Below are 57671 nucleotides of genomic sequence, written 5' to 3'. Positions count from 1 at the left end.
CCCGCTGAAGAACTGGCGTTCCAGAATGCCCAGGATGCGGCGGTCGGAGTGCGCGCCCGGCGGCTCGCCGGGAAGCGCCCGCTGGGTCCGCACCACGCGCAGCACGTTGCGCAGCCCATCCTCCACGCTGTAGACCTGAAGGCCGCCATAGGCGTAGGCGCCGTCGTTGGGGTGGATGACCTGCGGGGCGGCGGCCCCCAGATAGCCGGGCCCAGGATAAAGCTGGAGGCCGAAATAGGCCACGGCGCGTGGATCGAACCCATTGCGCAGGCAATAGGCGCGCACCTCCAGCGGCGCCACCGGCGCGCCGGAGCAGCAGCTGCCCGGCCCGCCATACCGGCTCCACCCCTGGTCCAGCATGGTGCTGTCGGCGTACGCTTGGCCCGGCCGGTCGCCACGGCGGCGCATCAGCCAGTCCATATCGGTGCCGCCGTCATAGAACTGGATATGGAAATCGGTGAGGCCGCGCCGCTTCGCCTCGTCGCGCATGGCGGCGATCCAGTCCAGGACCTGGGCCTCCGCTTCCTCCGTCCCGTTCTCGAAATTCACGAAATAGCCGTCGAAGCCGAAATACGCCGCCAGGTCCACCAGCTTGCGGGCGACCTGGGGCATGGGCACGGCGCTGCCGTCGTAATGGCGGCGGTCGGGCTGGAAGATGGTGCCCAGGGCCAGGGCGCCGTTGCGGTGGGCCACGTCGACCAGCGCCGGGTTGGGGATCATGCCGGTGCCGCGCCAGCCCACGACGATGTCATGGTAGGTGAAGATGCGCGGCACCTGCACGCCGCCCGGAAGCGGGGTGCCGTAACGCCGGCGCATCAGCGTTTCCTCGGAAACGCCCTCCGCCAGGGGGCCATAGCAGTCGGACAGGCTGGCGACACCGGGCACCGGGTCCAATGCAGGATGGGCCTGCGTGGCGGCGAACGGCGCGATGCGGTGGGCGCGTCGCACCTGGGACTGGAAATAAGGCGCGTCGGCATCCGCCTGCGGATCGTACTGCATCAGCGCCTGGAAAGCGTCCCAGCCGGCCCCATCCGGTGTCGAGGGGACGGGGGTCAGGGGATAGCGGGGGGCCCAGGCGCCCCCACCCGGTGGGGCATCGGCCGCGCGGGCGGACAAGGCGGACGACGGCGCCATGCTTCCCGCCGCCAGCGCCGCCAAGGCCAGGGAGGCGAAATCCCGGCGCGACAGCCGGGATGGACCATATGAATGTGCCGACACGGGTGTCCCCCACGCTGCGGATAGAAAAAGCCCCGCGCGGCATATACCGCGCGGGGCCATGACCGGCATCAGAACGAGACGGTGAAGCCCATCTGCACCATGCGGCCCAAGGCGTCATAAACCTGAGGGATGGTGTTCGAACGAGCCAGCGAGATGTTGTACGAGTTGGCCACGATCGGCGGCATCTTGTCCGTCAGGTTGTTGACGGTCAGCCGCAGGCTGATCTGCTCGTTGACCATGTAGCCCACCGCCACGTCGAAGTAGTCATACGACGGGATGGAGGTGAAGGTGGTGACACGGGTGGACGCGTTGGCGCCCAGCGACGGGTCGTTGCTGTTGGCGGCGTTGGTGACGCTGGAAATGTGGCGCCAGTTGAGGGAGATGCTGTAGGCGCCGCCATCGCGCATGTAGGTGCCGCGCAGGTTGTGCGTCCAGGCCGGGAACGGCTGGTTGCAACGGGGGCCGAAGTAGCCGACGCAGCTGGCGGGCAACGAGTTGGGTGTGTCCTGCCCGCCGTTGCGGGTGCTGAGCGAGCCGTTGAAGTCGAAATCGAGATGACCGCCCAGCTCGGCCACCGGCAGCAGGTACTGGGCCTGGAAGTCGTAGCCCTCGGCGAAGGTCTTGTAGTTGTTGGTATTGCCGTAGGTGACGAAACCGGTGCTGGGCGTGCCGCCCCGCACGGTGTCGTAGCTGGTGAGCGAGCCGTCGGCGTTGCGGTTGAAGTGGCTGCAGTAATAGGCGGTGGCGAACAGCGCGCAGCTGCTGCTGTAGAAGTCGTCGTAGTTAAAGCCGATCGAGTTGTCGATCATGATCAGGTAGCGGTCGGCCGACAGGGTCAAACCCGGCAGGAAGCTCGGCTTCAGCACCGCGCCGTAGGTCAATGTGTGGGCCGTTTCCGGGTCCAGCACGAAACCACCCTGGCGCGCCAGGCAGGCGTTGTCGTCGCACTGCTTGATATGACCGTACTGGGCGGCGGTGACACCGGTCAGCTGGCAGGCGGCGAGGCTGGCCGTCGGGTTGCTGCCGGCGCAGATGTCGGGGCCGCCCGAGGTGAAGTCGATGGCCTGGTTGTTCTCATAGATGTTGGGGGCGCGGGCCGCCTTGTTGTAGCTGGTGCGCAGGGTCACGTCCGGCACCGGGGCGTAGGTGCCCTCGATCTTCCACGTGGTGAAGGTGTCCGGGTTGGTGTCGTACTTGGACCAGCGATAACCGCCCTGGGCGGACAGCAGATGCACGAAGGGCTTGTCCTGGACCAGCGGCGCCTGGACCTCGATATAGCCTTCCTTCACGCTCTGGCTGGCCTTGAAGTTGCTGCCGTACCCCGCGTTGCTGACGAAGGCGGCGTCGACGGTGTTATTCTCCATATCCTTGCGGTATTCGCCACCGAAGGCCACGGCCACACCATCATGGGCGTAGGGGCTGGTAACCCCGTAGTGTCCCAGGTCGCCGTTGACGTTGACGGTGGCGTCCCACAGGGTGCCGATCTGTTCCTGCGTGCCGCCGTAGCCGCCCTCATAGAAATTGACCAGGGCCGAGCTGCCGCCATTGGCCACGAAGATGTTGGCCGGAACGCAGTTGGGGCTGGTGCCCGCCACCTTGGCGGCGCAGGTGGGCGTGCCGTTGACGTTGACGACGTTCAGGGAATCGGCCTGGGTCTGATAGACTGGGTTCTCAAAAGCCGGCTTGTAAGTCTTGTCGAACCGGGCGTACACGCCGCCCACGTCATAGTGCCAGGCGTCCAGGACCTTGCCGCGGAAACCGGCCGTGACGCGCTGATTTTCATTCAAATAATAGTCCTTCAGCTGCGCCGTGCTGTCGAACTGGTAGCGCACCTCGGTCGGCATCAGGGTGTTGGTACCCGCCAGGGAACCGCACAACGCCTGCTGTTGCTGCGCCGACATCAGGGGGTTGTTGCAATTGATGTTGTAGGACGACTCACCGAAAACCGAGGGCGAGTAAAGCCGCGATGTGCGGAACTGATTATAGGAAGTGTCGCTGGAGATCAGGTAGGAACTGTAGAACTCGACCGAATCGGTCAGATCATAATTCAGGAACAATCCGCCATTGATGCGCTCATCCTGACGCTGCAGATAATAGTCCTGATAGGAATTGTATCCATAAGTCTGGTCACGAGTGACAAAGGTCGGCGACCCGTCCTTGGCGTTGGAGAACACCTTGCCGGCGTTGTCGCCGGACTGCGGGCTGAAATAGCCGTATTTGGAATAGGTGGAGGTCTGGCAGGATAGCGGGCCGTCGGTGCTGGCCTGGATCAGGCCGCAGGCGGAAAAATCCCGGTCCTTGTACAACACGGGCTCCGTCCGGCGGTAATCGGCGAAGGCGCGGACATTGAGCCGGCCATCGGCGAACGAATGGCCCCAGGCGGCGCTGAAATCGCCACGCCCGCCGTCCCAGGCCTGGCCGTTGGGCGAACCGATACCGTAACGGTCGGCGACCGGCTGCACGATGGTGCGCTGGTTGTAATGGTCGTAAAGGCTGTAGTTGCCGCTGACCTGGAAGCCGTTGAACTCCTTCTTCAGCATGAAGTTCACCACGCCGGCCACCGCGTCGGAGCCATAGGCGGCGGACGCGCCGCCGCTCAGCACGTCGATGCGCTCCAGGAAGGCGACGGGGATGATGTTGACGTCCAGGCCGATGTTGGTCGCCACCCGCTGGCCGTCGATCAGCGTCAGGGTGCGGCCGAAGCCGATGCGGCGCAGGTTGATCTTCTGCGCGCCATCGCTGTCCTGATAGGTCTGCTGGTTGTCGGGCGACACCTGCGGCAGGCGGTTCAGGATATCCTCGACGTTCAAGGCGCCCGACTGCTGGATTTCCAGCGCCGTCACCGACGTGATGGGCGCCGCCGAGGTCATATTGGGCCGCGCCGCGATGTGCGAGCCCACCACCACCACTTCCGCCAATTCATCGGCGCCGCTATCCGCGCCCTGCGCCGTTTGATCCGCCGCCCATGCGGACTGGGCCCCCGTCAAGCCCATGGCGCCGAGGGCAATGCCCAGCGCCACGGTGGATGGGACATATCGTGAAACCATAGTGCGCCCCCTGTTTTGTTTTGTTGCCGTTCTACCGGCATAAACACCCGTCACCGTAACCATAACACTTCTGAAACCAGTTTCAATGCATATATGAAACTGGTTTCACTGATGCGCAAAGGTACGGGTTCGCCGGTCAGACCGTTCCCGGCGCGGGAGGCGGAGTTCCCGGCATCCGCCGCATACGAATTCTTGTTGTGGTCGGCCCCCCTTCCTGTGCCATGAAGGACGCACCGGCTGGATTTGCGGCCGAGGCACAAAGCCTGCGCGACGAAGCAGCGCGGGGGAAATCAAGGGATCGGGAGGGGATTGCATGGTGCCGGTTGCAGGCATGGCCTGGGTCGACTACGCCATCGTGGCGCTGTATCTCATCGGCATCGTGTCATTGGGGCTGTACCTGGCCCGCCGCCATTCCTCGACCGAGGATTTCTTCCTGGCGTCGCGCGGCACCACCTGGCCCGTCATCGGCCTGGCGCTGCTGGCCTCCAACATCTCCTCCACCACGCTGATCGGCTTGGCGGGTGCCGCCTACGGCACCGGCATCTCGGTCTACAACTACGAATGGATGGCGGCGGCTGTCCTGGTGTTCTTCTGCGTCTTCTTCCTACCCTTCCTGCTGCGGTCCAAGGTCTACACCCTGCCGGAGTTCCTGGAGCGGCGGTACAGCGGCCTGGCGCGCAGCTATTTCTCAGGGCTGACCCTGTTCCTGAACCTGGTGGTGGACACAGCCAGCGCCCTCTACGGCGGCGCCCTGCTGTTCAAGCTGCTGCTGCCCGGCGTGCCCCTGTGGCAGATCGTGATCGTGCTGGCGGTGTCGGCCGGCATCTACACCATCGCCGGCGGCCTGCGCGCCGTGATCTATACCGAGACCATCCAGGCCGTGCTGCTGCTGACGGCGTCCGCGATCATCGCCGTGCGCACCTTCCTGAAGGCCGGCGGCTGGGACGCGGTCATGGGCGCCGTCGATCCCGCCAAGCTGTCGCTGATCCGGCCCTTGAGCGACGCGGCCGTGCCCTGGCCCGGCCTGCTGACCGGCGTGCCCCTGCTGGGTTTCTACTTCTGGTGCACCAACCAGTTCATGGTGCAGCGCGTGCTGTCGGCCAAGGATGAGAACCATGGCCGCTGGGGCAGCCTGTTCGCCGGGGCGCTGAAGCTGCCCGTGCTGTTCCTGATGGTGCTGCCCGGCACCGCCGCCATCCTGCTGTACCCCAACCTGAAGTCGCCGGACCTGGTGTTCCCCACCCTGCTGTTCGGCCTGCTGCCCGCCGGCCTGGTGGGCCTGGCGGTGGCGGGCTTCATGTCGGCGCTGATGTCGTCCATCGCCTCCACCTTCAATTCCGCGTCCACCCTGTTCACCATGGATTTCGTGCGCCGCTGGAAGCCGGAGATGCAGGGCGCGGCCCTGGTGCGCGTGGGCCGGATGGCCACCCTGGTCATGGCCGTGGCCGCCATGGCCTGGGCACCGCAGATTGAGCATTTCGGATCGCTGTGGCAGTACCTGCAGGTCATCATCGCCTATGCCGTGCCGCCGGTGATGGCGCTGTACCTGGTGGGCATCTTCTGGCGCCGGGCCAACGCCGCCGGGGCCGCCGCCTGCATCGCCGCCGGCGTGCTGGGCGGAGCGGCCCTGTTCGTGGCCAACACCGTGCTGGACGTGGTCAGCATCCACTTCCTGTACGTCGCCCCACTGCTGTTCGTCCTATGCGCCACGGTACTGGTGATCGTCAGCCTGGCCACCGCGCCCGACGCGGCGGAGAAGTCGGCCGGCCTGGTCTGGACCCCGGCCTTCTTCCGCGAGGAAACCGCCCGCCTGGCGCATGAACCGTTCTGGCGCAACTATCGCGTGCTGGCCGGCCTGTTGCTGGCCGCCACCGCCGCCATCGTCTACACCTTCCGCTGAGAGGCCGGCCCATGGGCGATCCGCTGCGCGTGTTGCCGGCCGGCACCAGCCTCCCGGATCTTAAGGACCCGGAGCCGCGACGCGCATTGCGGGGACGCGCGGCCGATTGCTATCATCCGCGCCCAGGGGAGCACCAAGAGGCCGGAATCAAGGGGATGCGGGTCAAGCGTCCGACATCGTTCGACATCGCCGAACTGGCCGGCGTGTCGCAGTCCACCGTGTCCCGCGCCCTGCGCAACGACGCGATGGTCAGCGAGGACACCCGCCAGCGCGTGGCCCAGGCGGCCCGCCTGCTGAACTATAAGGTCGACGTCAACGCCCGCAACCTGCGGTCTCAGAAAACCAACACCCTGGCCCTGCTGCTGTACGAAGACCCGGTGACCAGCCAATCGCTGATCAACCCCTTCTTCCTGTCCATGCTGAGCAGCATCACCAAGGCGTCCGCCCGGCGCGGCTATGACCTGCTGATCAGTTTCCAACAGTCCAGCGACGATTGGAGCGCCGACTACGCCGCGTCCAAGCGGGCCGACGGCCTGATCTTCCTGGGCTATGGCGATTACCTGCGCTACGTCGACAAGATCAGCCGCCTGGATGAGGTCAGCACCGCCTTCGTCACCTGGGGCCCGGTGGTGCCGGGACAGCCGGGACACTTCATCGGGTCGGACAATGTCAACGGCGCGAGGGAGGGTGTGCGCCACCTGGTGGCGCGGGGCCGCCGGCGCATCGCCTTCCTGGGGGACATCTCGGAACACTGCCCGGAGTTCCGCGACCGCTATCGCGGTTATGTCGAGGCGCTGGGTGAGGCCGGCCTGCCGGTCATCGAGGCGCTGTACGCCGATGCCGCCGCCTCGGAAGAGGTCGGGCACCAGGCCATCCTGGACCTGATCGACCGCGAGGGGCCCATCGACGCCGTGTTCGGCGCCTGCGACCTGCTGGCCATCGGCGCCATGAACGGGCTGCGCGAGCGGTCCTTGCGGGTGCCGGAGGATGTGGCGGTGGTGGGCTTTGACGACATCGTCGCCGCCCCCTTCACCTCCCCGCCCCTGACCACCATCCGCCAGGACACGGCGGCGGCGGGCGAGTTGCTGGTGGAAAACCTGCTGCGCCTGATCGAGGGGCGCCCCATCGAGACGACACAGATCGCCACCAGCCTGGTGGTGCGGGGCAGTTGCGGCGGGCTTTGACGCCGCGCCCGCCATCCCCGGGGCCACAACGGGCCCCGGGGTTGATCAACGCTTACGGCCGGGTCGCGTAGCGCACCGCCACAGGGGCGTAGAGGTCCCAGACCCCGCCATCGTGCAGGGACCGCAGCAGCTTCACATACTCCGCGTGCGCCCAGGCCAGGGGCGTCGCGCTGTCGGTGCCGGCGCCGGCCTTGTAGCCGCGGCCGCCGTCGCTGCCCACGCCGTCCCACACCTGTTCCGGGATCATCAGACCCTGGTTGGCGAAGCGCTCCAGGGCGCGGACATAAGTGGTACGGATGGCCTCTATCTCCGCCGGCTTGGCGCCGCCGGCCTTGGCCGCCGCCAGCGCCAGCTCGTAATGCCCACGCTCTCCGGTCAGCAGGGGCCAGACGCGGCCGCGCTGGGTGGGGGTCATGGTGCCGCTGACGGCGTAGTTGGCGCCGGTCGCCCGGTCCTCACCATAGCCGTCGTTGCCGTAGCGGCGCCAGCCGGGATAGGCGGTGGGATCGCCGGCGAAGTGGAACGTGTACTTGACGCGCAAATTCTCCGGCAGCGCCTCGTCATCCAGGACGGCCAGGCTGGCCTTGATGACGGGATCGCTGGGGGCCCGCACGCCGTAGCGCACCAGCTCCAGGAAGCCGCCGTCGACATAGGCGTCCTCGGTCAGCGCCTGCTGCCCGTTGCGCACCGCCAGAGGCGTGTGGGCGTTGGGTTGGCCCGTGGGGGCGATGCGCAGGTAGTAGCCGGCCCCCTTGCCCGGTACTGGGGAGCCCTTCGACGCCAGCTGGCCATTGGTGGTGACGGTCGCGGCCTCCAGCCCAGCGGAGTATTTGTCGGCGGCGGCGTAGTAGCGCTTCACCGCCGCCTCATCCCCCGCCACGTCTGCCAGCTCCGCCGCCACCGTCAGGCCGGCGATGACCGCCGCGGTGGTGGAGGGCGAATTGCCGGCCTGTTCCTCCCAGCGTTCCTGCTGGGTCACCGGCGGGCGGATGGTTTCCTTGTTCCAGCCGATGCCCACGGTGCCGCCCTTGACCAGGAAGTCGGCGGCGGGCTTCACCATGCCGTGGTAGAGCGCCGTCACGTCGGCGTCGCTGATGACGCCGTTGCGCCACAGACGCCAGGCCAGCATCAAGGGCATGGCCGTCTGGTCCAATTGCACGCCCACCCATTCGGGCGTGCCGTCCACGTGGGTCTTCTGCAGGAACCAGCCGCCATCACCATGGTTCCCCGGCGTCTTCGGGCCCACCTGGATGGTCTTCAGGTAGTTCAGCGCCGCCTTGGGCGTGTCGGTGTCGCCCAGCGCCAGCAGGGCCATGGCGCACTGGTAGAAATCGCGCGGCCACACCGCCTTGTAGCCCGTCTCGGGCTTGTCGGCCTTCTGCGTGTCGCCCCAGGGCGCGGAGAGGGAGGCGATGAGCGCGCCGGGATGGGTCTTGTCCTCCTGCGCCTTCAGCACCAGGGCGCTGGCGTAGAGCAGCTTGCCGCCATCCATGGCCACCTTGGCCAAGTCCGGCAGGGGCGCCAGCTTGGCCTGGTACCCTTCCCAGCCGGCGTCATAGGCCGCCAGCACGGCATCGTGCCCGCGCTTCAGCGTCGCCGTGGCGGCGGCATCCGCCGCCTTGGCGCTGTCGCCGAAGCCGACGACGATGTCGAAGGTGGCCTCCCCCGTCACGGGCGCCAGAGCGCCGGCCAGGGCCACATTGCCGGCCTTATCGCCGGTGGTGGTGTAGTCCGCATCCAGCTTGCCGGCCTTTTGCAGCTGGGTCAGCCCGTCGGAGGCGCCGACGAAGCCCACGCTGGCGGCCTTGAAGCCCTGGGCGGCCTTCACCACCAGATGGCGGTTGCCCTCATAGGCGTGCAATGCGCCCTCTGCCACGTCGGCCTTATCGCCACCGCCGGTGCCGGCCATCTGCGGGTCCACCAGCAGATAGGGGGTGACGGTGGCGCCTTTCAGCGCCCGCACGGTCACACGCACCATCAGGGTGTCGGCGGCGGGGTCGGTGAAGACCTGCTTCTCGATCTCGTACTTGCCGTTCTTGGCCTTATTCACGACCTTGTAGGCTAGCGAGCGGGGGCGGCCGGCGGAATCCACGTCCAGATAGCTGGTGGTGCTGTCGGTGTCCTTGTCCTCCACATCCAGGAAGCCCTCGCCCTGGATGGCGACCTTCAGTTCACGCAGCTGCACCTCATGGATCAGGCCGTACATGGTCTCGGTGACCACGCCCTTGGCCAGGGAGAACCAGACGCGCGACGGCACGGCCTTGCCCGCCTGCGCATCATAGGCATGGTAGGCCGTGCCGATGCCGGTCTTGCCCGCATAGGCGCCCGTGGCCGACTGCCCCGGCGCGCCCGGCGCCACACCGGCCAGCGCCGCGGTTCCCATGGTGGAGGCCAGCAGCACCGCCACCAGCGCCATGGCCCGTTTCCGTCCCATCGTCTTCTTGTTCGTCATTCCATCACCAGGCTTGAAAGACAGCAGGGCCCACTGTCCCCCGCAGTGCGCTGCACAAGGCCTTGAATACGTATGGGAGGCGAAAGGGGGAAGCGGGAAATACGTATGCGGACACCCTCCCGCGGATGGCGCCATTTCCCCGCCCCATTCTCCAAGCGCAGAAAATCAATCCCCCTGGCGCACCAAGCGACGTACCGCTTGTTTTTCAAGCATGGGAACAATCACTGTCAATTCCGGCATGTGATTGCGGGAAGAAGAGCTCAATTATTTAAAATAAATAATCTGGTGGCGCCGCAAGAACTGGAACAAGAGCAATTCTTAATCTGTGGAATTGGAAAAATGCCAAATATAAAGCAGCAAAGCGCGGCGAGTGCCGATAAAGAATCAGGATTATTGTCAAAATTCAGAATACGCGCTCGCATTATAATAATTGCTGCGGCACCAACGGTGCTCTTGCTTGGGTTCCTTATACCATCAGTTCTTAAGGAATACAGGGAGCGGATCAAACTGGCCTCAGTTCAGGAAGCCGTGACCATCACTGGAACAATTGGCGACCTAGTTTCAGCCCTGCAACTTGAGGCAGGCTTGTCGGCGACCTACGCTTCCAGCGCCGGCAGAGACATGCGGACTGAACTGGCAACGGCGCGGAAAGCCACGAACACCGCCATTAAAAAGCTGCAGGACGCGGTCTCGCAAGGTGGCTTTCGTAAAAGCGAAGGCCGAGCAGCGGACGCCTATGCCATCGCGGAACGGAACATCGACCAGATCGATGCCAAACGGGCGGCCATCGACTCCCTATCCATGTCCCTGGATGATCTGAATGATTTTTACACCTTCGGTCTGATTGGCAAATCGCTGGATGTGATCGAACAGACAATGCCCTTGATCGATCAAGGACGGTTGCAGATCATCGCCCAAGCGTATGAGAGCATTGTTTGGCTCAAGGAGATGTCTGGCGCCACCCGGGCCAATGCGGTACCTGGTTTCACGACGGGCAAGTTCACAGCCGACCAGCTGAAGCGGGTCAGTGGGTTCTATGGCAAACAGCGCCTCTACAAGGCGCGGTTCGAGGTGTTCGCATCACCGGACCAGCAGTCGCGCTACCGTCAGACGGTGACCGGGCCTGATGTCGACAGGGCGGAGTCTTTGACCAAGGCGGTCGCCGAAGCCACCCCGGATACCGACTTTTCCGGAAAGATAAAGGTGGAGGAGTGGATCGGCATCACCTCGGCCCGCATTTCCCTATTGGGCAAGGTCGAGTCCAGCCTTCGTGATGACCTTGTCGCATCGGCCCAGTCCCTGGTCGACGATTCAAGCCGATCGATCTACCTGTCGTCCGGGATCAGCATAGTGGCGCTTTTGGGTAGCGTCATCCTCGTCTCATTGGTTGGCAACAGCATAAACCTTCCCCTGTCCTCGTTGACGCAATCGATGACCCAACTGGCCGCCGGACGGCTAGACGCCCCGGTCTGGTACTTCAGGAACAAGGACGAGATCGGCGAAATGGCCCGCGCGCTGGAGGTGTTCAAGCAAAACGCCCTGGAGCGGTACGAACTGGAGGCCAGGGAGAAAAGAGAGCAGGAGAAGCGGGAACAGCGGACCCGGACCGTCGAGACATTGACGACCAACTTCGACAAAAGCGTTTCGACCATGTTGGAGACCGTGGCTAGCGCCAGCACCGAACTGGAAGCGACCGCCGCCTTCTTGTCGACCTCGGCAGAACAATCAAGCACCCAGGCGACGACGGTGGCGGCGGCGGCGGAGCAAACGTCGGCCAATGTCCAGACGGTAGCCACGGCGACCGATGAACTGTCGTCCTCCATTGCCGAGATCGCTCGCCGGATGACCGAATCCGCGCGCATCGCCAACGCCGCTTCCGACAAAGCGGCGCACGCCAATCACTTGGTCGCCAACCTGGCCACGGCTGCGGAGCGCATTGGTGAAGTGGTGAAGCTGATCAACGACATTGCCGCCCAGACCAATCTGTTGGCCCTGAACGCCACCATAGAGGCGGCTCGGGCCGGAGACGCCGGCAAAGGCTTCTCCGTCGTGGCGGGGGAGGTCAAAAGTCTCGCCAACCAAACCGCGCGGGCGACAGACGAGATCAGCCAGCAAATAACATCGGTTCAGGAAGAGACGAGAAACACCGTCGCCGCCATTCAAGGCATCGCAGGTATCATTGATCAGATACAACGGATCGCGACCGATATCTCCTCCGCCGTGGAGGAGCAGGGCACGGCCACCCGGAAAATTGCTCGCAACGTGCAGCAGGCGGCCCAGGGAACTCAGGCCGTCAGCGGGAATATCGGCGGCGTCTCACAGAGCGCCGCCGCCACCGGCAGCGCCGCGCAACAGGTGCTGTCGTCTGCCGGCCAATTGTCCATGAATGCCGAACTGCTGAAACGCGAGGTGCAGGACTTCCTCGCGTCGATGCGCATGGCGTGACCGGGGCGCGGTGACCAAGCACCGCGTGGCAGCGCCGGCTGATGAAGACGGTGATCCCGGCCATGGGTCATGGCCCTTCCTTACGGCCGCGACAGCACCAGCCCGCCGAAGGGCGGCAAGGTCCAGCCCTGGGTGCCCGATTGCGGCGCGCCCACACTGTCCACCACCGGCCAGTTCGCCCCCTCTGGTGTTGTCCAGGCCTCGGGTCCGAAGTTGAACAGGCACAGCAGCGTCTCATCCCCATGGCTGCGCTCGAAAGCCAGCACACGCTCGCCCGCCTCGATGAAGCGCATGTCGCCCACGGCCAGCGCCGGGTGCGCCTTACGCAGGCCCAGCACTCGGCGGGTCAGCGCCAGGTGGGACTGGGGGTCGGCCTGTTGCCGGTCCACCGCCATGGCGTCATGGTCGGCGCCCACGGGCAGCCAGGGCTGGGCCGAGCTGAAACCGGCGTTGGGGGCGCCGGACGTCCACGGCATGGGCGTGCGGGCGCCGTCGCGGCCCAGGGTCAGGGGCCAGTTGGCGATGGCCTCGGGGTCCTGCAACTGCTCGAACGGGATGGCCACCTGGGTCAGCGCCAGCTCCTCCCCCTGGTAGAGGAAGATGTTGCCACGCAGGGTGACCAGCAGCAGCGCCGCCATGCGGGCGAAGGCCGCGCGGTCCTGGGGCTGGGCCCAACGGGAAACGCAGCGCGGCGCGTCGTGGTTGGAGAAGGCCCAGCTGGGCCAACCCAGGCCGGGCTCATCCGGCCACAGCGCCAGCGCCTTGCGCACCAGGGCCGGGGTCAGGGTGTCGGCATAGAGGAAGCTGAAGTCATAGGCGCTGTTCAGCCGCGTGTTGCCCGCGGTGAAGGCCTTCATCTCGCGGTCGGCACCGGGGCCGCCCACCTCCGCCACCGTGAAACGGTCGCCGCCGTAGCTGTCCAGCACGCCGCGGATACGCTCCAAAAACTTCGGGATGTCCGGGTGGGACATGTTCCTAGTGTGCAGCTGGAAATCGAAGGGACGGGTGCGCAGCGCGTGCGGGTCGGGGTTCACTGGATTGTCGGTGAAGGCCGGGTCGTGCATGGAGAAGTTGATGGCGTCCAGGCGGAAACCGTCCACCCCCCGGTCCAGCCAGAAGCGCGCCACGTCCAGCAGGGCGTCCTGCACCACCGGATTGTGCACGTTCAGGTCCGGCTGCTCGGTCAGGAAGTTGTGCAGGTAGTATTGGCCCCGTCGCGCGTCCCAGGTCCAGGCCGGGCCGCCGAAGACGGATTGCCAGTTGCAGGGCGGGCTGCCGTCGGGCTTGGCATCGGCCCAGACGTACCAGTCGGCCTTGGGATTGGTGCGGTCCTGGCGGCTTTCCTGGAACCAGGCGTGCTGGTCCGAGGTGTGGGAATAGACCTGGTCGATGATGACCTTGAGGTTCAGCTCATGGGCCCGAGCCACCAGGGCGTCGAAATCGGCCAGGGTGCCGAACAGCGGGTCGACATCGCGGAAATCCGACACGTCATAGCCGAAGTCCCGCATGGGGGAGGTGAAGAAGGGCGACAGCCAGATGGCGTCCACCCCCAGGCTGGCGACATGGTCCAGATGCCGTGTGATGCCGGGCAGGTCGCCCACCCCGTCATTGTTGGCGTCGGCGAAACTGCGCGGATAGATCTGGTAGATCGTGGCCCCGCGCCACCAGGGTCGGGGGCCGCCCGGTCCGGTATGGGTGGGGTGTTCCATGGTCATGAAGCCTCTCCAGATGCGCAGACAACGTAATCAAGCGGGGCCAGCTGGACAGCATAGCTGCCAGGGGCGGTAGGGGCAGGGCCGCATCGGCCATGCAGGGCGGTGAAACTGGTCCATTGGGCGCCAACCTCGACCTGGGCGGCCACCGGCTGGGTCCCGGTGTTGACGGCCACCAGCACCTCCCGCCCCGTCGTGGGATCGATACGGGACACGGCGAACAGCCCTGGCTTTTCGCTGGCAAAGCGCAGGACGCTACGGCCATGGCGCAGGGCGGGTTCCGCCGCGCGCAGGCGTGCCATCTCGGCCAGGGCCTTATAGAGGGGATGGTCGGGGTTGAAGCTGGGGGTGGCCGTGGTGGCGGTGGTGCCCACCAGGCGCTCGGCGTTGTAGGACGCGACCCGGCTGCCGAACATATCCTCGCGCCCCGCGCGGTCCTCCCCGCCGCTGAAGCCCTGCTCATCGCCGGCATAGACGACGGGCACGCCGCGCTGGGTGAACATCAGGGCGTTGGCCAGGATGACGCGCTTCAGGATCTCATCCTCCCCCGCCTGGGGGAAGGCCTTGCGGACGAAGAAGGCGAAGCGGCCATGGTCATGGTTGCTGACGAAGGTGGGCAGTTGGCGCGCCGCGTCCGCACCCCCCTCATACAGGGCGTCGCCGTCCAGCATCAGGGCCAGCCGGTCGGTGCCCTTGGTCCCCGCCACGGTGTCGATCACGGCACGGCGGAAGCCGAAATCCAGTACGGCCGGCAGCTTGTCCACCCGCGTATGCCGCGCCAGGACGGCGACGCGGCCATCGGTGTCCGCCACCTCGCCAAAGATATGGAAATGGGGAATGCCCTTGGCCCTAGCACGCTCCAGCATGGCGGGCACGAAGGCTTGCCAGAATTCCGGATTCACATGGCGGGTGGTGTCGATGCGGTAGCCATCGATGCCGTAGCGGTCGATCCAGGCGCCATAGATGTCGATGAAGCCCTGCACCACGGCCGGGTGCTCCGTCATCACATCGTCCAGGCCGCCGAAGTCGCCGTAGAGGGAGCTTTCGCCCTTGAAGGTCGATTCACCGCGATTGTGGTAGTAGCGGGGGTCGTTCAGCCACTCCGGCGCCTTAACATGCCGTTCGGCCTCGGGCACGACGGGGGTATAGGCATAGGCCGGGTCCGTCAGCCGGGCGAAGTTCTCCGCCGTCTGGACCTCATCGCCCATGAAACCAGCGTTGATGGACGGGCCGATGGGGCCGCCCTTGCGGGTGTAGGGATAGTCGGCCTTGGAGCGGTAGGGGCAGGGCTTGGCCCGCCCATTTCCCGAGGCGCATTCCTTGTACTGGATGACGTCGGCCGTGTGATTGATGACGATGTCCAGGTAGACCTTCATGCCGCGCGCGTGGGCCGCCTCCACCAGGGCCTTGAAGTCGTCATCCGTGCCGAAGTGCGGATCGACGTGGGTGAAGTCGGTGATCCAATAGCCGTGATAGCCGGCGGACTGGTGGCCGGGCGCCCCCTGCACCGCCTTGTTCTTGAAGATCGGCCCCACCCACAGGGCGGTGGCCCCCAGGCCCTGGATATAGTCCAGGCGCCGGATCAGCCCCTTGAGATCGCCGCCGTGATAATAGCCGCTGTCGCTCGGGTCATAGCCGGTCACCGACCGGTCACCGGTCAGCCCGCCGCCCAGGCCACCCGTGTCATTGGCGGGGTCGGCGTTGTCGAAGCGGTCGGGCAGCAGGAAATAGACCACTTCATCTTCCGCCAGACGGTCGCGGTAGTCCGCGGCGCGCGCCGGGTTGGGCCCGGCCGACAGCAAGGCGCCAGCGGCGATGATCAGGGTGGTGGAAAGCAGCGCCAGGCGGCGGCTGAGGGGTATCATGCGGTCCTCGTCAGGCTGTCGGACTGGCAGTGGCGGGCGATGAAGTCGGCATGGGTGGGCATGGCGTCCACTTCGCGCGCCACCGCCGCCTTGATGTCGGCCAGGAAACGGCGCAGGTCCTCCTCCGACAACTGGTCGGCCAGGGGGTGATGGTCGTGCGGCCAGACGCCCTGCCCCAGGAAGACGTGCAGCCAGCTGACCTCGCTGAACAGTTCGTCATGGTCGCGGGCGACACGGCCCAGCGCCTGGAAGACGCGCATGCGCCGCGTCAGTTCCTCGGGCACCGGCCGGCCCCGGCACTCTCGCCAGAAGGGGCTGTCGGCGCGCTCCGTGGCCACATAGTGCAGGATGATGAAGTCGCGGATGCGCTCATACTCGATGGCCGAGGCCCGGTTGAACTCCTCCGCCACGGCGGGATCCAACGTGTGGTTGGGCAGCAGGGTGATGAGCCGGGACAGGGCCGACTGCACCAGGTGGATGCTGGTGGATTCCAGCGGCTCCATGAACCCGCCGGCCAGGCCCACGGCCACGACGTTGCGGTTCCAGAAGCGGCGGCGCCGGCCGGCGGTGAAGCGCAGCGGACGCGGATCGGCCAGCGCCTCGCCCTCCAGGTTGGCCAGCAGGGTGGCGGCCGCCTCGTCATCGCTGACATGGCGGCTGGAATAGACATAGCCGTTGCCGGTGCGGTGCTGTAGCGGAATGCGCCACTGCCAGCCGGCGGGCCGCGCGGTCGAGCGGGTGTAGGGCGTCAAGGCAGCGGCGGACCCATCGTGCGCGCAGGGCACGGCCCAGGCCCGGTCACACGGCAGCCAGTGCGACCAATCCTCGAACCCGGTGTTCAGCGCCTGCTCGATCAGCAGGCCGCGAAAACCGGAGCAGTCGATGAACAGGTCGCCCTTGATGCGCGTGCCGTCCGCCATCTCCACCGCGTCGACGAAGCCGTCGTGCGCGCGCAGGACGGTGCGGACGATCCTGCCCTCCGTCCGGCGCACGCCGCGCTGTTCCACGAACCGGCGCAGGTATTGGGCGTACAGCCCCGCGTCGATGTGGAAGGCGTAGGCCAGCGGCTCCAGCGGGCTTTGCCGGCGCGGATCGGGCCGTGTGAAACGTCCGCGCCGGGCCGCCACGCTGTTCAGGATGTAGGGCTCCCAATCGTCCGTCACGCCCAGGCGGTGGGCGCGCAGCCAGAAGTCCTGGAAGTGCCCCAGCCCCAGCGCGTGGCCGAAGGCGCCGAAACTGTGCAGGTAGCGGTGGCCGGGCCGCAGCCAGTCCACGAACTCGATCCCCAGCTTGATGGTGCCCTGGGTTTCGCGCAGGAAGTCGTTTTCATCCAGGCCCAGGGCGCGATTGAACACGCCGATGGGGGGGATGGTCGCCTCGCCCACGCCCACGGTGCCGATCTCTTGCGATTCCACCAGGTGGATGCGATGGCCCCCGGAGCCGCCGCCGGGGCCGAGGATATGGCTGAAAAGGGCGGCCGCCATCCAGCCGGCGGTGCCGCCGCCAACGATGACGATGTCACGGAGGGGGGCGAACGTCATGGCCTGTCTTCCAGGTCGCTGTTGCCGGTACGTCCCCACCGGGGCGGGGAAAGGGTGAGGCGGGCCCCGGTTCACCTGTATCTGGGAGCCACCAGGGCCTGGGCCCGCCTCACGAGGGCTCGGGGAGAAAGGCGAGAAGCGCCCGCCGGCTGGGAGGCCGGCGGGAAACCTCACCCTATCGGCTCAGTACTTGTAGGAAGCACCGAGCAGATAACGAACGCCGTACTTTTCGTACCGCCAATTCTGTGTGGTATCGCCGTTGTAGTAGGTGATGACCGGCTCATCCGTCAGGTTCTGGGCCTGCAGGACGATGGACAGGCCCTTCAGGGCGCCTTCGCCGAAGTCATAGCTGACCTGGGCATCGACCAGGGTTTCCGGCACCGCCATGTCGAACTCGCGGCCCTGGCCGAAGCCCGTCTGTTCCGACAGATAGCCGGAGCGGTGGGTTACCGAGACGCGGGCGCCGAAGCCGCCGTTCTCGTAGTAGAGCGTGCCCTGTTCCGTCCACTTGGAGTAACCGGCCACCGGCAGCGTGCTGTTACCGCTGCCCACACCCTGGGAGCCCGCCTGCAGGTCGGTCTGCGTCCAGCCGGCGGCACCGTTGATGCCGAAGCCGCTCAGCTTGGACCACACCATGTCCAGCGGCACGGCGAACGCGGCTTCCACACCCTCGATCATGCCGCCGGTGCCGTTCACGGGCACGGTGACATAGCCGAAGTTGGTGGCCGGCGTGGCGGCGGAGTTGGGGTTGATACCGGTGAAGTCGGTCAGCGTGCTCTTGTTGTAGATGTTGTTTTCCAGGTGCTTGTAGAACGCCGCCAGCGACAGGTAGCCAGCCTTGTTGAAGTAGTATTCGTAGGACAGGTCGACGGCGTCGGCGTACCAGGGCTTCAGGTAGGGGTTGCCGCCGTTGCCACTCCATGGGCCGTTGTTGGGGTTGGAAATCCCGGCCTTGGAGGCGTCGAAGCCATAGGACAGGTTGGCCTGCATCTGGTCCATGCGGGCCCGCATCATCTCACGGGCGGCACCCAGGCGAATCTGGTGGTCCGGGTTGGGCAGGACGAAGGCCAGGTTAAGGCTGGGCAGCAGGTCGGTATAGCCGACGCCCAGGGTACGGTCCTGGTACTTGTTGGCGGCGACGATGGCGACACCGGTGGACGACTGGTCGGTATGGACCAGTTGCAGGCCAACATTGCCCATGACCTTCACCGCCCCGACATTCCCATCCAAGTCCGCCTTGACGAAGCCGGTGGTGACCTTCTCGGTCACGGTGTAGTGGCTGTCGCTGGTGCAGTTGGCGCGGTACTGGGCGCAGGGCACCAGGCTGTAGACGCCACGGGATAGCAGTTCCACCGGGTTGTAGGCGACGGTGTTGCCCAGGCCGATCCAGCTGAGGTCGGCGGTGCCCACCATGGCCCAGGACGGGATGGCGGCGCTGGCGCCCTTCACCCCGGTCAGCGGATCGACCGCCGCGGTCAGGTTGGACGTCAGGGTGACGTACCATTCCGGCTGATAGTATTCCTTGTTGCGCTCGGTGTAGTTCACGCCGATGTCGATGTCCTTGAGGAAGGCGACCTCGTGGAAGTCCTTCTTCAGGTCGCCCCTCAGCGAGAGCAGATCGTCGTGCACCCGCGGCTTGTTCAGATAGCCGTTCTGGGCATAGGGGGTGGTGCCGCCGTTCCAGTTGTTGGGATCGGTCAGCTTGATCAGGTTGGGATCGGCGTAATTCAGGTTGTGGGTGTACTGGTACCCGGCCTCATTGGTGCCGACATTGGTGAACCCGATGGTGTCGGTGGCGCCGGACGACCCGCTGGAGCCGGTGCCGAAGTAGGATTCGAAGCGGGTGGTGGTACGGTCCGCCAGGCTGTAGCCGGCGTCCAGGGTGCCGGTCCAGTCGCCCTTGGTGTACTGGCCGTTCCAGCCCATGGAGTACAGGTCGGACTGGGTGGAGCCCACGTCGCTGCGGCCCACGCCCTTCACGCCGCTGAACGCGCCGCTGGTGATCATGTTGCCAACGGTGGTGTAGCCGGGCAGCAGCGCCACGGCCGGCTGCGCGCCGTTGGCGGAGCCGTTGCCCCACTGCAGCGGCATCTCGATGCCACGCTGCCACTGATAGTCCTGGTAGTGGGTGTAGAAGAAGTCCAGCGACGTGGTGAAGTTGTCGGTGGGCTTGTACTGCACCGTGCTCATGATGCCGGTGCGGTTGAACTCTTCGGAGTTGGCGCGCACCTCGTCACCGCCGATGACATAGCTGCCGTTGGACAACTGCGGGTAGCCCCAGACGCGGGAGGTTTCCTGCTGGGTGGGGGAGTTCAGGTGCGCGATGGACAGCGACACGCCCAGGGTGTCATGGGCGAACTGGTCGATGTAGGTGGCGCTGGCGCGGTAGCCCTTGTCCTCGCTGTCGGAGTTCAACTTGCCGATGGAGGTCTGCTCATACCGGGCGGAAGCGGACAGCACCCGCTTGCCGTAATCCAGCGGGCGCACGGTCTGCAGGTCCACGGTGCCGGCCAGGCCCTGGGCGGTGAAGCCGGCCTGAGGGGTCTTGTAGACCACGGCGCTGCTGATGATTTCCGAGGGGTACAGATCGTATTCGACGCTGCGGTTGTTGCCGGTCGACACCTGCTCGCGCCCGTTCAGGGTGGTCAGGGTGAAGTCCGGGCCCAGGCCGCGCAGGCTGATGACCTGGGCGCGGCCGTCGACGCGCTGGGCGGCCAGGCCGGGCAGGCGGGCCAGCGATTCCGCGATGGAATTGTCCGGCAGCTTGCCGATGTCTTCGGCCGAGATCGCTTCCACGATCTGGCTGGCGTCGCGCTTCGCCTCGATCGCCGATTCCAGCGAGTGGCGGAAGCCGCTGACGACGATTTCCTGCATGTCATCGGTGGTGGCGGCATCCGCCGGCGCGCTTTGCGCCATCGCGGTGCCGTGCATCAACAGCACCGCGGTGCTGACACCCAGGGCCAGCCTGGCGGCCAGCGCGATCTTCTTATCCTTCATGGCACCCTCCCCTTAAGTCTCGCCTTCGAGCGGGCCGTTACCCGGCCCAGTTGCTGCTGTTTCTTGAAAGCGCCCACCCCGCGGATGGACACCCCCGGGTCGCCCCGGCATGAACGAGGGCCTTGACGCCCCCGGTCGGCGGGGCGCCACGCACGACGTCATGAATGTCACGGTGTGGATCGGCGATGGCTCAGAGGGGACGCTGCCAAGGCCTTCGCGGCGCCCGGCCCGTCATGTCACCCTGATCGCGCATCATCCTGGATGGGACGCCTTGGCGCCCGGCCCCGTATCCTCCCGAATTTGTGACGATCATAGTGGGGGCCGGATTTTTGTAACATAGCCCGCATACGTATGTGCAACGATCCAGTAACGGGCGCATACGTATTCAGAATGCAAGGTTTGCTTAACCAATTTTGCTTTTGTCGGGCAAGTAATCGCTTTCGCAGGCGCACAATTTCGCCAACCGAGCCCTTGGATTGCGATTGCAGGCCCCCCTAATTGCGATAAGCGGGAGAGGCACGGGGAAGCGATCACGACATAGTCGTGTCCGTACGGTCTACGCAGGGTGTCGCGCTGGTGGGGCCGGGTCGTCTGCCTTATCATTCGGCGCTTTAACCAGCTTGCCCATAAGCCCGTGGCCCGTCCTGGACCCCGCGGGCCCATCCGGAGGGAAACCATGACCAAGTCCATTCTGCGTGCCGCGCTGGTGTCGGCCGCGACGGTGACCGCCGTCGGCGCGCCGTTCGCGGCCCTGGCGGCGGCCGCCCCGGTCACCACCACCATTCACCTGATCACCGCCACCGGCGTGGGCCCGGCCATTGGCACCATCACGGCCACCGAGGGCAGCGGCGGTCTGGTGCTGACGCCCAAGCTGACGGGCCTGACGCCGGGTGTGCACGGCTTCCACCTGCATGCCAACGCGTCCTGCCAGCCGGGGGAAAAGGATGGCAAACCCGGCGCCGGCCTGGCCGCCGGCGGCCATTTCGATCCCGCCAGCACCGGCAAGCACCTGGGCCCGACCGGGGACGGCCACAAGGGCGACCTGCCGCCGCTGACGGTGACGGCCGATGGCAGCACGGCCCCCGATCCGCTGACCGCGCCGCACCTGACGCTGGCCGACATCGCCGGCCACGCCTTCATCATCCACGCGGGTGGCGACAACTTCTCCGACACGCCGGAGCCCCTGGGCGGCGGGGGTGGCCGCGTCGCCTGCGGTGTGGTGGGCGAGAAGTAGCCGGAGCCGGTTCCGGACTTGTAACAAATCCTGATACGGCCCTTGTTCCCCAGCACGCGCCCTGCCTATAGTCATAGGCATAAAGGCGGGTCGGCAGCGATACCGCCCATGACAAAACCGGGAGGGTGCTGGCGGGGGGACAAGGGCCGACACGGCCGTCGCATCCCAGAATCCGTTCCGGTACCCCCCAGGGAAAACGCGGGGGCGTGATGGCGGAGAGCGGGACAACCCGGATGGACGTGGATGATCAGGCGCGCGGCCTGAACGCGGCGGCCGTCCGCGCCATGGCGGCGGGCCAGCCCGCGCGGGCGCTGGCCCTGCTGGAAGAGGCGCTGTCCTTCTCGCCGACCCAGGTGCCGCTATGGCTGAACCTGGCGGCGGCCCATCGCGCCCTGGGCGAACCCCTGGCCGCGCTGGCGGCGTTGGACCGGGCGCTGGCGCTGGAGCCCCGCGCCTTCATGGCCTTGCTGATGCGCGCGTCGCTGCTGGACAGCATGGGCCACGCCCGCCAGGCGGGGGCGGCGTATGGCACCGCCCTGCAACTGGCGCCGCCGGACACGGCGCTGGACGTGCCCACCGCCCGCGCGGTGACCCGCGCCCGCGAGCGCCACGCCCAATACCTGTCCGAACTGGACGGCTTCCTGAAAGGGGAGATCGACGGTGACTTGCGCCGTTGCCAGAGCGGTGAGGCGCGGCGCATGGCCCGCTTCGTCGATATGGCGCTGGGCCGGGCCAAACCCTATCACCAACAGCCCGCGCAGTTCTTCTATCCCGGCCTGCCCGCCGCGATCGAGTTCTTCGACCGCGCGGAGTTCCCCTGGCTGACGGAGTTGGAGGCCGGGACCGACGCCGTGCGGGCGGAGCTGTCCGCCGTCCTGCGGGACGAGGACGACCCGAGCCAGTTCGTGCCCTATATCGCCTATCCCGACGGCTTGCCCCTGGACCAGTGGGCGGAGCTGAACCATTCGCCGCGGTGGAGCGCCTTCCATTTCATGCATTACGGCCGGCCGCACGCTGAGAACCGCGCCCGCTGCCCCCGGACGGCGGCCTTGCTGGACACCATGCCGCAGCCCCAGGTGCCGGGCAAATCCCCCGCCGCCATGTTTTCCGTGTTGAAGCCCCGCACGCGCATCCCGGCCCACACCGGCGTGTCCAACACGCGACTGGTGGTGCACCTGCCCCTGGTGGTGCCGTCCGGCTGCGGCTTCCGCGTGGGCAACGAGACGCGGGCATGGAAGGTGGGCGAGGCGTGGGTGTTCGATGACACCATCGAGCATGAGGCCTGGAACGACAGTGACCAGACCCGCGTCATCCTGCTGTTCGATATCTGGCATCCCCACTTGAGCGCGGCGGAACGCGAGATGATCACCCAGGTCATGACGGGAATCGACCGCTTCAACGGCGACCTGCCGCCGGAGGATGGGGCCGGCGGCGGCCTGTAACGAGGACGCCGCCTTTTTAACCCACGGTGTCGGCGGCGGATGCGCCGGTGGGTACCCGGGGCGCCTTGCGGTTGCGGTTCACCACCATCTCATCATGCAGCACGGTGATGATCCCGCTGCCGGTACGCACGAACAGGCCCGGCACGATGGCATGCACCAGGCACGCCATACCCCCCAGAAGCATCCGCACGCCAAAGGAGGTCGCCACCAGGGCGTGCTCGCCATAGCTTTCCTGGACCGAACTCGGATGGTCGATGAACAGCTTGCGCAACATGGTCCCTGCTTCCCTCATCCAGTGCCGGCCGCTCACGGGCCGCCTGCCGCCAAGAATAACGCAGACTGGCTTGAGAAAAATCCCCAACTGTCCCACAGTTTCTGGGAACTTTGTTGATTTTATCCCAATATGCCGGCGAATTATGGAACACCTTGATAAAACGGACATCCGCCTGCTGCAATTGCTGCAGGAGGACGCGTCGCTGTCCATCGCGCAGTTGGCGGAGACGGTGGCGCTTTCGACCAATGCCTGCTGGCGCCGGGTGAAACAGCTGGAGGAGGCGGGGGTCATCCGCCGCCGCGTCGCCCTGCTGGACGCCGATCTGCTGGGCTGTGGCATCACCGTGTTCGTGGCCATCCGCACCAACCAGCATAATGAGGAATGGCTGGAGACCTTCGCCCGGGGCGTGGCCGAGATTCCCGAGATCGTGGAATTCTATCGCATGAGCGGCGACGTGGATTACATGCTGAAGGTGCTGGTGGCCGACATCCCGCATTATGACCGGGTCTACAAACGCCTGATCAAGGTGACACGCCTGACCGACGTCAGTTCCAGCTTCGCCATGGAACGCATCAAGTCCACCACCGCCATCCCCCTGCCCCCGCCCAGACCTTGAGCCCCGGCGGGCGTGACCCCGCGGGTCACTACCAGAGTGGGCATACGCCTAAGGCAAGATCGCCAAGGCGGCGTAACTGCGGCATGGTCCGCTTTTCACGAAGCCCGTCCGCGTGTGTAGCGCGGAGGGCTTTTTCATGAGCGGTCGGCGCGCCATTTTGGGTACAGGCGCGCATCGGGGTGAGGGGCGCGGGCCGTGGAAATGCTGCTGCGACAGCGGGTGCGACTGGCGGGGCTGGCGGCCCTGGGCGGGATCGTCGCCCTGCTGTTGATCATGCAATCCATCTTCGCGGAGGTGGTGAGCAGCGAAAAGTGGGTGAACCACAGCCACCAAGTCCGCACCACCGCGGTCCTGGCGTTGAACCACATCCTGTCGGCGGAATCGTCCCAGCGGCTGTACCTGCTGGTCCGGGGACCGGAGGCGCGGGACCACTTCCAGGGGTACCGCGACGATGCCACCAACCAGTTGCTGGCGTTGAGCACCCTGGTCAGCGACAACCCGGACCAGACCCGCCGGGTATCGACACTGACGGCGCTGGCCAATGCGCGGTTGGACGCCCTGCAGGTGCTGATGCAGACGCCGGCCGGAACCCCGCCCGACAGCATCACGGTGGAACGGGGCGAGTCCCTGATGGCCGAGGTGCGCGAACAGGTGGCCGTCATCGATGGGACGGAGCAGGCGCTGCTGGTGCAGCGGCAGGGCCGGGTCGCCACCCTGCGCCTGCTGTTCGTGGCCGGCAGCGTGGTCATCTGCCTGGTCGCCGGCGGGCTGGTATGGCGCCTGTCCAGCGGCGCCATGACCGAGGCCGACCGGGAAAGCCGCATGCGCCAGCAGCTGCAGGAGATGCTGGACGAGAAAGGCCGCCTGCTGCGAGAGATCAACCACCGGGTGGGCAACGGCCTGTCCATGATCGGCACCCTGCTGCAATTGCAGACGCACGACACCAAGGATCCCCAGGCGGAGCGCGCCCTGGCGGAGGCCCGCACCCGCGTGCTGGCCATCAACGAGGTCCACAAGCGCATGCTGCAGGCCGAAACGGTGGATGAGGTGGAGTTCGGCGCCCTGCTTCCCGCCTTCTGCCGGGAAGTGGCGGCGGAGTACGGCGCCTTGGACCGGGTCCAGGTCACCAGCACGCCCGTATTGCTGCCGGTGGAAACGGGGGTGGCGCTGGCCCTGATCCTGAATGAGATGCTGACGCCCACCCTGCGGCGGTCCGACCAGTTGTCCAGCCCGGTGACCCTGGGCCTGACGGTCGTGGACAACCGCCTGTCCTGCATCATCGACGACCCCAGCGGCCAGTTGCCGGCCGACATGGGGGCCGCCCGCCTGGCCGGTATCGGCATGACGGTGGTGCAGGCGCTGTGCCGGCAGATCGGGGCGGAAATGGCCTTCGACAAGGCGGGCACACAATTCTACATTTCAGTCACCGTGCCCAAGGCCCGCAAGGTGCGGGCGGCCTGACGCGTCGCCGCGGCGACAGAGTCACCCCGCTAATCATTTGAGAAATCGGATCCGCAACGATCCGCTATACCTCTGCGCCTGTATTTTCCGGCAGCTTTCGCTATGATGGCGGCGCCCTGAGGATTGGCCGGGAAAGGTACGACGGCTTGCCACCCCACTACCTGAAGCTGCACGCCAGAGGCTTGCGGGCGCGGCTGCAAATCCTGTTGCTGGTGGTGGTGGCGCCCCTGACGGCCCTGTCCATCGCCGATTATGGCGCCCGACGGTCGGAGGCCGTGGCCGCCGCCCAGGCCCAGGCCCTGAGCCTGGCACATGCCATCGCCGGACAACAGGCCTTGCTGGTCACCCAGGCCCGCAACATCGCCGACACCCTGCTGAGCGAAAGCGCCCATCTGCCGTTGGACCAATGCATCCAGGATGCGCGGCTGATGAAGCAGGCGCATCCCTGGATCAACAACGTCAACCTGATGAGCCCGGACGGCCAGGTCTTCTGCTCGTCCGCCGAACGGCCCTTCCAGAATTTCGGCGACCGTGACTATTTCCAGGAACTGCTGGAAACCGGCCAGCCCACGATCAGCGACTTCCTGATCGGTCGAACCAACGGCAAGCCCATCATGGTGGTGACGCGGATACGGGCCACGCCCAGCGGCGGCGTCGACCAGGTGGCCGGCACCGCCATCAATCTGCAATGGCTGGAGGATATGGGCCGCCAGATGGTGGCACGGCGCCACGCCGTTTTCCTGGCCGTCGACCGCCATGGGCACCTCCTGGCTCGCTATCCCGAGCAGGACACGGCCCTGGGCGCAGGCGGCGCGCGGCTGCCCCTGATCGGCACCATCCTGGCCACACCGGACGGCACGGCCGACATGGCCGACCTGAGGGGTGAGAAGCAGCTTTTCGGCATCGCCAGCGTGGGTGACACGGGGGCCCGGGTGGCCGTGGGCCTGTCCAAGGCCGAGGTGCTGGCCAACGCCAACATCGACTTCCGCCGCAACCTGGTGGCGGTTCTGGCCATCACCCTGCTGGCCTTCGCGCTGGGGGTCGCGGGGCTGGAATTGTCGGTGCTACGCTGGCTGCAGACCTTGGGCGACGCGGCCCAGCGCATCGCCGCCGGCGACCGTGCCATTCATCTCGACAGCCCCGGCAGCGGACCGGAACTGGAAGCGGTGGCCCAGGCCTTCAACGCCATGGCCGACGCCGTGGCCCGGCAAGAGCAGGAACTGATCGCGCGCGAGGAACGGTTCCGCGACCTGACGGAAGTGTCGACGGACTGGTACTGGGAAACGGACGAAACCCACCGCTTCACCTATATTTCGGACGGAATCCGGTTCGTCGGCATGGATATGGGCCAATTGCTGGGCCGTACCCGGCGTGAGCTGTCCGCCGATGCCGACGCCACCCATTGGGCGGTTTATGAGAGCTTCCTGAACAACCGCGTTCCCTTCCGCGACTTCAGCTATTCCGTACGCGGTCCCGATGGCGGGATGCTGCACCTGGAAATCTCCGGCCGGCCCTACTACGGGTCGGATGGGCAGTTCCGCGGCTTCCGCGGAATCGGCCGCAACATCACGCCCCTGGTGGAGGCGCGCCAGCGCCTGCAGGATCGCGACCGGCTGCTGACCGCCATCCTGGAATCCATAGACCAAGGCATCGTCGCCTTCGATGCGCAGTTGCGCCTGTCCATCCGCAACCACCAATTCCTGGACCTCATGGACATGAAGCCGCAGGACTGCCTACCGGGCATGCCCCTGGCGGAGGTGGAAGCGCTGTTGACGGATCACGCCGCCGCTCCCCTGGTCGGCATGCATCCGCAGGGCCCCGTGGCCGGCCAAGAACCAACCGCCGATCCCGGGACACCGGACGGCATGACGCCGGTAACCTACGAACTGACCCGACCCGACGGCAGCACCCTGGAGGCGCAAGCCATCCCCATGGCGGGCAGCGGCTTCGTCGTCAGCTACCGGGACATGACGGTGCAGCGGCGGCAGGTGAGCGACCTGATCGACGCCCGTGACCGGCTGGCGGCCCAGGCGCGGGAGCTGCGCACCCTGGCGGAGGAGCTGGACGCGGCCCGGCGGGCGGCGGAGGCGGCGAACGCGGCCAAGTCCGACTTCCTGGCCAATATGAGCCATGAGATCCGCACCCCCATGAACGGCGTGATGGGCATGGTGCAGTTGCTGCAGGAAAGCCCGCTGACCACCGACCAGGCGGCCTACACCGCCGTCATCCGCGACAGCGCCGACGCCTTGCTGTCCATCATCAACGACATCCTGGACATCTCGAAGCTGGAAGCCGGCCGCGTGGAACTGGAGGAGGTGCCGTTCGCCCTGGCCGACGTCACCGCCGGGGTGATGGCCATCCTGGGCCCCCGCGCGAGGGACAAGGGCATCCGGCTGGAAACGGTGGCGACCGGGGCCCCTCCGGGTCATTATCGGGGGGATTCCCTGCGCCTGCGCCAGGTGCTGCTGAACCTGGTGGGCAACGCCGTGAAGTTCACGGAAAAGGGATCGGTCGTGCTGGAGGTCGACGTGGGCATCGCCCAGGATGACAGGGCGCCGCTGAATTTCGCCGTGCGCGACACCGGCATCGGCATCAGCGCCACGGCCCAGGCGCAATTGTTCCGCAAGTTCGGCCAGGCCGACACATCCATCTCGCGCCGCTTCGGCGGGTCCGGCCTGGGCCTGGCCATTTCCCAGCGCCTGGTGGCGCTGATGGGCGGCGCCATCCATTTGGAAAGCGCCCTGAACCAGGGCAGCACCTTTTCCTTCACCATCACGTTACCGCTCGTTCCGGCCAAGGACATGCCCAAAACCAGCCCGCCCCCAGCCGCGCCCCAGGCCCCGCCACCCCGCGCCGGGCGCAGCCCGAAAACCACGCGCCATGGCCTGCCTGGCGGGGATGGCGCCCACCTGCTGGTGGTGGACGACAACGGCATCAACCAGACCGTGGCCAAAACCATGCTGGAACGGCTGGGCTATCACGTCACCCTGGCCGGTGACGCGCGGACGGCGCTGGACCTGTATGAACGGAACACTTTCCAGGCCGTGCTGATGGACATCCAGATGCCGGAGATGGACGGCGTGCAGGCCACCCAGCGCATGCGCGCCATCCAGCAGGCGACGGGCGCCCCCCGCACCCCCGTCATCGCCATGACGGCCAACGCCATGGCCGGCATGCGGGAGGAGTATCTGGCCGCCGGCATGGACGACTACATCGCCAAGCCTTTCGCCCTTCCCACCCTGGCGAACACCGTGGCGCGTTGGGTGGGAGCGGCCACCCCTGTCGCCGCACCGCCGCCGCCAGCAGAACCAGCGCCAGCGCCCGTCCACGAACCGCCGGTGCTGGACCCGGCGCCGTTGCGGCAGTTGGCGGAGCTGTTGGACACGGACACCCTGGCGGACCTGGTCATGTCCTCCGTGGCGGAGTGCGAGGCGCGGGTGGCCACGCTGGAGACGCTGGCGGCCACCAACGACACCGACGCCATGGCCAAGGCCGCCCACACCCTGATCGCGACCGCCGGCGATATCGGCCTGCGGCAAATGCAGGCCCAGGCCACGCGCATTCAAACGGCGGCGCGCGCTGGCAAGGCGGAGGCGTGCCGCCCCGATATCGCCGCCCTGGCCAGCACCCTGCCCGCCGGAATGGCCGCCGTGGCCGCCGTGCTGAAACCGCTGCTGAAAAAAGGACGAGACGGGACGGCTTGACCGAAAGGGATCAGCCCCGCTGCTCCCCCGCCCACCATTCGTCCGCCGTGGGCAAGGTGCCGTAGCTTTGGCGCAGCGCGTTGGACCAATGATCCCGGACATGCTGGAAATAGCTGTCGGTTTCGGTGATGCGGCGATGGATGCGCAATTGCAGGTCGTCGCGGTGATAAACCGCGAGGTCGATGGGCATGCCCACCGACAGGTTGCTGCGCAGGGTGCTGTCCATGGACACCAGCACCAGCTTCACCCCATCCTGCACCGGCGTATCGTAGGAGACGACGCGGTCCAGGATGGGCTTGCCGTACTTGTGCTCCCCGATCTGCAGGTACGGCGTCTCGGGCGTGGCCTCGATGAAGTTGCCGGGGGAATAGATCTGGAACAGGCGCATGCCGCGGCCCTTGATCTGCCCGCCCAAGAGGAAGGAGGCATCGAACCCCACGCCCTGGGCCTTCATGGCCAGGCCGTCGGTATCGTAGACGGCGCGAATGGCGGCGCCCACCAGCTGGGCCGCGCGGAACATGGACGGGACGGTGGCCAGCGTTTCCGGCTCCGCATCGCCGATGGAGACGCCTTCCTGCAGGCGGTTCACCACCGACTGGCTGATGGATAGGTTGCCCGCGGAGAGCAGGACCATGCAGCGGTCGCCCGGCGTTTCGAAGCGATGCATCTTGCAGAAGGTGGAGATGTTATCGACACCGGCGTTGGTGCGCGTGTCCGACAGCATCACCAGCCCGGCCTTCAGGAACAGGGCGACACAATACGTCATCTCTTGGGCCTCGACATCGCGGGCGCCGGCCCTTGGGCTGGGCGGCGTTTTTCTTCAGATGAGGGACGGGCGGCCCCCCGGACAGGGGCCTATCCCGATGCCCCCTCATACCCCGAAACCCGGGGCCGCGACCAGGGGGCGCGCACATTAAGTATTGGCGACGCCCCCGCCGGCGCAAGAAACGGCCCTACCCCGGCCCCTGTGAGGGGTCGGGGCGATCAGCGGACGTTCAGGTAGAAGCCACTGATCTCCTGGCCCAGGCGCAGCATGTCGTCGATGAACTGCGTCAGATACTCATGCAGGCCGAACTGGAAGATATCCTCCACCCGGCCATAGCGCAGGCGGGCGTGGATTTCGCCCGCCAGGCGATGGCATTCGCCCCGCTGGCCGCCGTAGCGCACGGCCATCGCCTCCAGCAGGTCCACCACATGCGCCAGGCAGGCGACCAGGGAACGGGGCATCTCCGGCTTCAGGATCAGCAGTTCCGCGATCAGCCAGGGCTTCAGCCGGTCATGGTAGACCCAGTGATAGCTGCGCAACGCCGACACGGCTCGCAGGATGCTTTGCCACTGGTAGTAATCCAGAACCCCGCCCACGCCCTCATGGTCCGGCAGCAGGACGTGATACTTGACGTCCAGGATGCGGGCGGTGTTGTCGGCCCGTTCCAGCAACGTGCCCAAATGGGTGAACAGGTAGCTGTCGTTGCGCAGCATGGTGTTGGCGTAGCTGCCGCAGAACAGCAGGGAGCGTTGCACCACCCAGTCCATGAGACCGGGCAGGCTGTCCGCCGCCAGGCGGTCGGCCTTCAGCGCGCGGGTCTGCTGCCACGTCTCGTTCAACGCCTCCCACGTGTCCACGGTCAGCGCGGTGCGGACGGCGCGGCCGTTGCGGCGGGCGGTTTCGATGCAGGACACGATGCTGGACGGGTTTTCCGGGTCCAGCACCAGATAGTCCAGCACGAGCGAGGGCACGACCTCGCCATGCTTGGCGAGGTAGCCGGGTTCCGTGCCCACGGCGATCAGGGTGGAGCGCCATTCATTGCCCGGATTGTCCAGGGACAGCGACATGTTGGACATGCGGTTGCCCACCTGAACCAGGCGCGCGACACTGGCCGCCCGCTCCATATAGCGGGCCAGCCAGAACAGTCCGTCTGCGGTACGGCTCAGCATTTCTCGTCAGCGCTCCAGTACCCAGGTGTCTTTGGTGCCGCCGCCCTGGCTGGAATTCACCACCAGGGAGCCCTCGCGCAGGGCGACACGGGTGAGGCCGCCGGGCACCACCCGGATCTCCCGCCCGTTCAGCACGAAGGGCCGCAGGTCGACATGGCGGGGGGCGATGCCCTGCTCCACGAAGGTGGGGCAGGTGGACAGGGCCAGCGTGGGCTGGGCGATGTAGTCGGCCGGCCGGGCCTTGATGCGGTCGGCGAACACCGCCCGGTCGGCGGCGGTGGATTGCGGGCCGATCAGCATGCCGTAGCCGCCCGAGCCGCGCGTTTCCTTCACCACCAGTTCGTGCAGGTGCTCCAGCACGTACTTGCGATCGTCATCGCGTTCGCAAAGGTAGGTGGGAACGTTCAGCAGGATGGGCTCTTCCCCAAGATAGAAGCGGATCATTTCGGGGACGAAAGGATAAATCGCCTTGTCGTCGGCGATGCCGGTGCCCACCGCGTTGGCCAGGGTGACCCGGCCGGCGCGATAGGCCGCGAACAGACCGGGCACGCCCAGCGCGCTGTCGGGACGGAAGGTCAGCGGGTCCAGGTAATCATCGTCGATGCGGCGGTACAGCACGTCCACCCGCTTCGGTCCCTGAGTGGTGCGCATGTAGACGAAGCCCTCGTCCACGAACAGGTCGCCGCCCTCCACCAGTTCCACGCCCATCTCATCGGCCAGGAAGGAGTGCTCGTAATAGGCGCTGTTGTAGGACCCCGGTGTCAGCACGGCCACGGTCGGCGCGTCCCGGCAGGCCGGCGGCGCCACCGACTTCAGCGTGTCCAGCAGGTCTTCCGGGTAATGGGAGACGGGCGCCAGCTTGTGCATGCCGCAGAGATCGGGCAGCAGGCGCAGCATGGCCTCGCGGTTCTCCAGCATGTAGGAGACGCCGGAGGGTGTGCGGCAGTTATCCTCCAGCACATAGAAATTGTCCGGGTCGAGGCGGACGATGTCGATGCCGGCGACATGGGTGTAGGCGCCCGCCGGCGGCAGGAAGCCCTGCATCTCCGGCCGGAAGCTTTCATTCCCCAGCACCATGCGCTCCGGCACTTTGCCCGCCCGCAGGATGTGGCGTTCGCCATAGACGTCGGCCAGGAAGGCGTTCAGCGCCTTGACCCGCTGCTGCAACCCCAGCGACAGCCGGTCCCATTCGGCGCGTGCCAGCACCCGCGGAATGATGTCGAAGGGAATCAGCCGTTCGGGATCGCCGCCCTCGGTATACACCGCGAAGGTGATGCCCACGCGCCGGAACAATGTCTCCGCCTCGCGGCGCTTCAGTTCCAGTTTGTCGGACGGCATCTCGCGCAGCCATCGTTCGATGTCCGCATACGGGCCGCGCACCTCATCCGACATGCCCATTTCATTGAATGGACCGTCTGCTTTCGCCATAAAACCCTTCCCCATCGGTAGGCCCGACTGTGTGATTGAGCAAGAGCCACGCCAACTTGGCCTAGCCAAGGAATTGCCCAGGAAACGGGCGCGGGACCGGGGATCGCAACGCCCCGACGCCCAATCCGCAGGCAATGCCCGGCCCGTCATCGCCCATAAATTGTGCAGCAACCATATCGGACAGCCCATGGGCCGTCACTCGCGCCCCGGATGGCGGCATCTCCACGCGCACTCCCTCCTCAACGCGCGCCCGGCCGGTGGCACAAAGGCGCGCTTATCCTTGGCAGCCTTCAATCGGATAGGCCCTGCGCCAGGTCAAGCCCCTGGCGGAACAGTCAAAAGAAGTTCATTTCGCCCGCCCTGGTTTTCAAGCGGCGGATGCTATCGCTTAAGCGAGGTCGGGGCGGCCCATTTCGTCTAGAAACGCGCTAGCCGCGCGGCTTAGCCCCCGTCCCGCATGGCGGACCAGGGTGAAGGCGCGGGGCGCCAAGGCCAAGCGCACGGGGTGCAACAGCCCCACCTCGATGCTGCCGCTGGCGACGGACGCCGACAGGGCCGCCGCCCCGCCGCCCGCCTCAACCGCCGCGCGAACCGCCTCGTTGGAGGGCAGTTCCAGGGCGATGCGCAAGGCGCCGGTGTCGACGCCCAGGTCCGCCAGCGCGGCCAGGAAGGCGGAGCGGGTGCCCGACCCCGGTTCCCGCATGATCCAGGGCGTTTCATGCAGCGCCGCCGCCGGCACCGCCTCCCGGAAAGCCCAGGGATGATGGGGGGCGACCACCACGACCAACTGGTCCTGCGCCACCTGGTGGGCCGACAGGTCCGGGCTGTCAACAGCCCCCTCGACAAAGCCGAGGTCGGCCGTGCCGTCCAGCACCGCGGCGGCCACCTGGGCGGTGTTGCCGATGGCGAGATCCAGGTCCACGCCCGGATGCCGCTCGCGGAAGGCAACCAGGTGGCGGGGCAGCCAATAGCTGGCGATGGTCTGGCTGGCCTGCACCCGCAGATGGCCCCGTTGCAGACCGGACAGCTCGGCCAGCGCCCGTTCCGCCCTGTCGGCCTGCGCCAGCACGGCCTTGGCCTCCGCCAGGAACAGGCGCCCGGCCTCCGTCAGCGTGATGCCGCGCCCGACGCGATGGAACAACGCCGCCTGGTAGCGATCCTCCAGCGCCGCGACCGCGGCACTGGCCGCCGACTGCGCCAGGTTCAGCGCGCGGGCCGCCTGGGTCACGTGCTGCCGTTCCGCCACGGCCACGAAGATGCGCAACTGTTCCAGCGTCAAGGATGAAGCCCCGTCAGTGAGGGAGCCGCCGAAAGCGGCGGCTTCAGCGCCACTGTAGCGCAGGCACGAAGCCGGTGGCATCCGGGCGCTGCGCTACGAATGACGTCAGGTCGGGGCGACGGGGCCCGTCACGCCCACACCGTCACGATCAGCACCAGGCTGAGACCGGCGATGAACAGGCTGGCCAGGGCGCCCAGGGCCAGGGGGGCGAAGCCCTTGGCGGCCATGCGGCCGACGTGGGTGTGCAGGCCCATGGCGGCCAGGGCCAGGGTCAGCAGGCTGGTGGTGACGCCGGGGGCCCAGTCCTTCACCACGGCGGGCACGGCGTGCAGGCTGTTCAGGGCGACCAGGGCGACGAAGCCCAGGATGAACCACGGCATGGGCATGGGCTTGCCGCCCGTGCCTTCGCGGCGGCGGCGCAGGGCGCCCAGGGACAGCACCAGGGGGGCCAGCATGGCGACACGGGTCAGCTTGGCCACCGTGCCGAACTCGCCCGCCTGCTGGCCGGACTGGAAGGCGGCGGCGACCACCTGGGCGATTTCATGGATGGAGGCGCCGGCCCACAGGCCGATGGCCCGGGGCGCCAGGTGCAGGGCCGCCCCCAGGGCCGGATAGCTCAGCATGGCGATGCTGCCGAAGACGGTGACGCAGGCGACGGCATAGGCCGCATCCTCATCATCCGCCTGGGTGACCGTGTTGGCCGCGACCACGGCCGAGGCGCCACAGATGGAGGTGCCGGCGGCGATCAGTTCCGCCAGGGGGGCTGGCACGCCCAGCCAGCGTCCCACCGTCTTGGTGAAGACAAAGGTCGCCACCAGGCTGAAGGCGATGATGGCCACGCCCGTGGGACCCACCGCCGCGACCTGGGCGGCCGTCAGCTGAAGGCCCAGCAGGGCCACGGCGATGCGCAACAGGCGCTTCAGCACGAACGTCACGCCAGCCTGCGTCGCCCTCGGCAGGCCGACCGCGCTGCGCAGCGCCATGCCCACCACCACGGCCAGGATCATGGGGCTGAACAGCCCCAGGGCCGGCACGCGATGCAGGGCCAGGCCGGCCGCCGCCGGGATGAGGCAATAGCCCAGGCCCGGTAACAGGCGGGTGGCGGAGACCAGGGCGGGCCAGCGGGGAGCGGCGATGTCGGCGGTATGGGCCATGATGCGATGCCTTGATGAAGAAAGGGCGCGGTCCTGTGACTGGACCCGCGCCCCCTGAACATCGCTATTTCACACAAACCATTCCAACGGATAGTTCCGCTGATATTGATCTGATTCTTGGATCAATCGGCGGCAACCTTGCGGTGGTGGTGCCCCTTGGCCGCGACCTTGGCCTTGCCGGCGTGGCCCGCCACCTTGGCCGCCTTGCCGTGGGTATGGCCCTTGGCCGCCACATGCTTGCCGGCATGCTTGCCAGCATGGGCGGACGCCACGCGCCGGTGGGCGGCGGCATGGCCGCGCCGCTGCACCGGCGCCACCGACGCGTGGGCCACGCGGGCGCGGCCGGCATGGGCGACGCGGCCGGTGCCCCGGGCGCGGGCCACCCGGGCCAGGGGACGGCCGGCGGCCAGGGCCACCAGCTTGGGATCGGTGTCGCGGTTGGCGAAGGCGTTATCCAGCAGGGTCTCCATCAGCTTGTCCCGTGCCTTGGCGCTGCTGCCGCCGAACACGACGCCGAACAGGCGGCGCCCATCATGCACGGCCGACGACACCAGGTTGGAACCCGAGGCGTTGGTGAAGCCCGTCTTCATGCCGTCCATGCCCGGGTAACGGTACATGAGGCGGTTATGGCCGGTGAGATGCCGGCCCTCGAAATCGAACTCACGCGTGGCGAAGTAGTGGTAGTCCTGGGGGAAATCGTGATGCAGGGCCATGGCCAGGCGCGACATGTCGCGCGCCGTGGTCACCTGCTCCCGATCCGGCAGGCCGGAGGCGTTGCGGAAGACGGTGTTGGTCATGCCCAGCTGACGGGCCTTGTCGGTCATCATGCGGGCGAACACCGACTCGCTGCCGCCGGCCAGCGCCTCGCCCACCACGGTGGCGCCATCGTTGGCGGAAATGACGATCATGCCCAGGACGCAATCCTTGACGCTGATGGTCTGACCCACCTCCAGCCCCAGCTTGGTCGGTTCCTTGTTGGCGGCGTTGCGCGACACCGGCAGCTCATCCTCCCAATGCAGGCGCCCCTGGTGGATGGCCTCGAAGGTCAGGTAGAGCGTCATCATCTTGGTCAGAGACGCGGGATGGTTCGGCTCATCCGGGTTGACGGCGTTCAGCACCGCCCCCGTGCCGCCATCCACCACCAGGGACGCGTAACCCGCCTGCGCCGGGTGCGGCACCGCCAACCCGGCGACAACCGCCCCGATCGTGGCGATGACAGCCCCCAGCCGGCCAAGAACACGCCGTGCCGCCCCTATCGCCCCCTCAAATCCCACTGTGCCGCTCCTCTCGCCCCTGGCGGACCCATGCCCCCCTCAGCCCAAGGGAAAGCACGCGATCCGCTCGTCCACATAAGGGCCGGGGCCACCCGCGGCCCCGGCTTTTCGAATACTGGCCTAGGGGTAGAAGATTCGGCGGAATCTGTCCAGGTATTGGGGAGGATAAAGATGACGCAACAAGATAAAGCGTGAATCACGCGTGTGGCGAGGACTCTGCCCCCAACCCACGCCACGCCATTGCGCATCCGGCCCCATGCGGCCATGGTCATGAGCAGGAGGCCCCGACCCATGGATCCGATCCCCGTTCCATCACCCTGCGACCCGCCCAGCCTCTGGCGCTATTGGCGGCCGGAAAGCGATCCTGCGGTCCGGCCGGCGATGGTCGAGCTGGGCACGGTGCGCGGGCGGGAGGTCGCCCTGGCCACCCATTTCCATGCGGAGGACCAGATAACCCGGGTCCAAGCGGGCGTCCGCCGCTTCGTCATCGGGGGCGCGCTGGTGGAGGTCGCCGCCGGCCAGTCCCTGCGCATTCCGGCCGGGACGCCGCACCGGTCGCTGCCCAGCCCCGCCGGAGTGGTCTGCACCAATTTCTACCTGATGCCGGGCAGTCTGCCGTTGACGGAGACGCCGTCGGCCCCCTGGGAAACGATAACCCAGGCGGCCCATCGGGCGGGAATGAGCCGCGAGGGGTATTCCCGCCGCTTCAAGAGGCTCCACGGCCTGCCGCCCCAGGAATTCCGCCTGCTGGAACGGCTGAACGCCGCCCGCGGCCTGCTGCGCCAGGGCGAGGCCATCGCCGCCGTGGCGGCGGAGGCGGGGTTCGCCGACCAGAGCCATCTGGGTCGCTTTTTCCGCCGGATGTTCGGCGTGACGCCCGGACGCTATCGCGCGGGCTGAGGTCACACCCGTTCTATAGGGCCACCCCCTCCCCTGCTATCGCTGCGGCATCGTCCCCGAAAGAAGGTCGCCGGCCATGCCCGCCCCCGCCATCCTGCTGTCCTGCCTGTTGGTTATCGCCGCCGGCGCCAGCCTTGCCGTGCAACAGGTGTTGAACGCCAACCTGCGGGCCGCCCTGGGGTCGCCGTGGTGGGCGGGCTTCACCAGCTATCTCGTCGGCATGCTGGCCATGCTGACCGTGGCGATGGCGGCCCCGGGTCCCCGGCCAAGCTTGGCCGCCCTGCGGGGTGCCGGCTGGCCGGCCTGGACCGGCGGGCTGTTCGGCGCCGCCTTCATCGCCACCGCCATCCTGATGATTCCCCGGCTGGGGGCGGCCACGGTGCTGGCCCTGATCGTCGTGGGGCAGATGCTGTGCGGCATGGCGATCGATCACGTCGGCGCCCTGGGCATAACGCCGCACCCGGCCGGCCCCCTGCGCCTGCTGGGGGCCGGCCTGTTGGTGCTGGGCGTCCTGCTGGTGCGCCGATAAGGCCAGCCGTCGGCGCCGCCGATGCCGAGATATCGCAAAGCCCGATTTTACCGCCCGACCCGACCCCCACTAGTTTAGGGGCGCCATGGTTCGGAGGCCGGCGGGAAAAGCCCGCCCCGGATAGGGCAGGAGGATAACGGAGGGGCGCCCGCGCCCGATCCCCAGGGAGGATGTTTGACCATGGCTTCCGAAAATCGGACGGCCGGCCTCGCGCAAGGGCTGGCGCTGCTGCTGCCCAGCACCATGTCGGTGATGGGCGTCGTCGTGCTGGCGCCGGTGCTGCCCCAGATGCTGGACCATTTCAAGGACATGCCCCAGGCCGATTACTGGGTGCCCCTGATCCTCACCACGCCGGCGCTGTGCGTCGCCCTGTTCTCCGCCCCCGCCGGCTGGCTGGCCGACCGCTTCGGCCGGCGCGGGCCGTTGATGCTGTCCATGCTGCTGTACGCGATCTGCGGCGTCGCCCCCCTGGTGCTGGACAATTTCTGGGCCATCCTGGCCAGCCGCGTGGTGGTGGGCGTGACGGAGGCCGCCGTCATGACCCTGACCACCACCCTGATCGGCGATTATTTCAAGGGGCACCAGCGCGAGAAGTGGCTGGCGGCGCAAACAGCCGTGGCCTCCGTCGCCGCCGTGGCGCTGTTCGTCATCGGTGGCGCCCTGGGCAGCATCAGCTGGCGGGCGCCCTTCGTCGTCTACGCCAGCAGCCTGCTGCTGCTGGCCGGCATCCATTTCTTCACCTGGGAGCCGGAGGAGACGGAGGACGTCATCCTGCATCCGGAGGCGCACCGCAACGTGCCCTTCCCCTGGGCCCGCCTGGGCGGCATCTGCGCCATCACGGTCTTCGCCGCCGTGCTGTTCTACACCGTGCAGGTGGACCTGTCCCTGGCGCTCACCGGCCGGGGCATCACCGATCCGGCCGCCATCGGCGGCATGACGGCGGCGGCCAGCCTGGCGGTGCCGGTCGGCACCGTCGTCTTCCAGCGCCTGTCCGGCCTGCCGGTGGCCGTGCTGCTGTTGATGGCGTTCGCCCTGTGCGGCGCGGGCTTCACCGGCATGGGGCTGGTGACCGGCCATGGCTGGCTGCTGGGTTCCGTGGCCCTGGCGCAGTTCGGCTGCGGCCTGATCCTGCCGACCCTGCTGACCTGGGCCCTGCGCGGCCTGGCGTTCGAGATCCGCGGCCGGGCCACGGGGCTGTGGCAGGCGTCGTTCTTCGTCGGCCAGTTCCTGAGCTCCTTCGTCGTCACCACGCTGACGCATCGCTTCGGCGACGTCTTCAGCGCCTTCCTGGGCCTGGCCATCGCCAGCGGCGTGGCGGCGGTCCTGGCGCTGGCCGGTGCGACCTTGGCCGCCGGCCGCACCCGCAAGGTGCTGACCGTCTGATCGTCGTGACGGAAGGGGGGCGGCCCTGCCGGTCGCCCCCCTTCGGCCGCCCCTTTCTCAAACGCCCAATATGTCGGCCACGGCCTCACCGATGGCCAGCGACGACGTCAGGCCAGGGCTTTCGATCCCGAATAGGGCCACCAGTCCGGGCAGCCCATGGACATCCGCCCCGTCCAGGCGGAAATCGGGCTGCGCCTCGCCAGGACCATGGATCTTCGGCCGCACGCCGGCATAGTCCGGCACCAGGGCGCCATCGGGCAGCCCAGGCCAAAAGCGGCGGATATAGCGGTAGAACCCATCCGCCCGGCCTGGATCGACACGGTAGTCGGGCGCGTCCACATATTCCAGGTCCGGCCCAAAGCGCCCCTGCCCTCCCAGGTCGCGGCGATAATGCACGCCCAGCGCCCCGGGGATGGGCGGTGGATAGACCAGGCGCCGGAACGGCGCCCCGCCTTGAAGCGCGAAATAGCTGCCCTTGCCGTAATGCGCCTTGGGGATCAAGTTGGCGGGAAAGCCCTCGATACTGGCGGCCACGTCCTGGGCCGAGAGACCGGGCGCCGTGACCAGCAAGCGGGTGGTAACGGCGTAGGGGTCACGCCCGCCGGTGCGGACGCTGAAGCCCCCGCCGTCCAGCGGCGTCACCCCCAGCACCGGCGTCCCGGTGACCACGGCACCGCCCCCGCCCTCGATCTCACCCCGCAGGGCCACCATGTAGCCGTGGCTGTCAAAGATGCCGCTTTCGGGGGAAAGAAGGGCGGCGACGGCGCGCAGCTCCGGTTCCAGCGCATGGACCTCGGCGGCGGACAGCCAGCGCATGCCCTCCACGTCGTTGGTCTGGGCCTGCCGCAGGATGCCCTCCAGCCGGGACAGCTCGGCCGCCTCCGTCGCCACCACCAGCTTGCCGCACTTGTCGTAGGTGACGCCGTGGACATCCAGGAAGGGATAGAGCAGGCGCCGCCCGGCGACGCACAGCCGGGCCCGCAGCGAGCCCGTGGGATAATACAGGCCGCCGTGGACGACCTCCGAATTGCGGGAGGAGACGCCCTGCCCGATGGCCTCCTCCGCCTCCAGCACCGCCACGGTCAGGCCACGCGCGGCCAGGGCGCGGCCACAGGCCAGGCCAACGGCCCCCGCCCCCACCACGATCCCGTCGAAATCGGTGTCCGTCACCGCCATGCCAGGCTCCCCTTTTTCAGCGTCACGCATCAGAACCGCGTCCCGGCAAATCTGCCCGGCCGACGGGGCCGCGCGCAATGCCGCAGGAGCGGCGGGGTCTCCGGCGTCGCCAGGCCCGAACCTTTAAGATAATTGTCGGCCAACAGCCCTGGGCGTATTACCTTGGGCCAGATTGGTTTACCTGCCGGAAATATCGCCGGCGGACTGGATGCGAGCGGCGCTCGCCGTGTGAGGTTGCGGGGTATGAGGTTGGAAGCATGGGGTTGAGCACGGCGCGCCACCGCGGCCATCGAGGCAGGGCATGAGCCCCGCGGAAGAAGAGCGCGCCCGCACGCTGAGCGACCTGGTGGACCGGCTGTCGCCCGAGGCAGCACGCAAGCTGTTCGAGGAAGTCGACGCCAGCCCCGACCAGAGCCGGGCGGTGGTGCGGCGCGCCCTGATCCAAAAACTGAACGCCCAGCGCCAGGCCCATGCGCGCCGCCAGTTCACCCAGCTGTTCGAACCCTTCCTGACCAGCGACCCGTGGCTGCTGCGGGAGGAGTTCCATTGCCCGGGCAGCATCCATCCCCTGGATGTGGGGGGGCTGTGGTCGGCGTTGGCGGCCAAGCCCTTGGCGCCCTTGAGTCGTACTGTCGACGAAACCCTGTCGGCCCTGGCCCAGGAACAGCCGCTGTTCGTGGTGCTGCGCACGCCCAAAGCCCTGGCCCTGCGGGAGGAGTTGCGCGTAGCAGCCGCCGCGCGGCTGGGCCAGACCCTGCCGGATAAAGCGGCCACCAAGGATTTGCTGGAGGCGATGAACGCCTGGCGCCGGGCGGAGGCCGCGCGCAAGGGCCTGGGCTTCGCCCCCCGGCCCCTGATGGCGGCCGATCTGTCGTTGCTGCACGTGCTGCTGGAGAATGGCAGTCATTACAGCCGCCTGGTCCTGGGCCTGAACAGCGACGACGATGGTGGCGGGGCCGAGGGTGCCGCCGCCGTGCTGGCGTTCCAGCCGCCATCCGTGCCACAGGCCCAGGCCGCCCAATTGGCCTTGCTGATGCCCCTGGTGCTGCTGAACCGCCATCGCGCCTACCGGCAGATGAGCGGTTATCTGGTGCAGGGTCCCACCGATTGGCAACCCGTGCTGTTGTCGGCCCTGGTGCGCCATCTGGCCCGCACCTGCCAGGTGCTGGCCGATGAGCTGGGGCAACTGGCCGGCGCGGGCGAGGTCGCCCGCCGCCCCCTGGTGGTGGCGTCCGACCGGCGGGAGCTGCTGGAGCGCGAACTGGTCCACCTGGATGACCTGCTGACCCTGTTCGATGAATTCGACATGCTGCGCGATGGCCGGGAAGCCAGCCTGGCCCATGGCAACCTGGACACGATGATCAAGAAGGTGGAGGGCACCCTTTACCCCTATCTGTCCACCCGGGTATCCGTCACGGCACACGCCAAGGGCCGGGCGGCGCTGGACCATGCCGCGCTGGCCTGGGCGCTGGGCTACACCATGCGGTGGCGCAACACCCTGACGCGCAGCCTGCATTGGGGCACCCGCTACAGTGATTTCCGCGACCGGCTGGTGGAGGATCTGACGGACGCCTACCGCGCGGCCTTTTCCCGCACCGAGGTGGGCGACAGCCGGGAACGGCTGGGCCAGGCGGTGCGCGCGGCGGAACTGTCGCAGGCCGTGGGTGCCGACTTGCGCGAAAGCATGACCCTGTTGGACCAGGGGCTGGTACAGACCGCGACGGATCGCCTGCGCGACGCCACCCCCCTGACCGGCGCCGAGATCACCCTGATCACCACCCTGCTGACGAAGGCGCAGAACGAACTGCGGCGGACCAAGCATTGGCGGGATGCCAACCTGGTGGCCTTCGTCACCCTGGCTGAGGAACGCCGGCTGGGGAACGCGGGCTGACGACCGCCTCCGCGCCTCCGATCCGGCATTAAAGGCCGGGCGGGTGGCCCCCATGCTGGGACGCGATTTGCGCCAGCGTGCCGTCGGTGACCAGGCGGGCCAGGGCCACCTCCAGCCGTTCCCGGACCTCCGGATCAAGGTGGGGGAAAAGACCAGGTATTGGTCATCCACCGCCAGCGGCTGGGGCAGGATACGGACGCGGTCCTCCCACCCATTGTTCCGAAGGGTTTCCGTCAGGCCGGGGTTGCGGAAGATGTAGAAGCGGCCGCGGCCGCTCATCAGCTTGCGCAGGTTGGTGTCGCTATGACTGCCCCAGGCGTCGATGTGGCGGTCATCGATGCCGGCCTTGTGCAGACGGTCCAGAAAGGCGGAGCCGGCGTTGACCAGAACGGTGTCGTGCCCCTTCTCCAGCGCGGCGCGCAGTTCCGCGAAGGAAGTAATGGCGGCAGGGTCCCCGGCGCGCACCGCCAACACCGTTTCCAGCCTCAGAACAGGCTGGCGGGAATAGAGCACGCGCGTCTCGCGCGCCGCCGTCCGGTAATAGCCGCAGTCGAAATCGAGGCGCCCGGCGGCCAATTCCTGGACCGCCCGGTCGTGGGTCAGCCAGTCCGTGGACCATACCAGCCGCACGCCGGATGCCTGCCGGATCAAAGCCTGCAGGATTTCATCGCACATGCTGGGGGCCTTGGCATCGAACGGGCCATGGCGTGGAACGTGCAATTCCTGGACGGGAACGGGTGGGCCCGCCGGCGCTGGGTTCGCGCGTGCGCCGGACGCGGCGCACAGCACTACGGCCAGCAGGAGGACAACGCAATGGCGACGCCGCAGCCGCGGTGATCCGCCTTGCCGATGTCGCCAACGCCGTTCCACACGGTCCCCCCGTCTTTTCCCAGAACCGCCACCCCCAGGGCACTGGGCGGGAAAAGCGTACACCTGGCGGGGCCGGCCGGTAAGCGCGCCTTAGGGTAGGGTCGCCGCTCAGCCCGCGTCCCTGACGCAGCGGAACCCAACCAGCGCCGAACGGTCGCGCGACGGGGCCATCAGCAGAAATTTGCCGTGCTGGTCGTTGCGATAGGCCTGGGGGAAATACCAGATGGAACCCTGGGGCTGATACAGGCTGCCACCGCGCAGGATGGCGGCGCGGGTATGGTCGTCCTGGTATTCGTCCGTCCATTGCCAGACGTTGCCTACCAGGTCCTGTACGCCGAAGGGGCTGGCCCCCGCCGGGTGTGTCCCCACGGGGTCGGGCAGACGCACGGCGCGGCCCCTTTCCGGCACCGGCGTGGCGTCATCCCGCCAAGCGTCGCCCCAGGGATATCGGCGGCCGTCGTGCCCTTGCGCGGCGTACTGCCATTCCCATTCGTGGGGCAGGCGCTTGCCGGCCCAGGCGGCGTAGGCGCGCGCATCCTCCTGCGATACCCAGGTGACGGGCCGGTCGTCCCAGCCGGCGGGATAGCTGCCGCCCTTCCAGTCCTTCAGGAAGTTGCGGTCGTCCTTGGGGTGGTAGCCGCTGGCGTCCAGGAAGCGCTTGAACTGCGCGTTGGTCACGGGAAAGCGGTCCATGAAAAAGCGCGGCAACGAGAGCCGGTGTTCATGATAGCGCCGTGCCTCTCCCTCCCAAGGATAGGCGACATCGACGCCGGCATTGGTGCCGCCCTCGATCTCCAACCCCTGGACGCGGAAGGTGAAGTCGCCGGCGGGAATTTCCACCATGCCCTCGGGCGCCGTGGCGGCGGGAGCGGTGGCCGGGATATCGACCAGGTGCTGAGGCAGCGGCGCCCAGGTGCGCGGCAGGCTGGCCAGGTTGGTGGCCGTCATCGCCGTCATGGTCCGCATCAGGCCGAGGGTGGCGGCGTCCGGCGCCCCCGGCAGGGCCAGCACGGCGCCGAAACCCTGGGCCTCCAGCGGGAAGGACAGCAGCAGCCGATCCCCCTCCCGCCGAGGTGTCAGTTCCACACCATGGTAAAGGTCGAAATACCGCAGGGCCAATCCCTCCGCCGGCACGGCCAGCACCGTCTGGTCCAGGGCATGGTCGTTGCGATTGACGATGGTCCAAGCCACCCGGCCGTCGGCGCCGGGCCAGCGGCTGGCGTACACGCCGGCGGCGCGGGTGGGGTAGAAGGGCTGCCAGTCCGGGCTGGACAGCAGGGGCGCCAAGCCCCGTTCCAGGGTCGCCACCCGGCGCATCGCCTCACCATCGCGGGGGCTGATGCCGTTCCAGATGCCCCAGACGTTCTCCCACGCCTCCCAGCCGACGCCGTTGAAGAAGGCGTAGTGCAGGTCGTCGGTCTTATCCCGGGCCCAGCGGTCCGAGATGTTGACCATGTGCCGGGGCTCCAGCCATTTGTAGCGGTCGACCTTGGGCACGGGCGCGAAGGCGTACTGGCCCCAGGACATGAGGTCCCAGGCCACGGCCTCATCCGCCATCACCCCTTCGGGCTGGAAGGCCAGGGGATGGCCCGCCTTGTCCGCCGCCAGGGCAAAGGCCAGCGGCACGCCATCCTGGGTATCGCCGTTGATGCCGTCGATACCGATTTCCCGGGCCAGCGCGGCGATGGCCTGTGGCCAGGGCTGGGCCGGCGCCCGCGTCCCCTGGTCCCACATCATCATGGGCAGCAGCACGCGCACGCCCCGGCGGTGAAAATCCGCCACCATGGCCTTCACCGCGGGCAGCCCGCCCGGCAGGTTGGCCACCTGGTCCAGTTGGTTGCGGTCATCGATGCCCATGTTGGGGTAATCGGGCCACAGCAGCACGGCGTCGATGCCGCCGAAGCGGGCCGTCAGATCATCCAGGTAGCGGTCGACGGTGTAGCGCCCGGCAACCGGATCATAGAAATAGCGATCCTCCACCATCATCTGGGTCTGGACGAAGCTGGTGCGGGTCCAGACCAGCCGGGGATCGTCATAGCGGGCGGGATCATAGCCGATGCGGATGCGGCGTTCCTGGCGCCAATGGCGGACATCGGCCAGCCAGGCCTCGTAATCGGCGCCCGTGCAGTCCCGCGTCCCGCCCTCCCACGCTTCCCGCCAGGCAAGGCAGGCGGGACCGGAGATCATCGGCTGTTTCCAGCTGCCGTACGGCACCGCCTGGGTATCCTGCGCTCCAGCGGTGCCGGTTAACAGCGTGCCTAGAAAAGCGGCCAGCAGGCGGCGCATGGGCTGTCCCCCCTAGTGCTGGGCCAGCAGGCCGTTCATCAGCAGGTCCAGGATGCCTTCCTTGTCTTCCTTCAGGCAGACCTGGGCGTTGGCGGGGCCCGCCACTGGCGTCGTCTCGCCCTTGTCGCCCACCACCAGGCGCAGCGGCGTGGTGGGGCACAGCTTGGGGTCCAGCACATAGGCCACGGGCACCAGGTCGAACAGGGTGGGTGTGATCTGGCCCCAGCCGTTCAGGTGGCGCCACTGGTGGTACATCAGGGCCAGGGCGTCGGTCATGGGCGCGCCGGCGGCGAACAGCAGGTCGCGCTTCACCTCGTCCAGTTTCAGCCGGGTGCTGTCGAGCGGCATCACCACCAGGGGCACGCCGCTGGTGAACAGCTTCTTGGCCGCGGGGATGTCGGAGAAGATGTTGTATTCCGGCGTCGGGCCCTTCAGCGGGCCATAGCCGGTGTCGTCATACCCGGCATAGACGGACCCGCCCATCATCACCACCCGCTTCAGCTTGGCGAAACCGGCGGGGTCACGGTCGATCAGGGCGCCCAGGGTGCTGGGCGGCGCCAGGGAAATCAGGGTGACCTGGCCGGGATGGCGGCGCGCCTGGTCCAGGATGAAATCCACGGCGGACGGCGCGGGCGCGGCCGGGACCGGCTGTCCCTCCGCCCAGCGCTTCTGCGTATAGGGCGTGGTGTTGGGCGTGGCGGGCCCCTGCGCCACGGGAATGTCGGCCCGACCGGCGATGCTGAGCAGGCGTTGCAGCTGGCGCACCCGCAAGCCGGTGTCGCCCCACGCCGCTGTAACCCCCAGGATGTCCAGGCGCGGATCGTTCAGCGCGGCGGCCAGGGCGAAAGCGTCATCAATGTCATCGCCGATGTCGGTGTCGATGATGACCTTCTCCGCCGCAGCGGGCGCCGCGATGCCGGAAGCGGCCGGCAGGACGGCACAGGCGGCACCGGCGCAGAGTATCCGGAAAAGCAAGGCGATGCGAAGCATGGAGCGCGTCATGGGTCTTCCCCGACAGACGGGACGGGTCCCCGCCGCGACGGGGCACATAGGAACAAGGACCCGCCGCTGCCACGGCCGGGCCCCTGCCTGAACTGCATGTATCACGATCACCCGGCGGCGGACCCGCCGCCACCGGGATCGCGCGACACCGTCTTAGAACGAGTACTTGGCCTGAACACCGATGATGCGGGGTTCGTTGACCATGCCCGTCAGATTGTTGAAGTCGATGGCGCCGATGACGCGCACCTGGTCCAGCACGTTGCGGACGAAGGCGGCGACTTCATAGCCAGCGTCGTTCTTGTAGCCGACGCGGATGCCACCATCCAGGAAGGCCTTTCCGGTGAACTCCTTGGCCGTGTACAGGAAGAAGTTGTCTTCACCGCGATAGGCCCAGTCGGTGTAGAAGAACACCTCGCCATCCAGGCCCACGGGCACGCCATAGCGGAACGTGGCGTTCAGGATCCACTTGGGCGCCTCAGGCAGGGGGTTGCCGTTCAGCAGGGCGTTGCCCTGGGCGTTCAGCGCGTTCGTCACGGTGCAGCCGCCGCCGCAGGTGGCGACCGACACGTTCGGGTCCTGGATTTCCGTGTGGTTGTAGCTGCCGCCGGCGGTGACCAGCATGTGCTCCACGGGCTTGGCCTCGATCTCCAGTTCCACGCCATAGCCGATGGCATGGTCGGCGTTCAGCAGGCGGGCGGTGTTGCTGGCGCCGCCCACGGCGGTCAGCTGCATGTCGCTGGTATCGTAGTAATAGCCGGTCAGGTTCAAGCTGGCGCGCTTGTCGAACAGCGACGACTTGACGCCCGCCTCATACGAGATGGTGGTCTCGGCCTTGGCCGTCGAGGTGGCGTTGGCGAAGGTGATACGGTCCTGGATGGACGGGGCCAGGTAGCCGGTCGCCACGCGGACGAAGGCGTTGACATCGCTGTTGATGGCGTAGTCGGCCGACACGTCCCAGGAGGCGTTGCCGCCGTTGACGCTGGTGCGCAGGTAGATGGGACCCGTGTAGCCGAAGTCACGGATGGATTCGACCGACTTGTTGTCGTGCGAATAGCGCACGCCGCCGCCCAGGGTCAGGGCATCGGTGACCTTGTACTTCACCGAACCGAAGACGCCGTCGGTCTCGCTGCGGTCCTTGTGGCGGACCTGGTCGTCGATAGCGCCGGTGGCGGTGATGTAGTCGTAGTCCTTACCGGCCAGGTAGGAGTTGAAGTAGTACAGGCCGCCCTGCAGCAGCCACGGCCCCAGGTCGTTGGAGGCGAAGCGCACTTCCTGGCTCAGCTCACGCGGGGAGTTGTAGCCGCCGGTTTCCACCGAGAACGGCACGTCGGAGGGCACGCCACCGTCGATGTCGCCCCGGCTGAACACGTTGGCGCGCTCATAGCCGCTGACCGAGGTGACGGTGACGGGGCCGGCGTCGTAAACGATGTGCAGGTTGGAGCCGAAGGAGTTCAGCTTCTGCGGGTTGGCGCCGTCCTGGTTGGCCTTCTCGATGTCGAAGCCCGGGACCAGGTCGTTGGTGCCCTTCTGGATGATGTTGGCGCGGAACAGGCGGGCGGAGCCGTCCAGCTGGCGGCCGTGGACGTTCAGCAGGACATCCAGGTTCTCATTCGGCGTGTATTCCAGCTGGAAACGGCCGGCCAGATCGCGGTAACCCTCGAAGTCCGTGTCGTTCTTCGTGGAGATATCCTCGTTCTGCACCCAGTCGTTACGGCGCTGCATGTTGACCGAGGCGCGGTACTTCAGCACGTTCTTGACGATGGGGCCGCCCACGGCGCCGGTGAAGTTCACCGTGTCATAGGTGCCGTAGGTCAGGTCGGCGAAACCACCGAAGGTGTCGCTGGGCTTGGCGCTGTCGATCTTGACCACGCCGGCCGGGGTGTTCTTGCCGAACAGCGTGCCCTGGGGGCCACGCAGCACTTCCACGGCACCCACGTCGAAGACCGGGAAGGCCTTCAGCATGGGGTTTTCCATGGCGACGTCGTCGTACACCACCGACACCGGCTGCGACGCGTTGGGGTCGAAATCGGCGTTGCCCAGGCCGCGGATGTAGAAGCGCGGATAGGTACGGCCGAAGGACGACTCCGCCTGTAGGCTGGGGGTACGCGCCGCCAGGAAGCGGATGTCCATGCCGCTGGAGTTCAGCACGTCCAGCTTCTCACCGCTGATGGACGTGACGGCGATGGGCACCTCACGCTCCAGCGCCGGCCGGCGCTCGGCCGACACGATGATCTCATCCAGCTTGTCGGAATTGTCGTCGGCTGCGGCGGCCTGCGCCACGGTGGCCAGCCCCAAGAGGCTCAATGCCGACATACCCAGCAGCGCGGACTTCAGCCCGCGGCTCTTCTCAACCCTCATCATGCTCGATCCCTTCACTTTTTCCAGGCCCTTGGCGAACCTGCTTTTGCGTTGCCCGTCGCGCCGGCCCCCGCGCCCTAAAGGCTAGGCTGTGACCAGCCGGGGGAGGGTACATGGCAGATTTTGTTTGTGGCAGCCCCACTACTCCTGAAGGTCTTTCAAATCCAACAAGAAAGCGAAGACCAATCAGAATTTTGCGGGGATGCGCGTATTTGATGCGCGAGTGTTGCCGCAATGCGGCACCCACGCCCTTGCCTTGCCCTGCAACTAGCAAGAAAGGCGCCAGTTTCAAATTGCCGCAGATGCGCAAGGAAAATCGACTGGCAGGCGGGCACGGCAGGAAAAACACTGCCCATGCCTTAGGCGCGGCACCCAACGTATGCGCAATTTATGGGCAGTCGACATCAACCCCTGCCCACCCCGCAGCCACGCACCGGCGCTTCACCCCGCGGGCGCCCCACAATAGCCACACTATATGAGTGCAGTCGGCCACCACCCCGGCACGACACGGCATTGGCGCCACTGTCGACGCCCGGCGCCCGCGTGTTTGGCCACGCGATCCGTGGCGACGAGGTTTGAGGTTTTAAGATGGAACAGGGGGACGGGGTTATGGTACCCCCTCAGCGATAACAGTGCTCATGGTCACGCCTTCGGCTTTGGATGTTTCGGCAAGGCGCGCGGGATGCTCAAGGCGCGCTCGCCCTTTGGCCATCTTGCCCCGAGGCCGGCAGACGGACATCCCGCCGTGGCCGGGTGGCAGGAAGTCCGGTCAGCCCGTATCTGGGACCGAGAGCATGGTGAGATTAGTTTTGGAGCCGCGTTCCCCATGACAGTCGCCGGTAAGCCGCTTTCCGCCCAGGCGGGTCCCGTCCAGACCAACAAGCCCGCGACGCCCAACCGGGGACGCCTGGCCCTGCGCGACTTGGCCAATGGCATGAACCAGCATTGGCTTTGGCGCGCCATGGCCATGCAGGATATCGTGCTGCGCTATCGCGGCTCCGTGCTGGGCCCGCTGTGGCTGACGTTCAGCACCGCCATCATGATCGCGGCCATGGGCTTCGTGTATTCCCAGATCTTCCATCTGGATCCGGAACGCTATGTTCCCTTCCTGACCCTGGGCCTGCTGGTTTGGCAGTTCATTTCATCGGTAATCACGGATGGCTGCTCCGCCTTCATGTCGGTGCAGCACGCCATTCAGCAGGTTCGCCTGCCTTATACCGTGCATGTGCTGCGCAGCGTCTTCCGCAACCTGTTGATCCTGGGCCATAACGCCGTCCTGATCCCCATCGTCTTCCTGATGATGGGACACGGCATCGGCTGGGAAGCGCTGATGGTCATCCCGGGCCTGGTCCTTCTGTGCATCAACGGTTTCTGGATCAGCATCCTGCTGGGCATGCTCAGTGCCCGGTTCCGCGACGTTCCGCCAATCGTGGCGGCGCTGCTTCAGGTCGTCTTCTTCGTGACGCCTGTGTTCTGGACCGTGGAAACACTGGGCAAGTATCGACATGTGGGCGACTTCAACCCCCTGTTCGCCGCCATCGACGTCGTCCGCGCACCATTGTTGGGCGAACCGTTCGCCCCTTACTCCTGGCAGATCGTCGGCATCATGACTGTGGGTGGGTTGTTGGTGACCGCCGTTTTCTTCAGCCGCTTCCGGTCCCGGATCGCTTACTGGGTGTGATTTATGGCCTCCCTGCATTTGCAAGACCTCACGGTCGAATTCCCCATCTATCAGGCGAACGGCCGCTCCCTTAAGAAAGCGCTGTTTTCGGCGCCGATGGGAACTAACCTCGCTCGTGACGCCGCCAATCGTATCCTGGTCCGCGCCCTGAACCATCTGACCCTGACGATCGACAAGGGCGACCGTGTTGGACTGATCGGCCCGAATGGGTCCGGCAAGACGACGCTGCTCAAGACCCTGGCCGGGATTTATGAGCCGACCAGCGGCGCCCTTCACACCCAGGGCCGCGTCTCCGCGCTGCTGGACGTGCAGATGGGCATGAACCCGGATGCCACCGGCCGTGAGAACATCATGCTGCGCGGCATGTACATGGGCATCCATCCCAAGGATATGCAGGTCCATGTCGAGGAGGTGGTCGAGTTCACCGAACTGGGTCCGTATATCGACATGCCGGTCCGCACCTATTCCGCCGGCATGATGTTGCGCCTGGCCTTCGCGGCGTCCACCTGTGTCGAGCCCGAAATCCTGCTGATGGATGAATGGCTGGCCGCAGGCGACAGCCATTTCCTGGCCAAAGCCCAGAAGCGCATGGAGGATTTCGTGCAGCGCTCCAGCCTGATGGTCCTGGCCTCGCACTCCCTGGAATTGCTGGAAAAGTGGTGCAACAAAGGGCTGTACTTGCGGAACGGCAACGTCATCGCTTACGGTCCCCTGGCCGAAGTGGCGGCGATTTATCAACAGTCGCTGGCTGAGGCCTGACGCCCGAGGGCGTCGGTCGCCCTGTCCACACCCCATTCGACATTCTGGAAAACGCCGCCGACCATGGTCAGAAAATACGTCTGGGCGGGCATCGCCGTCGCCGTGGCCCTTATTGGGTTCAAGCTGGCCCAAGGCGGTGACGCATCGTCCTTCTTCCTGACGATCCGTGAACTGGCCAAGCCGGTGGCGGTGGTCTACCTGGCGCTGTTCGGCCAGCCCGAGTTCGCCCTGGTGCTGGCGGCGGGCATGATGGTGGCCTGCTTCGGTCTGTTAGCGGGCTTCTGGGCCGGCCAGGTGCGGCGGACCTTGGAGACCCTGAAATCGGTCACCGCGTCGGCCATGTTGATCATGGCGGAGCCCAATGACCGCCGGTCTGCGTCGATGAAGCGGCTGATGGAGTCCAGCCCGCTGCTGATGGATGAATGGCGGATGTTCGAGTCCACGCTGCTGGATGCCGGCCATGGCCCCCAGCGGCGCGCCTACTCCACCATCCGGCCCCAGGAATATTTTTCCATGGAAGCCATGGAAAGCCGCGGTCTGGATTTCCGGTTCTACGTGGCGCTGCCCAATTATTTCGTGGGCGTGGGCCTGATGTTCACCTTCCTGGGGCTGGTGGCCGGCTTGTACTTCGCCAGCAAGGGCCTGCAGATGGGCGACTTGGCGCAGGCGCGCCAGGCCCTGGGCCAGCTGCTGGCCGCGTCCACCATGAAGTTCGTCAGCTCGGTCGTCGGCATCGGCGCCTCCCTGGTGACATCCGTCGTCGTCCGGCACTGGCAGCGCAAAGTGCAGGCGGCACTGGATGATCTGTGCCGTGCCGTCGAGCTGTGTTTCCCCTTGATCTCCGCCCACCGGCTATTGGGCAACTGGGCGCAGGACGGGAGCGACGCGTCGGCGACCGCCCCCCAAGCCAACCCTCTGCCGGATACGGCGGCGGGGCAGGCGTCCTAGGTAAGGCGGGAACGCGGCCATGCGACGGGGAACCAGGGCACACGGGGACGACCAGGAGAGCTATTTCGCCTCCATGTCCGACCTGATGGCCGGCATCGTCTTCATCTTCCTGATCATGCTGATGGCCTTATCGATGTACAACATCGATGAAACGCCCCAGTCAAAGGATGAACAGTCTGAAAAGGCCTATCAGGAAACCATCGCCAAGCTGATGGAAGAGCGCGCGCGCATGATCGAGGCGCTGCTCAAGGATTTGCAGGCCCAGCGGATCGAGGCGTCGGCCGATGCCGCCAATGGCACCTTGACGCTGCCGGCCGCCCAGTTTTTCGCGTCCGACGCCACGGCGCTGAAGCCCGAGGGCCGTGAGAGAATGGCCATAGCGGCGACGATTCTGGCCCGCTATCTGACGTGCAAGGCCGATACGCCCGACATGCCCGCCGGTGCATGCCCGACCATCGCCCCGGTTGAGCGTGTGGACGCCGCGGTCATCAAGGCCACGCCTCCGGCCAATGGTTTGGCCCCGCAGACCGTCGCCCGCATCCAGGCGCTGGAAACGAGCGCCGCGCTGACCTCTGCCCAGCCGACACTGTATGAGTTGGTGGGACGGGCCGGCCTGCCGGTGCTGACCGTGCATGGCCAAGCCACGGAGCAGCCCGCGCCGTCCCCCAACGTGCCTGCGAACCAACATCACCACCGGCCCGCCCCCCGCCCGCTGCGGTCCCGCGGGACGCGGACAGAATGACCCTGAGTTTCACCATGGCGGTGCCACCGCGTAGCTAGGGCGCCGGGGTGGAAGCCGATCGGGATGAACTCTCAACGAGATCGAGACAGGTTCCCCAATGCTGCCGACTGTCGCCTTGACCCGCTATGCCTTGGAGCGCTTGCTGCCCTTGTGTCGCGATCGGTTCGCCGACGCGGGCCTGGGCGGTTTCCATGAGCGCCTGGACGCGGCGGAACAGCCCTTGCCCATGGGCTACAAGCGGTCCATGGTGCAGGCACGGCAGTTGTACGTCCTGGCCCATGCGGCCCTAGCCGGCGAGCGGAGCGGCCAAACGGCTGCCGAGCGCGGATACGACTTCCTGGTTCGCCATTTCTGGGACGCGCGTCATGGCGGCTGGTTCTTCAAGGCGCAGCCGGATGGCCAGCCCCTGGACGGATCCAAGGACTTTTACGGCCACGCTTTTGTCCTGTTCGGGCTCGCTTATGCGCACGCGGCCTTCGCGGCACCGAAGGCCATATCGCTGGCGCAGGAAACCTGGGGCCTGATGCGGGACCGGCTGGCGATGCCGGCCTTGCCGGATGGTGGATGGGGCGGCCTTGCGGAGGGGGCGGCCGCCGATTGGGCATTGAACGGCGCCCCCCGGCGGCAAAACCCACACATGCACTTGCTGGAAGCGCTGCTGGCCTTGCACGAGTTCACCGGCGACGAGACCTGGCTGACCGAAGCCGGCATCGTGGTCGGTCTGTTCCGTAGCCGTTTTTATGACGCGACGACCCACACCCTGGGTGAATTCTTCACCCAGGACTGGCGCCCTGATCCCGCCACCGGCCGCATCGTGGAGCCCGGGCATCATTTCGAATGGGCCTGGCTGCTAGACCGCTATGTGCGGCAGGGCGGCGACGCCACGGTGCTGCGGCTGGCTGACGCCTTGTTCGACAAGGCCGTCGCCCATGGCTTCCTGGCCGACGGTGGAATCATGGACCAGATGGATCCGCAGGGGACGCCTCTGCTGCGGACCCGTCGGATCTGGCCGGTCGCCGAGGCGATCAAGGCCGCGCTGGCGCAAGCGCGGCGACACAGCGGAACGCCTGCCGGCGACGCCGCCGCCACCCTGGCGGAGCGTCTGGCCAGCCACCTGAACGCCGTTTTCCTGGATCCCGCCAGCGGGCGCTGGATCGAAACCCAGGATGAAACCGGTGCACCGACCATGCGCGACCTGCCCGGCAGTACACCCTATCACTTGTTCCTGGCGGCAATGGAGGCCGCAGACGGTGTAACCGGCCGTCAGCCCAGCGGCGGAGACCTCAGCACAATGCGTCCTTAAGCAACGCGTCCTTGTTACGGGTGGCCCCCCAATTGTCGAAATTCTTAAGGTCGGCAATGGTATCGGCCAAAGTCTTCTGGGGCCGACTCAGTTGGTCCACCAGTCGCCACGCTGTTTCCAGCGGCAGGGTCTTATCGGTTGCGGCATCCGAACCCGCCGCGCGCGCCGCCACCTGGTCACGGGCGTAGGCGAGTATGCCTTCGGCGACAGCCGCCGCGGCCGCGGACAGTTCCCCCTTGGCATCGAAGCGCCCGTCCTCCAGCCAGCGGACACCGGCAGGATCCGGCTCCAGCCCGATGATGGAATTATGCGGGGCAGTGAAGAACAATTCGATCAGCACCCGGTTATCGTAAAGGCGCCGCACCACGCTGTCGGCAACGCTGTCCGTGGAAAACAGCCCCCTCATGGCATGCCGCTGTCGGCGTCGCGCGCTGTCCGCGCTATTAGCGAGGCAAAAATAATACCCCTGGACGTTCAGATCGACCATGGGCTGGACCGCCGTCTCGAACGCCTCCTGCGTGGTGCCGTGCCACCCCACATCAACGAGCGCGACACGGGTACCCCGCCGGAACCCCAGTTCCTTCATATAGTTGAACAGGCCGCGCCGGTTGCGCCGACAAATCGCCAGAATCTCAAAGCGGTATTCGTGCAGGAAGGCATGCATGCGGGCATGCAGGGCCGGCGACAAGAGGACATCGTCACCCAGCCCGTACTGCTGCATCACCTCTGGCGCTGGCGCCGGCACACCGATGCGCTCGAGCACCTCGTAGGGCGACAAGCCATCGGATCCGGATAGGAAGAAGGGAAGATAAGTCGTGAAATTCTGGTCGGTGATGGCGGCCAAGGTATAGGTGGTGCGGGAACCACCAAAATAACTGCACTGCGGCAGGTCCCAGGCCCCCGGGTTTTCGCGAACGATACGATCCATGACATAGCCGTCACGGGCCAGGAACAACACATGGTCGATGCCGTCCTGGCGTACCTGCCTTTCCATCCAGTCCAGGAACGCCACGGCGCACGGCCCACCCAGGCTATACCCCAGTCCCCGCAATCCCGTCGGCACCTCGCTGCTGTCGGCCCGGACAGCCGCAGCCGCCACCGTTTCCCGCTGGTAGAGGAAGGTGGCCAGGCCCTTGGCGCCGGCCTGTTCAATGTCGCCGCGAGGGTTATCGCCAATGTGCAGAAGCCGGGCGCGAGGGACCTGAAGATAGTCGGCCACCAAGTCGAAAAGATCGCCGAAGTCGCGCTTGGTCGCATCACAGGTGCTGGAGATGAAGAGCGGCACGGACGGGACGCCGTATCGCTCCAGCGCCTCGCGGAAAAAGGGCTCCGTCAAATACATGTCGGAGGTAATGACCACGGGCTTACCCTGGTCCAGCGCATGGTGGAGTGCCGCCAATACCGTGGGGTCGGGGCGAATGACGTCCAGCTCAAGCGCGTACTCCGCCGCCTGCAGCGACCGCACAAGGGCCTGATCCAGGGGCAGGCATTCGTAGATGCCGGCCAGTGAGATCTCCTTGCGCCCCGCCTTCAGCATGCGGGCGAACGCCTCGGTCTGGGCGGCCTTCCGCTGGGCCCGGAAATCAGACAGGCCGAAGCGACGGCCAATGATGTCGAACACATCTTCCGGGGTATCGACGACGCGGTAGAACAGCGTGTCAAAGAAATCGAAGGAGACGGCGTCGGCGGCCGCCACGGCCTGACGCAACGCCAGGGCCACGCTTTCATCCCGGCCCCGCACGCCATCGGCCGGGGCCATAGTGGCGGCAGCCGCAGCGGTAGCCTGCATCACAACAGTCATCGTGCGGCCTCGAAATGTATCCCGTTAGGATGCAGGTTGGGGTTATGGAACGGGTCGTGCTGATAGAAATTGGGGTGCAGATCGTAAAGGCGCCGGCGATCTCGCACCAGCCGCTCCCGCTTTTCTTCGCTCATGTGGTCCACGCCACGACTGACGGATTCATGGTGGATCAGCCGCACGGCCTGACACATCACGTTATAATACCCCGCCTCATGCAAACGCATGCAGATGTCGATGTCGTTATAGGCGATGGGCAGGCTCACATCGAAGCCACCGACAGCCTGGAACTTTCGCCGCTCGACCATCAGGCAAGCGCCGGTGACAGCAAGCCAATTGTATTCCAGAAGATTACGCAGGAAATAGCCGTGGGCGTCTGGATCCGCGCGCCAGAAGGCGTGGCCCGGCCCATCTTGCAGATTGAGCACGCCGGCATGTTGCGTCTCGCGCCCGCCGGGATACAGCAGCTTGGCCCCCACGGCGCCCACATGGTCCAACTGGGCGTAGCCGGTCATACGCTCGATCCAGTCGGTCGTCACCACTTCGGTGTCGTCATTCAGGAACAACAACACATCACCCGTGGCGGATTCGGCGCCCAGGTTGTTTAATTCCGAGTAGTTGAACGGGAAGTCATGGCGGATGACCTTGACCCCCGGCCAGTTACGGATGCGGTTCAGATAGGCCAGCGATGGCGGTTCCTTCGTTCCATTGTCCAGGACAACGATCTCATATTTGTCGTAGCTGGATTTGGCGCGGATACTGTCGATGCACGCGGCCAGGACCCGCCAATTGTCGCGCGTGGGGATGATGATGGAAACGGTCGGCGTGCCCCTCACATTGTACCGCACGCGATAATATCCCGGCACCTGAGGCAGAGGCTCCAGGGTGCCGTCCAGACCGCGACGGTGAAGGGCCTCGGCGCGCAGCCGCTCGGATGTGGCGATGACATAGGGCTTGGCGTTCAGGTCCGCGGCGACGGATTGCGGAATGATGCGCCAATGGTAAAGCACCTTGGGTACATGACGGATCAGGGGTGTCCTTTCCGCGATCCGCAACACCATGTCCCAGTCTTGGCAGCCATCATATTCCGACCTGAGCCCCCCCAGATCCTGCAGCAAAGACCGGCGCACGCAGCCGACATGGCACGTGTACATCGTGCTCATTATTGTGTCGGGCGACCAATCGGGCTTGAAGAAAGGTTGGGTGAAACACCCATCTTCCGTAATCTTGTCCTCGTCGCTGTAGATGAAATCCGGATTGTCACGATCAATGCACAGCGCCAATTCGTAAAGGCAGTCGACCGTCAACTCATCGTCGTGGTCCAGGAAGACGATGAAATCGCCTGTTGCCGCTGCCAGGCCCGCATTGGTGGCCCCAGCGATGCCCCTGTTCTCCTTCAGACGCAGCACGGTGACACGCGGGTCACGCACACCATCCAGCACAGCGCCCGTGGCGGGATCGGTTCCCGCATCGTCGACCAACACCAGCTGCCAATGGGGATACCACTGCGCTGAGACGGAGCGCAGCGCCGCATCCAGGATAGCGGGCGGTGTGTTGTAGACGGGCACGACAATGGAAAAGGTGGGCGGCCTGGACAGGGCCGCGATCGATGCCGCCAAGTCGATGGGAGGACGGGGAGCGCGATAGACGTAACCGTCGGGCCCCCGCCCGGCGACCGGCATAACATCGACACCAGGCGGCGATACCGGTACCGAGAGCATGCCGGGGGCAACGCCATTCATCAGCCAGAACTTAACGCCCCCCACGCCATGGTCGCGGTGGATGCGCAGAGGATCCACAGCCATCGCCAGGACCCCATAATTGCGGGCGGTGCGTGCCAAGGTGCGCAACGCGACCTTGGCCTGACGGGCGCGACGGGACGC

At 66.7% G+C, this 57671-nt stretch carries 38 protein-coding genes (2 of these 38 running past the window's edge); 18 read left to right on the top strand and 20 right to left on the bottom strand.

What is annotated here, in order from left to right; translation table 11 throughout:
* On the bottom strand, positions 1-1218 hold the 5' portion of the coding sequence (locus tag UCD39_RS13070; RefSeq protein WP_330496429.1) for an endo-beta-N-acetylglucosaminidase. The gene continues 1149 nt to the left of window position 1, outside the view; 1218 of the gene's 2367 nt are visible here — the first part of the coding sequence; its start codon is at positions 1216-1218; its stop codon lies beyond the left edge, outside the window.
* Positions 1219-1286: 68 nt separating this feature from the next.
* Positions 1287-4265 (bottom strand): TonB-dependent receptor domain-containing protein, encoded by a 2979-nt coding sequence (locus UCD39_RS13065; RefSeq protein ID WP_330496428.1) that lies wholly within the window; start codon positions 4263-4265, stop codon positions 1287-1289.
* 313 nt (positions 4266-4578) lie between these two features.
* Between UCD39_RS13065 and UCD39_RS13060 the strand changes: the two genes are divergently transcribed.
* Both UCD39_RS13060 and UCD39_RS13055 read left to right on the top strand, forming a co-directional pair.
* Positions 4579-6165, top strand: a complete 1587-nt coding sequence (locus UCD39_RS13060; protein ID WP_330496427.1) for a sodium:solute symporter — start codon at positions 4579-4581, stop codon at positions 6163-6165.
* Positions 6166-6320: 155 nt separating this feature from the next.
* Positions 6321-7349, top strand: coding sequence for a LacI family DNA-binding transcriptional regulator (locus UCD39_RS13055; protein ID WP_330496426.1), 1029 nt, complete (start codon positions 6321-6323; stop codon positions 7347-7349).
* A 52-nt stretch (positions 7350-7401) separates the two neighbouring features.
* On the opposite strand, the gene UCD39_RS13050 is transcribed toward UCD39_RS13055, so the two are convergent.
* Positions 7402-9801, bottom strand: a complete 2400-nt coding sequence (locus UCD39_RS13050) for a glucan 1,4-alpha-glucosidase (protein WP_330496425.1) — start codon at positions 9799-9801, stop codon at positions 7402-7404.
* A gap of 198 nt (positions 9802-9999) precedes the next feature.
* On the opposite strand from UCD39_RS13050, the gene UCD39_RS13045 reads away from it, so the two are divergent.
* Positions 10000-12246 carry a methyl-accepting chemotaxis protein gene (locus UCD39_RS13045; protein ID WP_330496424.1) on the top strand — a complete coding sequence of 749 codons (2247 nt, stop codon included), beginning with the start codon at positions 10000-10002 and terminating at the stop codon, positions 12244-12246.
* An 80-nt stretch (positions 12247-12326) separates the two neighbouring features.
* On the opposite strand, the gene UCD39_RS13040 is transcribed toward UCD39_RS13045, so the two are convergent.
* From UCD39_RS13040 to UCD39_RS13025, 4 genes are all read right to left on the bottom strand, one after another.
* A complete protein-coding gene (locus tag UCD39_RS13040; protein ID WP_330496423.1) occupies positions 12327-13961 on the bottom strand; it encodes an alpha-glucosidase family protein in 1635 nt (544 codons plus the stop codon).
* The gene (locus tag UCD39_RS13035) at positions 13958-15823 is read right to left on the bottom strand and encodes an alpha-amylase family glycosyl hydrolase (protein WP_330496422.1); all 1866 of its coding nucleotides are present in this window, start codon (positions 15821-15823) and stop codon (positions 13958-13960) included. The genes UCD39_RS13040 and UCD39_RS13035 overlap by 4 nt, the downstream gene beginning before the upstream one ends.
* Positions 15820-17364 carry a tryptophan halogenase family protein gene (locus tag UCD39_RS13030; RefSeq protein WP_330496421.1) on the bottom strand — a complete coding sequence of 515 codons (1545 nt, stop codon included), beginning with the start codon at positions 17362-17364 and terminating at the stop codon, positions 15820-15822. The genes UCD39_RS13035 and UCD39_RS13030 overlap by 4 nt, the downstream gene beginning before the upstream one ends.
* 183 nt (positions 17365-17547) lie before the next feature.
* Positions 17548-20361, bottom strand: coding sequence for a TonB-dependent receptor (locus UCD39_RS13025; RefSeq protein WP_330496420.1), 2814 nt, complete (start codon positions 20359-20361; stop codon positions 17548-17550).
* A 676-nt stretch (positions 20362-21037) separates the two neighbouring features.
* Between UCD39_RS13025 and sodC the strand changes: the two genes are divergently transcribed.
* Both sodC and UCD39_RS13015 read left to right on the top strand, forming a co-directional pair.
* Entirely contained in the window at positions 21038-21595 is a 558-nt protein-coding gene (gene sodC, locus UCD39_RS13020; RefSeq protein WP_330496419.1) for a superoxide dismutase [Cu-Zn] SodC, read from the top strand.
* Between the two features lie 233 nt (positions 21596-21828).
* Positions 21829-23037 (top strand): aspartyl/asparaginyl beta-hydroxylase domain-containing protein, encoded by a 1209-nt coding sequence (locus UCD39_RS13015; RefSeq protein WP_330496418.1) that lies wholly within the window; start codon positions 21829-21831, stop codon positions 23035-23037.
* Between the two features lie 16 nt (positions 23038-23053).
* Here UCD39_RS13015 and UCD39_RS13010 read toward each other — a convergent pair whose 3' ends face one another.
* The gene (locus UCD39_RS13010) at positions 23054-23311 is read right to left on the bottom strand and encodes a DUF6356 family protein (RefSeq protein ID WP_145735858.1); all 258 of its coding nucleotides are present in this window, start codon (positions 23309-23311) and stop codon (positions 23054-23056) included.
* Positions 23312-23453: 142 nt separating this feature from the next.
* On the opposite strand from UCD39_RS13010, the gene UCD39_RS13005 reads away from it, so the two are divergent.
* From UCD39_RS13005 to UCD39_RS12995, 3 genes are all read left to right on the top strand, one after another.
* A complete protein-coding gene (locus UCD39_RS13005) occupies positions 23454-23927 on the top strand; it encodes an Lrp/AsnC family transcriptional regulator (protein ID WP_330496417.1) in 474 nt (157 codons plus the stop codon).
* Between the two features lie 201 nt (positions 23928-24128).
* Entirely contained in the window at positions 24129-25388 is a 1260-nt protein-coding gene (locus UCD39_RS13000) for a sensor histidine kinase (RefSeq protein WP_330496548.1), read from the top strand.
* 146 nt (positions 25389-25534) lie between these two features.
* The gene (locus UCD39_RS12995; protein ID WP_330496416.1) at positions 25535-29092 is read left to right on the top strand and encodes a response regulator; all 3558 of its coding nucleotides are present in this window, start codon (positions 25535-25537) and stop codon (positions 29090-29092) included.
* A gap of 10 nt (positions 29093-29102) precedes the next feature.
* Here UCD39_RS12995 and UCD39_RS12990 read toward each other — a convergent pair whose 3' ends face one another.
* The 6 genes from UCD39_RS12990 to UCD39_RS12965 all read right to left on the bottom strand — a co-directional run bounded on the left by UCD39_RS12990 (position 29103) and on the right by UCD39_RS12965 (position 36162).
* Positions 29103-29858, bottom strand: coding sequence for a proteasome-type protease (locus UCD39_RS12990; RefSeq protein ID WP_145735866.1), 756 nt, complete (start codon positions 29856-29858; stop codon positions 29103-29105).
* A 218-nt stretch (positions 29859-30076) separates the two neighbouring features.
* Positions 30077-31027, bottom strand: coding sequence for an alpha-E domain-containing protein (locus UCD39_RS12985; protein ID WP_145735868.1), 951 nt, complete (start codon positions 31025-31027; stop codon positions 30077-30079).
* 6 nt (positions 31028-31033) lie between these two features.
* Complete coding sequence (locus UCD39_RS12980; RefSeq protein WP_145735933.1) at positions 31034-32425, bottom strand: circularly permuted type 2 ATP-grasp protein; 1392 nt, start codon at positions 32423-32425, stop codon at positions 31034-31036.
* Between the two features lie 418 nt (positions 32426-32843).
* A complete protein-coding gene (locus tag UCD39_RS12975; RefSeq protein WP_330496415.1) occupies positions 32844-33734 on the bottom strand; it encodes a LysR family transcriptional regulator in 891 nt (296 codons plus the stop codon).
* A 128-nt stretch (positions 33735-33862) separates the two neighbouring features.
* Positions 33863-34888 (bottom strand): YeiH family protein, encoded by a 1026-nt coding sequence (locus UCD39_RS12970; RefSeq protein ID WP_330496414.1) that lies wholly within the window; start codon positions 34886-34888, stop codon positions 33863-33865.
* Positions 34889-35010: 122 nt separating this feature from the next.
* Positions 35011-36162, bottom strand: coding sequence for a D-alanyl-D-alanine carboxypeptidase family protein (locus UCD39_RS12965; RefSeq protein WP_330496413.1), 1152 nt, complete (start codon positions 36160-36162; stop codon positions 35011-35013).
* 291 nt (positions 36163-36453) lie between these two features.
* On the opposite strand from UCD39_RS12965, the gene UCD39_RS12960 reads away from it, so the two are divergent.
* From UCD39_RS12960 to UCD39_RS12950, 3 genes are all read left to right on the top strand, one after another.
* Positions 36454-37062: a helix-turn-helix domain-containing protein gene (locus UCD39_RS12960; protein WP_330496412.1), complete on the top strand. Its 609-nt coding sequence runs from the start codon at positions 36454-36456 to the stop codon at positions 37060-37062.
* Between the two features lie 76 nt (positions 37063-37138).
* Positions 37139-37591 carry a DMT family transporter gene (locus tag UCD39_RS12955; RefSeq protein ID WP_330496411.1) on the top strand — a complete coding sequence of 151 codons (453 nt, stop codon included), beginning with the start codon at positions 37139-37141 and terminating at the stop codon, positions 37589-37591.
* A 180-nt stretch (positions 37592-37771) separates the two neighbouring features.
* On the top strand, positions 37772-38974 hold the full coding sequence (locus tag UCD39_RS12950; protein ID WP_330496410.1) for an MFS transporter: 1203 nt from the start codon (positions 37772-37774) through the stop codon (positions 38972-38974).
* Positions 38975-39031: 57 nt separating this feature from the next.
* On the opposite strand, the gene UCD39_RS12945 is transcribed toward UCD39_RS12950, so the two are convergent.
* Positions 39032-40180, bottom strand: a complete 1149-nt coding sequence (locus UCD39_RS12945) for an NAD(P)/FAD-dependent oxidoreductase (RefSeq protein ID WP_330496409.1) — start codon at positions 40178-40180, stop codon at positions 39032-39034.
* Between the two features lie 271 nt (positions 40181-40451).
* On the opposite strand from UCD39_RS12945, the gene UCD39_RS12940 reads away from it, so the two are divergent.
* Both UCD39_RS12940 and UCD39_RS12935 read left to right on the top strand, forming a co-directional pair.
* Entirely contained in the window at positions 40452-42041 is a 1590-nt protein-coding gene (locus tag UCD39_RS12940; RefSeq protein WP_330496408.1) for a hypothetical protein, read from the top strand.
* Between the two features lie 159 nt (positions 42042-42200).
* A complete protein-coding gene (locus UCD39_RS12935) occupies positions 42201-42878 on the top strand; it encodes a hypothetical protein (RefSeq protein WP_330496407.1) in 678 nt (225 codons plus the stop codon).
* 141 nt (positions 42879-43019) lie between these two features.
* Here the strand turns inward: UCD39_RS12935 and UCD39_RS12930 are convergent, their stop codons facing one another.
* The 3 genes from UCD39_RS12930 to UCD39_RS12920 form a co-directional block, all read right to left on the bottom strand.
* Positions 43020-45197 carry a formylglycine-generating enzyme family protein gene (locus UCD39_RS12930; RefSeq protein WP_330496406.1) on the bottom strand — a complete coding sequence of 726 codons (2178 nt, stop codon included), beginning with the start codon at positions 45195-45197 and terminating at the stop codon, positions 43020-43022.
* Between the two features lie 12 nt (positions 45198-45209).
* Positions 45210-46199 carry a nucleoside hydrolase gene (locus tag UCD39_RS12925; RefSeq protein WP_330496405.1) on the bottom strand — a complete coding sequence of 330 codons (990 nt, stop codon included), beginning with the start codon at positions 46197-46199 and terminating at the stop codon, positions 45210-45212.
* A 153-nt stretch (positions 46200-46352) separates the two neighbouring features.
* Positions 46353-48560 carry a TonB-dependent receptor gene (locus UCD39_RS12920; RefSeq protein ID WP_330496404.1) on the bottom strand — a complete coding sequence of 736 codons (2208 nt, stop codon included), beginning with the start codon at positions 48558-48560 and terminating at the stop codon, positions 46353-46355.
* An 823-nt stretch (positions 48561-49383) separates the two neighbouring features.
* Between UCD39_RS12920 and UCD39_RS12915 the strand changes: the two genes are divergently transcribed.
* From UCD39_RS12915 to UCD39_RS12895, 5 genes are all read left to right on the top strand, one after another.
* Complete coding sequence (locus tag UCD39_RS12915; RefSeq protein ID WP_330496403.1) at positions 49384-50238, top strand: ABC transporter permease; 855 nt, start codon at positions 49384-49386, stop codon at positions 50236-50238.
* Positions 50239-50241: 3 nt separating this feature from the next.
* Positions 50242-50997: an ABC transporter ATP-binding protein gene (locus tag UCD39_RS12910; RefSeq protein ID WP_330496402.1), complete on the top strand. Its 756-nt coding sequence runs from the start codon at positions 50242-50244 to the stop codon at positions 50995-50997.
* 63 nt (positions 50998-51060) lie between these two features.
* Positions 51061-51945 (top strand): anti-phage protein ZorA-like protein, encoded by an 885-nt coding sequence (locus UCD39_RS12905; protein ID WP_330496401.1) that lies wholly within the window; start codon positions 51061-51063, stop codon positions 51943-51945.
* 19 nt (positions 51946-51964) lie between these two features.
* Complete coding sequence (locus UCD39_RS12900) at positions 51965-52687, top strand: hypothetical protein (protein WP_330496400.1); 723 nt, start codon at positions 51965-51967, stop codon at positions 52685-52687.
* A 97-nt stretch (positions 52688-52784) separates the two neighbouring features.
* Entirely contained in the window at positions 52785-53990 is a 1206-nt protein-coding gene (locus tag UCD39_RS12895) for an AGE family epimerase/isomerase (RefSeq protein WP_330496399.1), read from the top strand.
* On the opposite strand, the gene UCD39_RS12890 is transcribed toward UCD39_RS12895, so the two are convergent.
* Positions 53971-55779 carry an HAD family hydrolase gene (locus UCD39_RS12890; RefSeq protein WP_330496398.1) on the bottom strand — a complete coding sequence of 603 codons (1809 nt, stop codon included), beginning with the start codon at positions 55777-55779 and terminating at the stop codon, positions 53971-53973. The genes UCD39_RS12895 and UCD39_RS12890 overlap by 20 nt on opposite strands.
* A gap of 8 nt (positions 55780-55787) precedes the next feature.
* Positions 55788-57671: the 3' portion of a glycosyltransferase family 2 protein gene (locus tag UCD39_RS12885; protein WP_330496397.1), read on the bottom strand. The gene runs 201 nt beyond the window's last position; the window shows 1884 of its 2085 coding nt (coding positions 202-2085); the start codon falls outside the window, past its right edge; the stop codon is at positions 55788-55790.

The sequence above is a fragment of the Nitrospirillum karajorum genome (assembly GCF_036348415.1).
Taxonomy (GTDB): Bacteria; Pseudomonadota; Alphaproteobacteria; order Azospirillales; family Azospirillaceae; genus Nitrospirillum; species Nitrospirillum amazonense_B.
Note: the sequence above shows the minus strand (reverse complement) of the source record. Positions and strands in the feature narration are given on the sequence as shown.

Excerpts from the sequence above, each read along its gene's own strand:
- UCD39_RS12945 (WP_330496409.1), bottom strand. The coding sequence starts at position 40,180 with ATGCGTGACGCTGAAAAAGGGGAGCCTGGCATGGCGGTGACGGACACC.
- UCD39_RS12980 (WP_145735933.1), bottom strand. The coding sequence starts at position 32,425 with ATGGGCATGTCGGATGAGGTGCGCGGCCCGTATGCGGACATCGAACGA.
- UCD39_RS13065 (WP_330496428.1), bottom strand. The coding sequence starts at position 4,265 with ATGGTTTCACGATATGTCCCATCCACCGTGGCGCTGGGCATTGCCCTC.
- UCD39_RS13055 (WP_330496426.1), top strand. The coding sequence starts at position 6,321 with ATGCGGGTCAAGCGTCCGACATCGTTCGACATCGCCGAACTGGCCGGC.
- UCD39_RS13030 (WP_330496421.1), bottom strand. The coding sequence starts at position 17,364 with ATGACGTTCGCCCCCCTCCGTGACATCGTCATCGTTGGCGGCGGCACC.
- UCD39_RS12955 (WP_330496411.1), top strand. The coding sequence starts at position 37,139 with ATGCCCGCCCCCGCCATCCTGCTGTCCTGCCTGTTGGTTATCGCCGCC.
- UCD39_RS12925 (WP_330496405.1), bottom strand. The coding sequence starts at position 46,199 with ATGACGCGCTCCATGCTTCGCATCGCCTTGCTTTTCCGGATACTCTGC.
- UCD39_RS12920 (WP_330496404.1), bottom strand. The coding sequence starts at position 48,560 with ATGATGAGGGTTGAGAAGAGCCGCGGGCTGAAGTCCGCGCTGCTGGGT.
- UCD39_RS13060 (WP_330496427.1), top strand. The coding sequence starts at position 4,579 with ATGGTGCCGGTTGCAGGCATGGCCTGGGTCGACTACGCCATCGTGGCG.
- UCD39_RS13000 (WP_330496548.1), top strand. The coding sequence starts at position 24,129 with ATGCTGCTGCGACAGCGGGTGCGACTGGCGGGGCTGGCGGCCCTGGGC.
- UCD39_RS13005 (WP_330496417.1), top strand. The coding sequence starts at position 23,454 with ATGGAACACCTTGATAAAACGGACATCCGCCTGCTGCAATTGCTGCAG.
- UCD39_RS12915 (WP_330496403.1), top strand. The coding sequence starts at position 49,384 with ATGACAGTCGCCGGTAAGCCGCTTTCCGCCCAGGCGGGTCCCGTCCAG.
- UCD39_RS12905 (WP_330496401.1), top strand. The coding sequence starts at position 51,061 with ATGGTCAGAAAATACGTCTGGGCGGGCATCGCCGTCGCCGTGGCCCTT.
- UCD39_RS13040 (WP_330496423.1), bottom strand. The coding sequence starts at position 13,961 with ATGACCATGGAACACCCCACCCATACCGGACCGGGCGGCCCCCGACCC.
- UCD39_RS12950 (WP_330496410.1), top strand. The coding sequence starts at position 37,772 with ATGGCTTCCGAAAATCGGACGGCCGGCCTCGCGCAAGGGCTGGCGCTG.
- UCD39_RS12990 (WP_145735866.1), bottom strand. The coding sequence starts at position 29,858 with ATGACGTATTGTGTCGCCCTGTTCCTGAAGGCCGGGCTGGTGATGCTG.
- UCD39_RS13025 (WP_330496420.1), bottom strand. The coding sequence starts at position 20,361 with ATGAAGGATAAGAAGATCGCGCTGGCCGCCAGGCTGGCCCTGGGTGTC.
- UCD39_RS12910 (WP_330496402.1), top strand. The coding sequence starts at position 50,242 with ATGGCCTCCCTGCATTTGCAAGACCTCACGGTCGAATTCCCCATCTAT.
- UCD39_RS12895 (WP_330496399.1), top strand. The coding sequence starts at position 52,785 with ATGCTGCCGACTGTCGCCTTGACCCGCTATGCCTTGGAGCGCTTGCTG.
- UCD39_RS12960 (WP_330496412.1), top strand. The coding sequence starts at position 36,454 with ATGGATCCGATCCCCGTTCCATCACCCTGCGACCCGCCCAGCCTCTGG.
- UCD39_RS12930 (WP_330496406.1), bottom strand. The coding sequence starts at position 45,197 with ATGCGCCGCCTGCTGGCCGCTTTTCTAGGCACGCTGTTAACCGGCACC.
- UCD39_RS12985 (WP_145735868.1), bottom strand. The coding sequence starts at position 31,027 with ATGCTGAGCCGTACCGCAGACGGACTGTTCTGGCTGGCCCGCTATATG.
- UCD39_RS12890 (WP_330496398.1), bottom strand. The coding sequence starts at position 55,779 with ATGCAGGCTACCGCTGCGGCTGCCGCCACTATGGCCCCGGCCGATGGC.
- UCD39_RS13010 (WP_145735858.1), bottom strand. The coding sequence starts at position 23,311 with ATGTTGCGCAAGCTGTTCATCGACCATCCGAGTTCGGTCCAGGAAAGC.
- UCD39_RS12940 (WP_330496408.1), top strand. The coding sequence starts at position 40,452 with ATGAGCCCCGCGGAAGAAGAGCGCGCCCGCACGCTGAGCGACCTGGTG.
- UCD39_RS12970 (WP_330496414.1), bottom strand. The coding sequence starts at position 34,888 with ATGGCCCATACCGCCGACATCGCCGCTCCCCGCTGGCCCGCCCTGGTC.
- UCD39_RS13015 (WP_330496418.1), top strand. The coding sequence starts at position 21,829 with ATGGACGTGGATGATCAGGCGCGCGGCCTGAACGCGGCGGCCGTCCGC.
- UCD39_RS12900 (WP_330496400.1), top strand. The coding sequence starts at position 51,965 with ATGCGACGGGGAACCAGGGCACACGGGGACGACCAGGAGAGCTATTTC.
- UCD39_RS13035 (WP_330496422.1), bottom strand. The coding sequence starts at position 15,823 with ATGATACCCCTCAGCCGCCGCCTGGCGCTGCTTTCCACCACCCTGATC.
- UCD39_RS13050 (WP_330496425.1), bottom strand. The coding sequence starts at position 9,801 with ATGACGAACAAGAAGACGATGGGACGGAAACGGGCCATGGCGCTGGTG.
- sodC (WP_330496419.1), top strand. The coding sequence starts at position 21,038 with ATGACCAAGTCCATTCTGCGTGCCGCGCTGGTGTCGGCCGCGACGGTG.